Below are 57,671 nucleotides of genomic sequence, written 5' to 3'. Positions count from 1 at the left end.
TCCTCGGCCAGCAGCGCGCGGTCGAGGGTGATGCCGGGGGCGGACAGCACCAGGCCCCCCGTGCGGGGCTCGCCGCCGAGCCGTCGGACCAGGGGCTCCTCCATGCCGGGAGCCGCCAGCGAGACCAGCGTGACCGCGGCCGGGCCCCGGCCCAGCAGGCCCAGGAGGCCGGTCAGGTCGGCCGCGATCTCCGGTTCGAGGCCCGCCTCGCTCGCCACGCCCGCGGCCGTGCGGGCTTGTTCGGGGTCGCCTGCCAGGATGAGGAGACGGCCGGGAGACGGGGATCCGCCCATGGGCGCCAGCGTGGAGAGGGACGACCGCGCGAGTACGCGCGGATGACGCCCCCAATCTGTGCGCCCACCGGAAGCGAATGCAAGATTATTGTGCCGAACGGCGGCTGCGGGAGGGCCCGATCCCCGGGAGGCCGCGGTCGTGCGCCCGCGGTCCCGGAGCACAGCACGACACGGGGCCCCTCCCGGGTCGGACGTCGATCGATCGCCGGGGCACGCCGCCTTTGGCCGCCGACGCGCCCGGCCGCTAGGATGCATGCCCTCGGTTCCCGAACGACCAGGCCTGCCATGCACCCGAACGCCCGTGCCGCGACCCGCCCGCTCCTCCGGCTGGGGGCCGTACTCGCCCTGTGCGCTGTCTTCCCGGCCTCGTCTGCCGCCCAGAGTGCGCGGCTCGACCCGCAGATCCGCTCCGCGCTCAACCAGATCTCGCCGGAGCGCCTGTCGGAGTATCTCGAAGCCCTCACCGACCTCGAGACCCGCCACTCGCTGTCGCTCTCCGATCGGCCCGACTGGGGCGTCCGGGCCGCGCGCGAGTACATCCTGCAGACGATGCGCGGGTTCAGCGAACGTCTGCAGGTCGACCTCGACTGCTACACGGTCGCGCCCCAGGGCCGCATCCCCGAGGAGGTGGAGCTCTGCAACGTGGTGGCGGTCCTGCCGGGTCGCACGGCGCGCCGCATCTACGTGAGCGGCCACTACGACACCGTGGCACGCCGCGCGGAGGGCGACTTCGACTGGACCCGCTGGGACAATCCAGCTCCGGGCGCCAACGACGACGGCAGCGGCACCGTCCTCACGATGGAGGTGGCGCGCGTGCTCGCGCAGAGCGGGCTGCCCTTCGACGCCACGCTCGTGTTCGTGGCGTTCGTGGCCGAAGAGGAGGGACTCGTCGGCGCGAGCCTGCACGCGGCCCGGGCGGTGGAGGAGGGCTGGCGCATCGATGCCGTCTTCAACAACGACATCGTCGGCAACATCACGGGCGGCAATGGCATCCAGGACGCGCGCACCGTGCGCGTCTTCTCCGAGGATCCCATGGATTCCGACTCGCGGCAGCTCGCCCGCTACATCCGCCGGCAGGCGTCCATCTATGTGCCCGGGCACGAGGTGCGGCTCATCGCACGCGAGGATCGCTTCGGGCGGGGCGGGGATCACACCGCGTTCAACCGCGAGGGCTTCGCGGGCGTGCGCTTCTCGGAGAGCCGCGAGAACTACAGCCGACAGCATACGGCGGCGGATACCTTCGACGGCGTGGACTTCGAGTACCTGGCCCGCAACGCGCGTGTGAACGCGGCGGGAGTGGCCACGCTCGCGCTGGCGCCGGCCGCCCCGGACGTCATGGGCCGCGGCGGGCCGCAGCTCGGACGGGGCGAGAGCGGCTATGACGCCGCGATGGCCTGGGCCCGCTCGCCCGGGGCCGTGGGCTACCGGGTGGTGTGGCGCGACGCCTGGACACCCGACTGGCAGTACGAGGTCCACGTCGGGGACGTCGACGGCTTCACGCTTCCCGACCTGTCGATCGACGACTACATCTTCGGCGTCGCGGCCGTGGGGCCCGGCGGACACGAGAGCCTGGTGTCTGCCTATGTACGGCCGCCGCGCCCCCGGGCGGAGATCGTGACGCGTTGAGTGGACCGAACCGGCTCCGGACGCACGGTGCGCCACGCACGGCCACGTCCGCGCTGCCGAACCCCTGATGTCCACGCTCCGCACCGCGGAGCGGAACCCATGCAGGAGACCTCCCTGGAGGAGCATCGACGATGAATCGAGTCCGCAGTCCGTGGATCGCCGGCCTGCTCGCGCTGGCCGGTCTCACCCCGCCGCTGTCGGCGCAGGGCACGCGTTTCCTGCGTCAACCGTCGGTGGGCCCCGACGCCATCGCCTTCGTGCACGCCAACGACATCTGGGTGGTGGGCAGGGACGGCGGCCAGGCGCGCCGCCTCACGTCCGACGAGGGCGCCGAGACCGATCCGGCCTTCAGCCCGGACGGCCGCTGGATCGCCTTCAGCGGTGAATACGGGGGCAACGTGGACGTGTACGTGGTGCCCGCCGAGGGCGGGCAGCCCCAGCGTCTGACCTGGCACCCGGGGGCCGACGTGGTGCAGGGATGGACGCCCGGCGGTGACGTGCTCTTCCAGTCCGGTCGCGAGGGGCAGCCCACCCGGTTGTGGCGCTTCTATACCGTGGCGCGCACGGGTGGCTTCCCGGAGCCGCTCCCGGTGCACCAGGCCTATCTGGGCGAGATGAGCGACGACGGCTCCATGCTGGCCTACCAGGAGATCGGGTACTGGGACCCCGAGTGGCGCAACTACCGCGGAGGCCAGGCGCAGCCGGTGCGGGTCGTGGACCTGTCCACGCTGGAGCTGACCAACACGCCCTGGGAAGGGGAGCGCCACATGGACCCGACGTGGATGGACGGCGTCGTCTATTACATGTCGGAGCGCGACTGGGCCAGCAACGTGTGGTCCTTCGATCCGCGCACGGGGCAGGAACGCCAGCTCACGCACCATGCCGACTTCGACGTGAAGAGCCTGGACGCGGGGCACGGCGTCGTGGTCTACGAGCAGGCCGGATATCTCCACGAGCTGAACCCGACCACCGGAGCCACGCGGCAGTTGGAGATCCAGGCGGCCGGGGATCAGAACTGGGCCCGCACGCGCTGGGAGGAGGTGCAAGGCAACGAGCTGACCAACCCGCAACTGTCCACCGACGGCAAGCGTGCGCTCTTCGAGCACCGCGGTGATGTCTTCTCCGTCCCGGCCGAGCACGGAAGCTGGCGCAACCTGACGCGCACGTCCGGGGTGGCCGACCGATACCCGACCTGGTCGCCCGACGGCAGCCAGGTGGCGTGGTTCAACGACGACGGCGGCGAGTACGGGCTGGTCATCGCCGATGCCGAGGGACGCGAGCAGCGTCGCATCCGGATGGACGACCCCACGTTCTACTTCAGCCCCACCTGGTCGCCGGACGGCTCGCACATCGCGTTCACGGACACCGACTTCCGGGTGCGCATCCTGGACGTGGCCTCCGGCCGGGTCCAGGACGTCGACGGTGAGCTCTACGCCGATCCCCGCCGGAGCATCGACCCGGTGTGGTCCCCCGATTCGCGCTACGTGGTCTACACCAAGCGCCTGGAGAACCTGCTGCGGGCCGTGTTCGTCTACGACACGCGCACCCGCCAGGTGCACCAGGTGACCGACGGGATGTCCGACGCGTTGAGCCCGGTCTGGGATGCGTCGGGTCGTTACCTGTACTTCCTGGCCTCCACCGACTTCGCGCTCAACTCCGCGTGGTTGGACATGACGGCCTACGACCGGCCCGTCACCCGTTCGCTCTACGTGGCCCTGCTGGCCGCCGACGAGCCCTCTCCGTTCCTGCCCCGGTCGGACGAGGCCGGCACGGCGGCCGCCCGACCCGACACGGCGGCCACCCCGGTCGAGATCGACTTCGACGGCCTGATGGGCCGCATCGTGGACGCGCCGGGGCTACCCGCCCGGGATTATCAGAGCCTCCTGGCCGGGCCGTCCGGGAAGGTGTTCGTCGCCGAAGCGGTGCCGAACCAACAAGGGGTGACGCTGCACCGCTACAGCGTGCAGGACCGGGAGCCGACCGTGTTCGCCGAGCGGGTGGCGGGCGCGGTCACGTCGGGCAACGGCGCCACGCTGCTGTACCGGAGCGGTCAGGCCTGGAGCATCGTGGACGCGGGGGCGGCGCCGCCCAAGAACGGCGACGGGCGCCTGGACCTGGCGGACCTGCGCGTGCGGGTCGAGCCCCAGGCGGAGTGGGCGCAGATGCTCCGGGACGGGTGGCGCTTCATGCGCGACTTCCTCTACGTGGACAACCAGCACGGCGCGCCCTGGAACGACGTGTGGACGTGGTATTCGGCCTGGCTGCCCGACGTGGAGCATCGCTCCGACTTCAACCAGCTCCTGGACATGGTCTCGGGCGAGATCGCGGTCGGGCATTCCTACGTGCGCGGCGGCGACTATCCCGAGCTCACCGACCCACGCACCGGCCTGCTGGGCGTGGATCTCGAGGAGGAGAACGGCTTCTACCGCATCACCCGCATCTACAGCGGGGAGTCGTGGAACCCCGGCCTGCGTGGCCCCCTGGCGGTGCCAGGGATGGACGTGGACGAAGGCGACTGGCTGCTGGCGATCGACGGTCAGCCGCTGCGCGCCCCCACCAACCCGTTCCAGCTGCTCGAAGGCACCGCCGGGCGCACCATCACGGTGACGGTGGGCGACCGGCCGGACCCGGCGTCGGGGCGTGAGCTGGTGGTGGAGACCGTGGGCAACGAGGGTCAGCTGCGGCAGTGGGCCTGGGTGGAGCAGAACCGCCAGCGCGTGGACGAGATGAGCGGTGGGCGCCTGGCTTACGTCTGGCTGCCCAACACCGGGCAGGGCGGCTACACCTACTTCAACCGCATGTACTTCGCCCAGCAGGACCGCCAGGGTGCCGTCATCGACGAGCGCAACAACGGCGGGGGCTCCGCGGCGGACTACATCATCGAGGTGCTCGACCGCGAGCTCACCGGCTACTTCAATTCCCGCACGCCGTCGAAGCGCCCCTTCACCCAGCCCATGGCGGCCCTGTGGGGCCCCAAGGTCATGGTGATCAACGAGCGCGCCGGCTCCGGAGGGGACCTGATGCCGTACCTGTTCCGCTTCAAGCAGATCGGCCCGCTGGTCGGCACGAAGACGTGGGGCGGGTTGGTGCATACGGCGGACACGCCGCCGCTGGTGGATGGCGGCCGTTTCGTGGCCCCCCGCGGCGGCTTCTATGACGTGAACGGCGAGTGGCGCGTGGAAGGCGAGGGTGTGGCCCCGGACATCGAGGTGCACAACACGCCGAAGGAGGTGGCCGCCGGGGGTGATCCGCAGCTCGAAGCGGCCGTGCACGAGGCGTTGCGTCTCCTCGAGACCCAGGCGGTGACACTCGAGCCCGAACCGGCTCCGCCGGTTCGGTGGCGCCGGCCCGACCGCAGGGGCGGAGGCCGCTGAGCGGACTCTCTCCGGTCCACGGCGGTGGAGGGTCCTGAGGCTCCACCGTTCCCGCTCGAGCGGGAACGGGCGCCGAGCCCGATCCGCACCTGACGCGCCCCGCGGGCTCCGGTCCGCGGGGCGCGCGCGTTCGTTCATCCGGAGCGCGAACGAACGCTGCACGCCTCCCTCCCAGCCGGGGTCACGCCGCAGCGGGAAGCCGAACCCGACGCCCTACCACCGCAATTCCGTCGTGCAGTTCTTCGCGTCGCGCAACACGATGGCGGGCGGGGAAGATTTCCCGACCTGATTCCATACAAGCGCGGCGCTTCTCCCTGATCGATCCGGCGCGCACTTTGCGCGGCCAAAGCAGGGCACTTACCCGCAACTCGTTGTGTCGCAGCGTTTTGGCGGTGCGGTCCGCTTCGGCATGCGCTCTGCCCCCTCCTTCTGTCGAACGCTCAACCCTTCGGGAGGCAGCAACGATGATCGATAGAACCTGGACCCTCCGTTCCTCGCTCGGTGGTTTCGCGGCCGTGGCCGCCATCGCAGCCACCGCGGCGTTCACGCCCGGCCCGGTCGCGCAGGAAGCTTGCATGGCGACCTTCACTCCCGGCTCGGTGCGCGCGTCCGAGGACGCCGTGTCGGTGCTGGTGGAGATGAGTGAGCCGATCGGGGAGGTGGGTATGGTCGAGGCGCAGGAAGGCAGCGGGATCGAGCCCGGCGCCTACGATGCGCAGCGCAATTCGCTGGAGCTCGACACGTCCGGTGCAACCGCGGGTGAGTGGGAGATCACGTTCCGCGGTGGTGAGGACATGGTCTGCACAGGGACGCTGACCGTCGAGTCGAGCGGCCGCTAGTGCTTCCGGCCCGGACTCGAGCTTCGATCGCGCCTGCGACGGTTGCGCTCGGAAAGATCGTAGGACTTGAGCTTGTTCCGTACGGTCTTCACGTCCATTCCGAGACGGCGCGCGGCTTCGGTCTTGTTGAAGCCGGTCTGCTCCAACGTCGCCAGGATGAGCCGACGCTCCGCGTCGGCCGCCGTGATCCCGACCGGGAGCACGAGGCGCGTCGGGGGGGAAGCCGAGTCCGGGCCCCCCACCTCCTGCGGGAGGTGGTGGGGACGGATCCATCCACTCCGTGCCCGGATGGCGGCGTGCTCGACGGTGCGGCGCAACTCCGGGACATTTCCGGGCCAGGGCGCCTGGCGCAGCCGCTCCAGGGTGGCCTCATCGAGGCCACGCACGGACAACCGGTGCAGCCCGTTGGCCTGCCGGACCACGTGTTGGGCGATGGCGACGATGTCGGATTCACGCTCGCGGAGGGCCGGCACGGCCAGGACGAACACGCCCAGCCGATAGTAGAGCTCCTCGCTGAGGTCGCCGTCCTCCACCAGCGTCAACGGCTCTTCATCGCAGATGGCGAGCACGCGCGGGAGGTCGTCCGCGACCTCCCCGACCGCGTGCAGGCGGTCGAGCAACCCGACGAGCTGCTCCTGGGCCAGCGCCGGAATGCCGGTGAGGCCCTCCAGCAGCAGCGTCCCGGCGTGTGCCTCGGAGAGCAGGTGGGGGAGGTCCGAGAAGGCCGCCAGGTCGGTGCGCGGGCGTTTGCCGTCGTGCTCGACGGAGAGCGACGCCGGCGCCGCGGCGCGGCCGTCCTGGACCGCTCGCAGGCGCACCCACGGTTGATCGGCCCTGCCGCTCAGGGCGTGCAGGGCGCGCGCGAGGGTGCGGCGACCGCTTCCGGCCTCGCCCCAGAACACGGCGGGCGCACGCGTCGCGCTCAGGATGGACAGATCACGCAGCACCGCCAGCAGAGGCGATTGGCGCCCCACCGCGATGGCGGGACCGCCTGCCTCGAGGATACGGCGAAGCAACAGCGTACCGGGCTCCTCACCTGGAGTGGGAGCCGTCGAATCGGCTTCCGGATGCATGCAGCACGCCCAGGGGGGGATGGTGGAACAAGACGCAGGAACCGCGTCGTGCGCCTCTGAACGCACGATGCGTTCCCACGCGGCGCCCTGGAGTCGAAAGGAGGAGGTGGCAGTGCGTCGCGGACGGAATGGCCTGTCGCAATGGGCCGATTCCGGGTGGCGGGGGGAGCGCTCCCGCGTCACCGAACCCCTGATCGGTCCGCACCCCCGGTGGGCCAGGATGGGTCAGGTTCGTTTCGGAAACGCTACAGCGAAACACGACCTCCGGCCCGAGTTCGGGTCGGGGGCTCTCGCCAGAACACCAGAACAGGAGTGACGTGATGAACAGGGTGGGGACTCGATGGGCGCTGCTCATGGCAGCGCTCGCGTGGGGAGTCGGAGCGTGCGATGACGACGAGGGGCCACTCGAGCCGGAGACGGGCTCGATCCGCGTCAGCGTCGCGACGGTTGGACAGGACGTGGACGACGACGGCTACACCGTCTCCGTCGACGGCGGCAGCGCCCTCCAGGTGGATCCCAACGCGGGCGTCCTGGTGATCAACAACGTGGATGCGGGCTCACGCTCGGTCCTCCTGGGCGACGTCGCCGCGAACTGCACGGTCGGCCAGACCAATCCGCTGGCGGTCACGGTGGTGGCCGGGGATACCGCGGAAGCGGCCTTCACGGTCAACTGCACGGGCCTCGGTGGGGACGTCCTGGTGCGGACCATCACGACCGGGGACAGTATCGATGCGGACGGATACCTGGTCCGGCTCGGGACGGACAGTGCCTCGATCGGCGCCAACGATTCGGTGACCTTCAGCGGGGTCGACGAGGGCGATCAGTTCGTGACCCTCGAGGGTCTGGCGGCCAATTGCGTGGCAGCCGCGGATTCGCAGAGCGTGAGTGTGACTGCCGGCGCCCTGGCGACGGCGGAGTTCCAGATCGCCTGCGCGGCGCCCGTGACGGACAGCGGCACGGTGATCGTGACCACCACGACCACGGGCGACAGCCTGGACGTCGACGGCTACACCGTCACGATCGGGTCCGTGGTGGAGCCGATCGGGATCAACGACACGCTGTCGCTGACCGGCATTCCCGCCGGGACCAGCACGGTGACGCTGTCCGGCCTGGCCGCGAACTGCACGGCGGCCGCGGATACCGCGTCCATCACGCTGGTCGGCAACGACAGCGCGACGGCCGACTTCTCGGTCACGTGTCAGCTCCCGCAGCAGACGAGCGGGACGGTGATCGTCTCCACCACCACCACGGGTGATTCCGTGGACATCGATCCGGATGGCTACACCATCACGGTGGGTGGGGTGACGGACTCCATCGGAGTGAACGACACGGTGACCTTCTCTCCGGTGACGGCGGGTGCGAACCTCGTGCAGCTCGCGGGCCTGGCCAGCAACTGCACGGCCGCACCGGCGGACACCACCACCATCACTCTGGTGGGCAATGACACCGCTTCCGTAGCCTTCGCCGTGGCCTGCACACCGCCCGCGAGCGTCAGCCAGGAGCGGATCGTCTTCACCACCGACCGCGACGGCAACGACGAGGTCTACATCGTCCAGACGGACGGCACCGGTCTCGTGAATCTGAGCAACGACGCCGCGGCAGATGGACAGGCGGTGTGGTCGCCGGATTCGACCCGGGTGGCCTTCCGGTCCGAGCGCGACGGCAACGGCGAGATCTACGTCGTCAATGCCGATGGCACCGGGCTCGTGAACCTGACCAACGATCCCGGAGACGACTCGCAGCCCGCCTGGTCGTCGGACGGGACGCGCATCGCCTACCGTACCGATCGGGACGGCAACGGTGAGATCTACGTGATGAACGCGGACGGGACGGGCAACGTGAACCTCACCGGCGATGCGGGCGACGACTCCTGGCCCACGTTCTCCTTCGACGGGACGCAGATCGCGTTCGCGACGGATCGCGACGGGAACAGCGAGGTCTACACGATGGACGTGGATGGTCAGAACCAGACCAACCTGTCCAACGACGCCGGGAAGGACACGCAGCCGGCGTGGTCGCCCGACGGCACCCAGCTCGCCTGGGTGACGGACCGCGACGGCAACGACGAGATCTACGTCGGTGACGCGGACGGCTCGAACGCCGTCAATGTCACCAATGATTCCGGGGCCGACTCGCGGCCCAGCTGGTCGCCCGATGGCAGCGCGCTGACCTTCGGGACCGACCGGGACGGCAACGGGGAGATCTACTGGATGAATGCCGATGGCACGGGCGCGGTGAACCTGACGAACGATCCCGCGAACGACCGGGATCCGTCGTGGGGCATCATGCGCTAGTTGGAGTGCGGGGCCCGCGGAGGGGTGTACCACCCTCGCCCTTCGTGGCGTCCGACTCGATCCCCTACGTGTGGTCCCGCCTCCTTCGGCCTCCCTGCCCTTCGGGTGGGGAGGCCGAGCTACGTCGGGGCGCGGTGCGCGCTGCGCTCCCTGCCACTAAGCTCGGGTGTCCACCCCCGCGTCCAACGCGGGGGCGATCATCCCGGAGGACCGCCTCCCCAACCCACCGACCCATGAGTGACGACACGCTCTTCGCCCGCATCGTCCGCGGGGAGATCCCGGCTGACATCGTCCACCAGGACGACCTCGTGACCGCGTTCCGGGACATCCATCCGCAGGCGCCGGTCCACATCCTGATCGTCCCGAATCATGTGATCCCGACGGCCGACGATGTGTCCGAGGCGGACGAAGCCGTGGTCGGGCGGATGGTGCGGGTGGCGGCGGAGCTCGCGCGGCAGGAGGGGATCGCCGAAGATGGCTACCGCCTGCTCATCAACTGCCGCGCGCACGGGGGGCAGGAGGTGTTCCACCTGCATCTGCACCTGGTGGGGGGCAGACCCCTCGGCCCCATGCTGAGCCGGGCCGGGGGCTGAAGGGGCACGCCGGGACGACCCGCGACTCGCGGACCCCGCCGGAACCGGACCCCCGGGCGCCCCGCGGGAGGGCTGGAGCCGCACGGCCCCCTCCGCGAACGCCTAGACGCCGTTCGGCCCGGGGCTCAGTCGACCGTCGCCGCCGTTGGGACCGCGCAGGTCCTGTTCGTTGCGCCGCTTCAGACCCGCGGCGCGGGCCACGTCGGCGTCGAGGATGCGGCGGATGGCCTCCAGCTTGGCCTCGACGTCTCCGGGCGTGTCGTCCATGGAGCCGCGCCCGGTCAACAACCAGTGGCCGTTGATGCCCAGCGCGTCGGGGAGGCGCAGCAGCTGGTCCGCTTTGGGCTCGGATGGATTGGTCCGGCTCAGCCACTGGCTCACGGTGGCCTGCCGCACTCCGATGCGTTTGCCAAGTTCGGTCTGCGTGATGCCTCGAACGCTCATCGCCAGGCGCAAGCGATCGCGGAAACCCGCGAGGACGTCACCGACGGGGGAGGTGATCAATTCCGGCTCGTCCTTCATCAAACTCCTACATGGGGCGCGCCCGGTGCGAGCGTGCCCTGGTCGAACGGGCACCAACGTATTGGCCGCCCACGGACCCGGCAAGCGACGGGCCAGGGGTCCGGGCGGCGCCCTTCGCGGGCTCTGGCGTAGGCGTTGTCCCCACTGCGGATTAGGACCTCCGGGCGCCTGACCATCGGGTCCGGGGAAGCCGTGGGGCCCCACCCGACCGCCGCTCTCCGAGGGGCGCTGGACGACCCGTTCCGTTGCCTGCGGAAGGGCCCGATCGGCGTGGGCGCAGGCCAGGAGGGGCGTCCGTCGGGTCGGGGGGCGTGGGGGAGGGGGCTCGGGGGCTGGAGCCCCCGCCAGCCGCGCCCGGCGGGAGGAACCGCTCCCCTGGAGAGGGACCCGGCTGGGGTTGGCGCCCCATCCCCCGTGGCGCTATCTTTCCCGGCTCGACTACACGGAAAAGACCCGGGACGTACATGGCCAAGAAAGGCAAGATCGAAAAGAACGAGAAGCGGCAGGAGCTGGTCCAGCGCTACGCGGAGCGCCGGCGGGCCCTGATCGCCATCATGAAGGATCCCGACGCCACCTCGCTGGAGAAGCGCGAGGCCCAGGCCAAGATCCGCAAGATGCCGCGTGACGCCAGCCCCGTGCGCGTCCGCAACCGCTGCCAGTTCTCGGGTCGCCCGCGGGCGTACCTGCGCCGGTTCGGGCTCTCCCGGATCGCGTTCCGGGACAACGCCCTCGAAGGGATGATCCCCGGGGTCCGCAAGTCCAGCTGGTAGGGAATCGCGGACCCGGGTCACCCGGGGACGCCGTAGGGACGAAAGGCCGCCGGCTCGTGGGAGCCGGCGGCCTTCGTGTATCCGGACGTGACCCCCTTCCGTCCCGGGCGCCCCGACCCGTCAGGCAACCAGCTCCCGCGGCCGCGATGCGGGCGGGGTTCCCGAGGTAGCCCGCCCTGGGGCGCGCGAGGGGTGCCGGTCGGGGCGGCCCCTACCGGGCCGCCCCCCGGTCGTGGAGGCTCAGAAGCTCGCCACCACCGCGACGGTGAAGACGGAATCGGTCTTCCCGAGCGGCGTCAGGACCGTCCCGGTGCCCGAGGCCAGCGGGACCTCCACCAGGGAAGGCTCGTTGTCGAAGAGCAGCTGGAGGCTGGTCTTGATGGCGAGGTTGGCCGACATGGTGACGGTCAACGAATTGGTCCAATCCGCCCGCAGATCGGACGTCTCGTTCAGGTTCTCGTCCACGCCCAGCGTGCTCGCGAACACAGTGGTCTCCGTGAGACGGCGCAGGGCGTCGTACTCCGCCCGCAGGCCGAGGAACGAGTCCTGGGAGGTCGGATCCTCGACCACGTCGTCCTGGATGGTGTACGTGAGGCCGAGATCGGTCTTGAACCGGCGATCCTCCGTGTCCACCCAGGCGCGGCCCGCGCCGCTCACGAAGTTGTACCGGTTCTGGATCCCGGCGAACGTGTTGCGGTTCCAGCCCGCGCCTCCGAACAGGTAGGCGGCGCTTCCGACCTGATGATCATAGCGCGAACGCAGGTAGTAGTTCTCCGCGGTCAACTCGTTGTTGGTGTCCTCGACGACGTCGAAGTCGGTCGACGTGCCGGTCGCCGTCCGCGTGATGATCCCCGATTCCGTGCGTACACCCCCCGCCGCGAGCTGGAAGGTGGCCCGGGGCCAGTTGTAGAGCAGGGTGTTCTTGAGGCCCAGGGTGCTGGCCGAGGCGTTCCCCCCCGTCATCACGAACGTGAGCTCGGCCTGATCCGCCCAGCCCAGCGGCCGTTCGTCCTGGGCGGCCAGGGGGGCGGCCATCCCCGCGGCCAGCCACGCCAGCGCGATTCCGTATCGAAGACCCGACATGTCCGATCTGTCTCCTGTGGTTCGGTTCGATGCGCTCCCCGGGGGTACGGGAGCTCCCTCCGTCCCTCCGGCGCCTCGTGCGACGGAGCGGTGGATGGCTGGAAAAGTCACACGGGGCGGTCGGAGCGCGAAGGCGCGGCCGCGGGTCGACGGGTCGAGCCGCACCTGCAGCGCGTCGCCTACCCCTGCTTGACCACCTCGTCCAGGAACGTGGTGTTGGCCACCGCCACGGTGCGGCCGTCCTGGTCCAGGAGCGTCTGCGTGGGCGTGATGGCCTTGAGCACGCCCCGCTCGCCCCGGATCTCCATCTCCTGGCCGATCTGGAACGTCTTCCGGGCGTAGAATCCGGCGATGATGTTGAGCGTGATGCGTCGGCTGCCGAGGCCGAAGGACAGCGCGAAGGCCGCGGCCATGCCCACCAGGAGGGCCGTCACCACGATGCGGACGATGTCGGTCTCCACCTGGAGCTGACCGATGGCCATGATGCCGACGATCGCCAGGACCACGGCGCCCACCATGCCTCCGAGCGAGCTGGCGAACTCGATGCCGGAGTTGGCGGCTGCCTGGGTGACGGCACGTCCGGCGAACTGCGCGGCGGCGCTCCCCAGCACCAGGATCACGGCGGCCGCGAAGACGTTGGGCAGATAGCCCATGAAGGTGCCGATCGCGGAGGAGACCGACGTGAGCCCCAGACCATCCGCGGCCGCCCGCGCCAGCAGGATCAGCAGGAGATAGTAGACGACCTTGGGCAGGATCTGCGACAGCGGAGCCGTGATGCCGAGCTGTCGCAGGGAGCGATCCAGCCCGCTACGGGTCACCAGCCCGTCCAGCCCGACGCGCCGCAGCACGAGGCGTACGAAGGCGGCCACCACCCGGGAGATGACGACCGCCACCACCAGGAGGATCAGTGCCAGCACCAGCTTGGGGATCCCCGCCACCAGGCTCAGGCCGAGGTCGCGGAACGCCACCGTCAACTGCTCTCGCATCTCGTTCATGCGTCGTCCGTCCCACCTTCCTTGAGGGTGCTTCCCCTGGAGTCCAGGCTCTCGAAGGCCGCCCCCACGTACTCCATGAGCACGAGGAACGGCGTCCAGAGCCAGAAGCGCGTGACGTCCGCCGCCAACTCCCGGCGCCGGATGGTGTTGCCGATCCTCGCCAGCACGGCCGGCGGAACCGGGTCCCTCAGGGTGCGCAGCTCGACCACGGGTGGGCCGAGCTCGTCGTCCGTGAGGGGTTCGTCTTCTCGGGGGTGGGTGTCCTCCGGCACGGATCGCCCGCTCAGCTGGCCATCGCGTGCACGTCCTGCAACGCCTCGTAGCGGCGGCGGAATTCCTCGCGGCCGCGCTTGATGCGCATCTTCACCGCCGACAGCCCGATGCCCAGCGCCTCGGCGATCTCCTGGTACGACAATTCGTCCATGTCACACATGATCAAGGGCACGCGCAGCGTGTCGTTCATCTCCGACAGCACGGCGTGGATGGCCCTGCGGTGCTCCTGCCGCTGCAGCTCTCCGTCGGCCTCCGGTTGCACCGTCAGCGGTCCGGAGGCCGCTGCGGGTACGTCGTCGAGCGCCTCGAGGCGCTCACGCTTGCGCCGATCCATGAAGTTGAGGCAGTGGTTGACCTTGATGCGCTGCAGCCAGGTGCCGAACTGGGCGCGCCCTTCGAAGCCGCGCAGGCCGAAATAGGCTTTGACGAACACCTCCTGGGTAAGGTCGGGCGCGTCGTCGCGCGATCCGGTGAGGTAGCGGCAATTGGCGGAGATCCGCTCCTGGTGGCGGCGGACCAACTCGTCGAACGCGCGCAGGTCGCCGCGTCCGCTCGCGAGCGCCCGCTGCACCAGCTCGTCGTCGGAGATCGGGGAAGGTGGGAGCCGCTCGTCCTGCATCCGGCCTGTCCCGGGGGTGGTTTTCTGCGTGCGGAGAAGCTCCGGCGCCGGGGGACGACGCGCGGAGTCGCAGGAAAGAAGGCGCCGGCGCCCGCGCCGCGCAAGGCGTGTGCACGCTGCACCGTGTGGTCCGTGGGGGTCCAGCGCGGTGGGGACCGGGCCGGTGGCGGTGGCCGGCGCTCCCCTGATAGCTTGGCCGCGGAGCGCCGGAAGGCGCTCCGGGCGGTCGGCCGGGGGGTCGCCGCTCGCGGAGTCCGGCACCTCGGAAGGAGGCTCAAGGTGCTCAAGGAGTTCAAGGAGTTCGCCCTGAAGGGCAACATGTTCGACATGGCGGTCGGCATCATCATCGGCGCCGCGTTCACCACCGTCGTGGGCTCTCTCGTCGCCGACATCGTCAGCCCGGTCGTCGGGCTCGGCGTGGGCGGCTTCGACTTCACCCAGTTGTTCGCCGTACTGAAGGAGGGGACGACCCCCGGTCCCTACCTCACCATGGCGGCCGCCGAGGAGGCGGGCGCCGTGACCCTCAACTGGGGCAAGTTCATCAACGAGGTCATCACCTTCCTGATGGTGGCGGGAGCGACCTTCATGCTCGTGAAGGGCTACAATGCCGCCAAGCGCAAGGAGGAGGCTGCGCCGCCCCCGCCGGCAGCGCCTCCCGCGGACGTCGTCCTGCTCACCGAGATCCGCGATCTCCTGGCGCGGACCAAGACGCCGGTGATCTGAACGGACGCCGGGCCGCTGAACGCAGAAACGGGGTGGGGGACGTCGGGTCCCCACCCCGTTTTCGCACCCGCTGCATCGGTCAGTGCGTGCCGGCGTTCCCCCCGCGAGGCTGCTGCTCCGCCTGGGAGACCGCCATCCGCACGGGTACGAGCGTGTCCGGCGTGACCGACATCGACGTGATCCCCGCCTCCACCAGGAACGCCGGGATCTCGTCCGGGTGGTCGGACGGAGCCTGGCCGCAGATCCCGATCTCCAGACCCTTCTCCTGGAACGCACGCACCGCGGTCCGGATCATCGACTTGACCGCGGGGGAGCGTGCGTCCACGGGGTGGCGATAGCCCTCCAGGTCGTCACGGGAGACGGCATACACCGTCTGCACCAGGTCGTTGGAGCCGATGGATCCACCTGCCAGCTTCATCTCCTCGATGAAGCGCTCCGCCTCGATCACGTTGGAGGGTAGCTCGATCATCAGATACAGCGGGACGCCCGCACGGTAGGACAGACCTCGCTGGTCGAGCAGATCCACGACCGCGCGCCCTTCCTCGGGCGTGCGGCAGAAGGGCACCATGAGCTGCAGGTTGTCCAGCCCGATCTGCTGGCGCACGAAGCGCAGCGCATCGCACTCCATGTCGAAGGCCGGCGTGAACGCGGGGTCGAGATACCGCGAGGCGCCACGCCACGCGATCATCGGGTTCTCCTCCACCGGCTCGAAGAGGCGTCCTCCGAGCAGGTCGCGGTACTCGTTGGACTTCAGGTCGGACAAGCGCACGAGCACGGGCCTGGGATAGAACGCCGCGCAGATCAACGCCACGCCGTAGCGCACCTGATCCACGAAGAACTCACGCCGGTCGGCATACGCCGGCGTCCGGCGCTCGATGGCGCCCACCAGGGCGCGCAGCTCCTTGCGGCCCTCACGCTCCAGGCGCTCGCGGTAGGGCTCGAGCTCGGGCGCCAGCGGCCCGCCGCCGGCATAGTCGCGCAGCTCCTCGAAGTAGAGCAGCGCGAGCGGATGGATGCCCACCTGCGCGGTGAGGATGAACTCGAGCCGCGCCAGACCCACGCCGTCGCTCGGCAGCATGGCGTCGTGCAGGGCCTTGTCGGGGAACCCCACGTTCAGCTTGACCTGGGTCTGCATCTCCCCGATCTCGCCGATGTCCACCTCCTCCACCTGGAACGGATGGATGCCGGCGTACACATAGCCGGTCTCCCCCTCCGCGCAGGAGCCGGTCACCTCCATCAGCGGCTGCAGGATCTTCGTCGCGTCCTCGCAGCCCACGATGGCGGGGATCCCGAACTCGCGGGCCACGATGGCCGCGTGCGAGGTCCGGCCGCCCTTCTCGGTGACGATGAGGGAGGCCTCGCGCATGAGCGGCTCCCAATCCGGCGTCGTCATCTCCGTGACGAGCACGTCGCCGGGATCGAACACGTGCTGCTCCGCCGGCAGATCCTGGACCGCGTGGCCTTCCTTGATCTGCGTGCGCAGGGCCCGCTTGCGGACGATGACCTCCTCGTAGCTCTTGTACACGCGCACCTTGCCGGAGGCGATCCGCGTCCCCACTGCGCTCCCCGTGGCCAGCACCTGGCCCTTCTTCTTGAGCGAGCGCACCAGGTCTGGATCCATGGTGTAGGTGCGCAGCGTGGTGTGCCCGTCCTCCCCGTGGACGGTCTCCGGGCGGGCCTGCACGATGAACAGCTCCCCGGTGTAGCCGTCCTTGGCCCACTCGATGTCCATGGGGCGGCCGTAATGCTCCTCGATGAGCAGGGCCATCTTGCCGAGCTCGACCACCTCCTCGCGCCTGAGCGACCACTGCCGCCGGCGGCTGGCCTCCACGTCCACGCTCTCGGTGGCCGTGCCGCCCTGCATCGCGTAGACCATCTTGCGGTCCTTGGCGCCCAGGGTGCGATGGACGATGGGGAAGCGGCCCTTGCGCAGCGCATCCTTCCACAGCAGCACCGTGTCCGGCGAGACGCTGCCCTGGACCACCAGCTCGCCCAGTCCGTAGGTGGAGCTGACGTGGATGATGTTCGGATTGCCGGAATCGGGGTCGATGGTGAACATCACGCCGGAGGACGCGAGGTCCGAGCGCACCATCTTCATCACGACCACCGACAGCGCGCCTTCCAGCGGGTCCATGTCACGGGACAGCTGATAGCCGACGGCGCGCTCGGTGAACGCGCTCGCGGCGCATCCCTTCCAGGCCTCGAGCACGCGCTCGAGACCGCAGATGTTGAGGAAGGACTCGTACTGGCCGGCGAAGGAGGCCATGGTGGAGTCCTCGCGCGTGGCCGAGGAGCGCACCGCCACGTCCACGTCGGCGCCATACTCGTCGGTCAGGCGCGCATAGCCGGCGGCCAACGCCTCCCGCACACGCGGTGGCAGAGGCGTGGCCTTCACGAAGGCGCGCGCGAGCGCCGTGCGGCCGTGCATCTCCAGGTGGTCGTCGGTGGGGGCGTCCCGGAACAGCCGGGAGAGCGCCGCGCGCAGCGTGGGCTCGCGCTGGGCCTCCAGCCGGATCCGACCCACGTGCTCGGCCTCCAGCACGCCGTCCCAGGTGCCCCGCTCGACCGGCGCGTCCAGGAAGACCTGCCAGGCCTCCACCGTCGTGGCGAACCCGTTGGGGACCCGGAGCCCCTTGGCCACGAGGGCCCGGTACATCTCGCCCAGGGACGAGGCCTTCCCCCCGACGATCCCCGCATCTCCCATCCCCACCTCGGAGAACCAGAGCGTGAGGGGCTTGTCCGTGGACCGTGTTTCCCGGACGCCGGGGATGGAATCGGTCGGGGCTTCAGGGGTGGCGGTACGACCGGGCGTGGCGGAAGCCTGGGGGTCCTGGATCTGGCTCATCGTCGGCAGGGTCCGGTAGGGGCGGGTGCACATGCAGGTCGGGAGCGGCCGGACCCCCTGCCTCGGGGGTCGGCCGCCCGCGGCCCATCCAAACCTGCTGGTGCAAGCCCTGTTCCGCCAACCTTACGGCCGGCGCAGTCAACCGGCGGGCGACGTCCTCAGACAGGAGCGGACGGCGGCCACGGCGGCGTCGGCCGTGAGGCCGAACTGCGCGTAGAGCTCCTCGAACGGCGCCGAAGCCCCGAAGCGGTCCAGGCCCAGCGCCGTACCGGACTCGCCCACCCAGCGGCTCCAGCCCAACGTAGATCCCGCCTCGATGGACACCCGGGCCCGTACGTCGGGCGGCAGGACCTGGTCGCGGTAGGTCGCGCTCTGCTCCGCGAAGAGCGTCCAGCTGGGCAGGGAGACCACCCGGGTGGCGATCCCCTCCGACTGCAGCGTCGCCCGCGCCTGCACCGCCAGATCGACCTCGGACCCGCTGGCGATCAGCACCGCGTCGGGCGCGCCGCCTTCGGCCTCGATCAGCACATATCCGCCCCGGCGTAGCCCCTCCGCGCTCGCGGCGCCCGCTCCTCGATCGAGCAGGGGGACCGTCTGACGCGTGAGCGCCAGGAAGGACGGACCCTTCCGCTCCACGGCCACCCGCCAGGCCTCGGCGGTCTCCGGGCCGTCACACGGCCTGAGGTCCACGAGCCCGGGGATGGCCCGCAGCGCCACCAGCTGTTCGATGGGCTGATGGGTGGGGCCGTCCTCACCCAACCCGATCGAGTCGTGCGAGAAGACGTACACGACCGGCAGCTCCATCAGGGACGCCAACCGGATGGACGGCCGCATGTAGTCGGAGAAGATCAGGAAGGTCCCGCCGAAGGGACGGATCCCCCCGTGCAGGGCCATCCCGTTCATGATGCCCCCCATGCCGTGCTCGCGTACGCCGTAGAAGACGTTGCGACCGGACGGGGTGTCGGGCAGCAGGGGAGCGGCGTCCTTGATGGTGGTCTTGTTGGAGCCGGCCAGGTCGGCGGAGCCACCCACCAGCTCGGGCACGCGCGCCGCCAGGGTCTGGATGACCCGGCCGGAGTGGCCGCGCGTGGCATCCGCCTTGGACGAGGTGCCGACGCGATCGAGGTCGTCCTCCCAACCGTCGGGCAGCGTGCCCGCCATCACGCGTAGCAGCTCCGCCGCCAGCTCCGGATGCTCCGTCCGGTAGCGGGCGAAGCGCTCGCTCCAGTCGCGGTGCAGGGCCGCGCCCCGGCTCCGGGCCACACCCCACGCCTCCCGCGCCTCGGGAGAGACCCAGAAGGGCTCCATCTCCGGGTAGCCCAGGCTCTCCTTCGTGGCCCGGATCTCGTCGGCGCCGAGCGGTGCGCCGTGCGCCTTCTCGGAGCCCGCCAGGTTGGGGCTGCCGTAGCCGATCACGGTGCGCAGACCGATCAGCGAAGGCCGCTCGGTCTCGGCGGCCGCCGCCGCCAGCGCGGCATCGATGGCCGCCAGATCGTTGCCGTCCTCCACGCGCTGCACGTGCCATCCGTACGATGCGAAGCGGGCCAGCTCGTCCGAGCTCGAGGCCAGATCGGTCGATCCGTCGATGGTGATCCGGTTGTCGTCGAACACCCAGATCAGCTTCCCGAGCTTCTGGTGCCCGGCGAGCGCGGCGGCCTCGTGGGAGATGCCCTCCATCAGGTCGCCATCGGAGCAGAACACCCAGGTCCGATGGTCCACGATGGTGTGACCGGGCCGATTGAAGCGGTCCGCCAGCCACCGCTCCGCCAGCGCCATGCCCACGGAGTTGGCGACGCCCTGTCCGAGCGGTCCCGTCGTGGTCTCGACGCCGGGCGTGTGGCCGAACTCCGGGTGCCCGGGGGTGCGCGAGCCCCACTGCCGGAAGCGCACGATCTCCTCGATCGGCAGGTCGTAGCCCGTCAGGTGGAGCAGGGCGTAGACCAGCATCGAGGCGTGCCCGAGCGACAGCACGAAACGGTCACGGTCCAGCCACGTCGGATCGGCCGGATCGTGCCGCAGATGGCGCGTCCACGTCAGATAGCCCAGTGGCGCCAGGGCCATCGGCGTGCCGGGATGCCCGGAGTTGGCCTGCTGTACGGCGTCCATGGCGAGCACCCGGACGGCGTCGATCATGAGGCGTTCGAGCGCGGGGGCGGGGCGGGTCGGCGTGGACTGGCTCATCGGCTCCGGCGGTGGACGGACAGGGTGCGTGGGGCCGCTAAGGTAGGGCTCGACGGGGACCCGGGGGAGGGTGGCCTTCCCCCAAGCCGAGGGGGTGAGGGGCCTGCCGATCGCAGGCGGCTCCCGGGAGCGGGCGGCCGGTACCGGCGTCCCCCGCGGGGCACCCACCCGTACCGTCGGGGAGGCTCCCGTTCTAGCTTTTGCGCGCGGCGGAGCGGGCGGTGCCTCCCGTGCGCGTCATCCTGGATCCCACCCGTCCCTCGCGGCCATGCGCCTCGTCTCGTTCGATCCCCTCCGCACGCTCGGCTGGCCGGGCGTAGACGTCCTCAAGCCCGAAGCGTGGTTTCGCGCGCAGGAGCAGGTCCGGGCAGCGGATTGGGTGCTCTTCCCCGCGTACTGGCAGGTCAACACGCTCGCGTATGCGTGGCGCAAGCGCATCTTCCCGAACGCGGCCACCTACCACCTCGGTCACGACAAGGTGGAGATGACCCGCGCGTTCGAGGCGGTGGTGCCGCATCACACCCCCCAGACGCTCATCCTCCCCAACGAGGACTGGGCCCGCGAGCAGGTGCTGGACGAGCTCCGCTTTCCCTTCGTGGCCAAGGAGCGGCGGAGCAGCATGGGGCAGGGGGTATGGCTCATCCGCGACCGGGCCGCCTGGCGCGCCTGGCACGCGGGCCGCGAGGAGCTGTACGTGCAGGAATACCTGCCCATCGAGCGTGACGTGCGCGTCGTGTGGGTCGGCGACGAGGTCCTGCTCGCCTACTGGCGCGAGGCGCCCGAAGGCGGCTTCCACACCAACGTGGCCCGGGGTGGCCGGATCGTGCTGGGCGGTGTGCCCGACGAAGCGATCCGCCTCGTCACGGACGTCGCCACCGCGCTCGGTGTGGACCACGCCGGATTCGACGTGGCGCTCGTGGACGGGTTCCCCTATCTGCTGGAGTTCAACGTGCGCTTCGGCACGCGTGCGCTCGAGGAGCACGGCGTGGCGGTGGCGCCCGCCGCGCTCCGTTGGCTCGAGCGCACCTCCGTTCCTCCCATCGAGCCGGGAGGCACCGTCTGGCCCCGAGCGGGCTGAAGGCCCTCCCGCTCAGGCGTGTCCGGCGCTCAACCCGCGCGGTGTGAGCGCCCGCTCGACCCGTCCCAGCAGGTGGTCGGCGAGCAGGGCCAGCGCGGCGGCGGGCAGCGCGCCCGCGAGGATGAGCCGGGTGTCGTTCAGGTACAGCCCCGTGACGATCGGCTCCCCGAGACCCCCCGCGCCGATGAACGCCGCCAGCGTGGCGATGCCGATGCTGATGACGGTGGCGGTGCGGACGCCGGCGAGGATCGTGCGGGTCGCGAGCGGCAGGCGGATGCGGATCAGGATCTGGCGCTCCGTGAGGCCCAGACCCCGTGCGGCTTCGATCAGGTCGGGGTCCACGCCGCGGATGCCCGTGTACGTGTTGCGCAGGATCGGCAGGATCGAGTAGAGGAACAGCGCCACGATGGCCGAGCGGGTGGACAGCCCCAGGCCCGGCACCGCGATCATGAAGGCGAGCAGGGCGAGGCTGGGCACGGTCTGGATGGCCCCGGCCGCACCCAGGCCCACGCGCTCCGCCCACGGATGCCGGGTGATCCAGACCCCGAGCGGGACGGCCACCAGCACGGCCAGCAGCACCGCGATCCCCGTGAGCTGCAGGTGCTCGGCGCTGAGGCGCAGCGTCTCCTGCCAGCGGCGGGCGAAGAAGGCCGGAAAGCCACCCTCCCGTCGCGAAGCGGAGGCGGTGGTCCCGTCCGCGTCCGGCGTCAGCAGACCTTCCTCCTCGAGGAACGCCCGGGCCACGTCCGCGGGATCGGCGCCTTCCGATTCCACCGCATCGTTGAGCGCCAGGATGCGCGTGTTGGGGAGGCGGAAGGCGAGCTCGGCCAGCACCGGCTCGATCTCGGGATGCGCGGCCAGCGTCTCGGCCCGCACGAGCGGCGCGGCGTTGTACGGTGGGAAGAAGCCGCGGTCGTCCACCAACACACGCAGATCGTAGCGCAGCAGCTTGCCGTCGGTGCTGTAGGCATCGATCAGGTCCACGGCGCCGGTGCGGATGGCGTCGTACGCCAGCCCGTGTTCCAGCGCCCGGACGCGCTCCAGGTCGAGGTCGTAGAAGGCCGACAGGCCGGGCCACCCGTCCTGGCGGTTCATGAACTCGATGCTGAAGCCGGCCGAGATCTCCGCCCCGGCGTCTGCGAGATCCGAGATGCGCTCGACGCCCAGGGCCTCGGCGCGGTCCGGGTCCATGGCCAGCGCATAGGTGTTGTTCAGGCCGAACGGGGGCAGCCATTCCAGGTCCCAGCGGGACCGGAACGCGCGCTGGACGTGCAGGAACGCCTGCAGTCGATTGTCGATGCGACCCTCCTCCTCGAGGAGGATGGACCAGCCGGTCCCCGTGTACTCCGGGTAGAGGTCCACCTGACCCGTGGTGAGCGCCTCGAAGCACACCAGGGTGCCACCCAGACTCCGGCGATGCTCGACGGTGAGGTCGGTGTGCGCCCGGAGCATCTGCGCCATGATCTCCCCGAGCACGGCCGACTCGGTGAAGTTCTTGCTCGCCACCACCACGACGTCGGACTGTCCCACGAGCGCGGCGGGCGCCGCTGCCATCCAGCTCGCGCCGATGAGCAGCCAACGTGGCCACAGGCGGCCGCGTCTCGCGACCGGGTCTGCAGCGCCCGGTGGCTCGCCGCCGCTACGCCAGCGCACCGTGATCCTCCAGGTGACGCTCGAGGAACCGGGCCACCTCGTCGTTCGCGGGCGAGGTCCGGTACTCCTCCAGCGTGCCCACCTGCAGCACGCCGCCGCGCGCCATGAGCGCGACGCGGTCGCCGAGCAGGAAGGCTTCGGCCAGGTCGTGCGTGACCAGGATCATGGTCTTGCGGACCTCCTGCTCCAGCTCCAGGAACTCCTCCTGGATCTGCCTGCGCGTGACCGGATCCAGCGCGCCGAACGGCTCGTCCAGCAGAAGGATCTCGGGGTCGAGCGCGAGCGCTCGGGCCACGCCGACGCGCTGGGCCTGGCCGCCCGACAGCTCCGCCGGATACCGGTCGCCGAAGCGATCGGGAGGGAGGCGCACGAGCGACAGCAGCGCGTCGACCCGCTCACGTGTGCGCTCACGGCTCCACCCTTCCACACGTCCCAGCAACCCCACGTTGGCGCGCACGGTCAGGTGGGGGAACAGCGCTCCGCTCTGCACCACGTAGCCCATGCGGCGGCGCAGGCGGATCGGGTCCATCTGGGCGGTGTCCTGGCCGTCGACGAGGATGCGGCCGGCGGTGGGCTCCAGGAGCCGATTGACCAGCTTGAGCGTCGTGGTCTTGCCGCAGCCGCTGGCGCCGATCAAGCAGAGTGTCTCGCCGGCGGGGATCTCCAGCGTCACGTCACGGACGGCCACCACGTCCCGGTTGTCCTGACGGAAGGACCGCGTCACCGACTCCAGACGGATCACCGTCGTCTCAGGCCGGCTCGGTGAGCGGCCCGGGCAGCAGCTCGTTCAGCGAGAACCAGCCGCGCCGGTCCAGCCACTGCCGGCGCAAGCTGAAGCCGGCGGCCCGGGCCAGCGCCAGCAGCGCGGCCGGGGTGAACTTCCTCGAGATGCCGACCTGGATGGGCTGGCCGGCCTCCAGGCGCACCTCCTCCTCCAGCGCGGTGATCCAGCTGCTCTGGGGCTCCCGCGGCGCCACCCGCAGGTTCACCCGCCGCGTGCGGATGCCGCGATGCTCGGGCTCCGCCACGTAGGTGGAGGCAAGCTCGAAGCCGCGCGGATCGAAGTCGGCACCCAGGTGCTCGTTGATGCGCCTGACCATGTGGGCGAAGAAGCGGCGGCACGCTTCGTTGCGGTTGTAGGCGGCGTCCAGGACCTCGGCATCCTTGTCCAGGTCCACACCCACCACGAGGCGATCCTCCGGGCCCATGCGCTCGCGCAGTCGGTGCAGGAACGCCACCGTCTCGGGGATCGACTCGAGGTTGCCCAGGGACGAGCCCAGGAAGAACAGCAGCTTGCGCGGCCGGGCCGGGATGCCGGCCAGCACGTCCTCGAACAGACCCTGACGCGGGTCGACCCGCACGCGCTCGCCGAAGCGCGCGCGGATGTCCTGCTCGGTGCTGTCGAGCGCACCCTGCGAGACGTCGATGGGGATGTACGTCACCGGTTCCTGCGCGGCCCAGGCGCAGACCTCCAGCACGTGGGAGATCTTGCGGGCCGAGCCGCAGCCGAGCTCGACCAGCAGGCTCTCCTCGTCCCAGATGTCACGGGCGTGGCTCGCGAGGATCTCCTCCTCACATCCGGACAGGTAGTACTCGTCCGTGCGGGTGTAGCGATCGTACAGGCGGGAGGCGACCGAGTCCCAGATCCAGGCGTGGTCGAAGCGCACCACGCCGTCGTCGGACGCGAAGGCGTCGCGCGCAGCCTCGGCGAAGCCGTCTTCCACCTCCGCGTCCGGCGCACCGGTGACGCGATAGCACCACACGCGGAAGCGCGCGTCCGGATCCTTGCCCGGCAGGTACGGCTCCGGGTCCGTGCACTCGACCAGCGACCAGATCCCCTCCGCCTCCAGGCGCTCCATGCGGGAGCGCACGCCCATGGCGTCCTCCTCATGGAAGTCCGTCCGCAGCGTGAAGACGACGAGGCCGCCCGGGCGGACCAGGCGCAGGATCTCGTCCAACGCCTCCGCCGGGGCCTGCCCGTAGGAGAAGACCCCCACCAGCACGGCGGCATCGAAGGAATCCGTCCGGTAGCGATCCACCGGCACGGAGAGGTCGGCGACCCCGACGCTGCGGTAGAGGCCCTTGGCCCGGGCCACGTCGAGCATCGCGGGGGAGAGATCCACGGCGTGCAGCTCCCGGAATCCCAGCGCGTGCAGGGCCTCGCCCGCCGCCCCGGTGCCCGCTCCGGCGTCGAGGACGCGGGCCACGTCCGGGCGGTTCAGGTGTCGCTGCAGGACTTCGGCGGTGCGATGGTGTCCGAAGAACCCGATCGCGTCGTGGTCCTCGTCGTAGGTGGCGGACCACTCCGCGTAGAGATCCTGGAGGTCGGCCGTGGTGGTGGCTTGATAGGCGAGCGACCAGATGCGCTCGACGCGCTCGGCCACATGGGGAGGGAGATCGGAGACGTCGGGAGGGGTCGTGGCGTTCTGGGTGGTCATGACTCCGGGTCGGACGTGGGGAACGAGGCGCGGGAGCGGCGCCGTCCAAACGCGCAGGGATCGAGGGCGGCCAGGCGGCACGGGACGTGTCCGCGCCCGGTCCTGGTGGGGCGATTCACCCGCAGAGCGACCTGATCACGCGAGGATGCGGGGGACGGCTGAACAAGACGTATGTGTAGCGCGCGGAGGCCGCCCTGTCCAATGCGCTGTGGAGGGAGAGCCGACGATCGACGCCGGCTCTCCCTCCCGCAGGATATACGCTCCCTACGACACCGGGCGATTCGCGCCGAAGCGGAAGTCGGCGGGAGGCGCGGCGCCCAGCAGGTGACGCACGAAGTAGTCCCACCGCCGCTTCATCATGTAGGGCTCGTTGGCGAAGCCGTGGCGGCGATTGGTCATCATGATCAGGTCGAACTCCTTCCCGGCGGCGATCAGGGCATCGGCCACCAACAGGGTGTTCGAGGGAGGCACGTTGTCGTCCATGGTGCCGTGCGCCAGGAGGAGCTTCCCCTTCAGATTGCCCGCGAGCAGCTGGTTGGCCTGGTTGTCGTAGGAGGTCGTGCCGTCCGGCCGCGTCTCCAGCAGGCCCTGCCACTTCTCGCCCCAGTCGTCCTCATAGTTGCGGTTGTCGTGGTTCCCCGCTTGCGACACCGCCACCTTGTAGAAGTCCGGGTAGCGCAGGATCCCGGCGGTGGAGGCGAATCCCCCGCCGCTGTGACCCCAGATCCCCACCCGGTCCAGATCCATCCAGGGGCGGTCGGCGGCGAGCTGACGGATGCCGCCGACCTGGTCGGGCAGGCCATTGTCGCCCATGTCGCCGTAGTAGGCCGCGTGGAAGGACTTGGAGCGCATGGGCGTGCCCATGGCGTCGAGCTCGACCACGACGAAGCCCAGCTCGGCCAGCGCCTGATGATCCCGCCGCGACGGGTTGAAGGCCCGACTCCCCACGCTGCCGGTCTGGGGTCCCGGATAGAGATAGTTCACCACCGGGTAGGCGCGATCGGGGTCGAGGTCGGAGGGCGTGTACAGCAATCCGTAGAGGTCGGTCACGCCGTCGCGCGCCTTGACCGTGAACGGCTCGGGGGGCTGCCAGCCGGAGGCCACGAGCGCCGAGATGTCCGGCTCCTCCAGGCGCAGCACCTCGCGTCCGCGGGCATCGCGCAGCACGCTCCGGCCCGGGGAGACCGGCGTGGAGCCCGTGTCCACGAACCAACGGCCCGAGGGGGACATGGAGATGTCGTGGTGGAGGCTGTCGGGTGTGAGCAGCGTCACGCGGCCGTTGTCCAGGTCGAGCCGGTAGAAGTACTCGAAGTACGGATCCCCGGGTTCGCGTCCCGAGCCCGTGAACCACAGCTCCCGTTCCTCCCGGTCCAGGTGCCGCACCTGGAGCACGTTCCATGGACCCTGCGTGACCTGCCGCTTCAGGGCACCGGTGCCGAGGTCGTACAGGTAGAGATGGCCCCAGTCGTCACGCTGGGAGAACCACAGCGCCTCGTTGGCGTCCGCCAGGATGTGCCAGTTCACCATGTCGTTGCCGGACTCGAAGAAGGTCTCCACCCGTTCGTCCAGGACGTCGCGCACGGCTCCGGTCTCGGGATCGGCGATCCGCAGCACCGCCTCCTTGTGGTCCCGGCTGGACGACACGAAGGCGAGCTGACGGCTGTCCAGACTCCATTCCACGTCGGAGAAGGTGCCGTTGCAGTAGATGTGGTCGCAGATGGTGGAGCGGTGGATGTCGGCCGGCATCTGCAGGCGCACCACGCGCGCGTCGTCCACGTGGATCACCACCCGCTCGATGCGGAACACCACGGAGTCCCCCGGAAGCGGGTACTTCCAGGTGTCGACCTCGGGGTGTCCCACGTTGGTGGACACCAGCGTCATCTCCCCCACGCCCCGGCCGTCGTGCTGGAACGTGGCGATCTTCCGTGAATCGGGAGACCACAGCAGCACGGGCCGGTCCGAGCGCACCCATCCGGCGTTGTTGGTGGCGTAGCCGAAGTCCTCCACGCCGTCACGCGTCAGGGCCCGCTCCGTCCCGGAGGCGATGTCGTGCACCCACAGGTTGTGGTCGCGGATGAAGGCGGCCCTGTTGCCGTCCGGGGAGACGACGGCGCTGGTCGGCACCGCGCTGTCCGCGGCGCGGCAGGCGCCGCCGGTGGCGCACTCCCAGACCGTCCCCTGCACCCGCACCCGCAGGCCTCCCGGGACGTACTCGAACCCCGCGAAGGGCAGATTCCAGGGATCGATGTCCGACCCGGTCGCGGTGCCGAGCGCGGCGGCCAGCGCCTCGTGATCGAACGCGGCCTCCTTGCGACGGCGCTCGGCGTCCACGCGCACGAACTCCAACCCGCGTTCGGTCCGGGTGCGGTACCAGAAGACGTTGCCATCCACCCAGGTGGGTCGTACGAGCGCGCCCCGCATGAGCGGCGCCGTGGACGTGCCCAGGAGGGTTTCGGCGTGCTGGTAGTCCGCCGCGGTCAGCGAATCCGGCGTGTAGGGCCGGGGCGCGCCCTGGCCCTGGAGCGGCCGGGCCGGGGCGGAGGCGAGGGCACAGACGAGGGCCACGGCGAGGAGACGGAGCGACATCGGGGTGTCCGGATCGAGGTGCGCGCACCCGCGAGGCGCCCTGCCGGCGCCCACGGCGACGGCTCCAAGATACCCCGCGCGCGCCGCTGCGCACCCTGGCCGGCGACCGGAGCGACGCCGGGCCGCACGCGCGCCGCCGCACGTACGGCCCGGAACGACCCTCGGCGGCCGGGGTGGCCGCCTCTCCGGATCAGCCCACCACGAAGTTGAGCAGGCGCTCCGGCACGTAGATGACCCGCCGCACCGTCATGCCGTCCAGGTGACGGGCCACGCCGGCATCGGCGCGCGCCACCCGCTCGGCCGTGGCCTGGTCGGCACCGGCCGGGACCGCCACGGTCGCGCGGGTCTTCCCGTTCACCTGCACGGCCACCGTCACTTCGGTCTCGCGCGCCTTGTCGGCATCGAACGCGGGCCACGGGGCCCCGGCGAAGAGGCTGCCCTCATGGCCCAGGCGCGCCCACAGCTCCTCGGCGATGTGCGGTGCGAACGGGGCGACCAGCACCACCAACGGCTCGACCTCGGCGCGGCAGGACGCCCGGCCCCCCGCTCGCACCACGTTGAGGTACTCCATCAGGGCGGCGATGGAGGTGTTGTACTGGAGCTGGGCCACCTGCTCGCTCACCTGGGCGATGGTCTGGTGCAGCTTGCGCTCGACGTCCGGATCCGGGGCCGGCGCCACGCCGTTGGCTTCCGACTCCACCACCGACAACACGCTCTCCCACAGCCGGTGCAGGAAGCCGTAGGGGCCCTGGATGCCCTCGTCGCGGTAGTCGCCACCCTCCTCGAAGGGCCCCAGGAACATCAAGTACAGACGGAACGTGTCCGCTCCGAACTCCTCGATGATGGGGTCGGGCACGATCACGTTGCCCTTGCTCTTCGACATCTTGGCGCCCTCACGGATGATCAGACCGTGGGCGCGGAAGCGCGTGAAGGGCTCCTCGAAATCGAGGTGCCCCAGATCGTGCAGTGCCATGGTGACGAAGCGCGCGTACATGAGGTGCAGGACGGCGTGCTCGTTGCCTCCGATATAGCAGTCGACGGGCAGCCAGTGGCGGGTGACCTCCGCGTCGAAGGGTCGATCGTCCCAGTCCGTGGACGGATAGCGCAGGAAGTACCAGGCCGAGTCCAGGAACGTGTCCGAGACGTCCGTCTCCCGGCGGGCGTCGGCGCCACACGATGGGCACGACGTGCGGTACCAGCTCTCGACGCGCGCCAGTGGGCTGATGCCCGAGTCGTCCGGCTTGAAGTCCTCCACGCGCGGCAACAGCACCGGCAGGTCGGATTCCGGCACGGCCACCGGGCCGCACGTGTCGCAGTACACGATCGGGATGGGAGGACCCCAATACCGCTGTCGCGAGATGCACCAGTCGTGCAGGCGGTAGTTGATCCGGCGCTCGCCCAGGCCTTCCGCGTCCAGCCAGTCGATGATGGCCCGCTTCCCGTCGGCCACGGCCAGACCGTCGAAGCGACCCGAATTGACCAGCCGTCCGTTCTGGTTGTCCACGAACGCTTCGGTGAGCGGTGTGGTCCCGTCTTCCTCCGGGGCCGCCACCACCCGTACGATGGGCAGCGCGAACGCCGTCGCGAAGTCGAAGTCGCGCTCGTCGTGACCCGGGACCGCCATGATGGCGCCGGTGCCGTAGCCCATCAGCACGTAGTCCGCCACCCAGATGGGGACCTGCGTCCCCGTGGCCGGGTTCACGCAGAACCCGCCCGTGAAGACCCCCGTCTTGGACTTGTCCGCCTTCTGCCGGCTCACCAGGTCGGTGCGCCGGGCCTGATCCCGATACGCGGCCACCTCCGCCCGCCGAGGCGCCGAGGTCACCGCGTCCACGAGCGGATGCTCCGGCGCCAGCACCATGTAGGTAGCGCCGAAGATCGTGTCGGGCCGGGTCGTGAACACCTCGATGCGGGCGTCCAGGCCCACCACCGGGAAGTGGATCGACGCGCCTTCGCTCCGGCCGATCCAGTTCTGCTGGGCCTTCCGCGTGGTGTCGGACCAGTCCAGCGTCTCCAGGTTGTCCAGCAGGCGCCCGGCATAGTCGGTGATCTTGAAGAACCACTGCGCGATGCGCCGCTGCTCCACCGGGGTGTCGCAGCGCTCACAGGCGCCGGCGATCACCTGCTCGTTGGCGAGCACGGTCATGCAGGACGGGCACCAGTTGACCGGCGCCTCCTTGCGCTCCGCCAGGCCGGCCTTGAACAGCTGGACGAAGATCCACTGCGTCCAGGCGTAGTAGGCCGGGTCGGTGGTGTCGACCGTGTGGGCCCAGTCGAACATGCCCCCGATGCGGCGCAGCTGGCGCGTGAAGTTGGCGACGTTCTTCGGGATCAGGTCCATCGGATGCACGCCCACCTTCAGGGCGAAGTTCTCCGAGTGGATGCCGAAGGCGTCGAACCCGATCGGCTCGAAGACGTCCTGGCCCGTCAGACGGCGATAGCGCCCGTGTACGTCGGCGCCGGTGAAGGCGTAGATGTTGCCCACGTGCAGCCCCTCCGCGGAGGGGTAGGGGAACATCATGAGGTTGTAGTAGGGGCGGTCGGCGCCGGCGCGCAGCTCCGCGGCGGTCCGCCGGTTGGTGCCGCGCTCCTCCCAGATCCCCTGCCACTTCTGTTCGACGGCCGCGGGGGAATAGGCCGTGCGGGTCTCGCTCGCCATGACGTATCCGGGACTCGTGGATGCCAGCGCTGTGCTGGAGAATCCCTAACGTACAGCGGCTGTCCAGTCGCGGAAGCCCGGACCCTCAGCGCCCGCCGCCGCCCCCGCTCCCGCGGGGCAGGACGTCGAAGGGGTCGGATCGTTCCCGCACCTCGGCCGCGATCCGGGCCACGGTGGCCCGCAGATCCCCGCCCTCGCCGGCCCACAGCGCGTCGAAGTCGGCGAGCCGGTGGTAGTACCGCATCCGGCCCAGCAGGGTGGCGTTGTCCAGCGGCTGATCCAGGAAGGCCTGGTAGCGCCCGGCCTCGAAGGTCGGCTGGACCTCGTCGCGGAAGCGGGTCCGCGCTGCGGCGAAGACACGCTCCCGGTCCTCCAGGATCTCCGCCTCGGACAGGTCGGTGCGGCCGTAGAGCGCCTCCAGCTCCGCCACCAGCGGATCGAGGAACCGGGAGAAGCGGATCTCGTCCCGCCAGCGTGCCCGGGCCCGGCGGCACCAGACCGTGTCCTCCCCGCCGCCCGATCGGGTGCAGAAGAACATGATGGCGCCGGCGTTGCCGACGAACTGCGCGAAGCTCTCGTTGAACTGCACCTGCCCCGGCACGAAGAGGTGCGTGTGCGACAGCTCGTGCAGGATCGTCTCCACCAGGCCCACCTCGTCGGCCCGGGCGGTGGTGGACAGGAGCGGGTCGTCGAACCACCCGAGCGTGCTGAAGGCAGACGTGGGGCGGAGCAGCGCGTCGTAGCCTTCGGCGTCCAGCTTGTCCCGCTCCCGCGCGCCGGCCTCGAAGTCGAAGTAGGCGCGGTACGGCACGTGTCCGACGATCGGGAACCACCACGTCTTGGGTGCGAGCCGGGTGCGGTAGGCCGCCGATACCACCATGGCCAACGTGTCGCGCTCGAGGTGCGTATAGGACGTGAACGCTCCGCCGATCTCGAGGCCCAGCGACTCGCGCGCGAAGGTGCGGGCCTCGCGGGTGAGCGTGAGCTTGCCCCGGAGCCGCGCGTCGGTGCCTTGGTCCAGGATGACCTCGGGCAGGGGTCGACGGCCGGCCAGGATACGCGCCTCCGCCCATCCGGCCCGGATCACGTACAGCGGCGAGCAGCCCACCAGCCACACGGCCAGTAGCGGCAGCAGCGTGCGCCTCACCGGGCCACCTCGTTCCGGAGCTCGCGGTAGCGCCGTTCCTGCGCCTCGGGCGCGGGATCACGGAAACGGATCAGTCCGGCCGGGAACCGCTGCGTCGACAGGCCCAGCACCTTTCCGAGCTGCACGGCCGACGTGTCGAGGATCTCGGACACCATCCGCACGGAGGTGGGGCTGGATCCGTCACGGAGCGAACGCAGGCCGCCCAACTCCTGCAACGCCCCCTTGAGCGGGGGGGACGCCGCCATGGTGCGGGGCTCCTTGTCGGACAGCTCGCGACTGCGCTGCCCCAGGTGCACCAGGAGCGCCTGGCAGCTCTCCGACGGCGTATCGTCCGTTTCGATGGACGTGATCAGGCCCAACAGCTCGTCCGACTCCATCCCGGGAGGGCCACCCTGCCAGACGCGCACCACGCGCTCGATGTCGTGGAGGACGCTCCAGGCCAGCTCGCGCGCGCGCTCGTGCATGCGTCGCCGCTCGAAGAGCCAGTCCACCACGGCAACGGTCACCACGATGCCGAAGAACTCGGTGCCCAGGTTGACCAGGATGGAGCGCGCGGTCTCGAGGTCGGGGCGGTCGCGGAGCCACCAGGCGAGTCCCACGGCCGAGCCCGACAGCAGCAGGGTGGCCAGGGCGAGAAAGGTGCGGACCACGAACGTCCTCCCGGGGTTGGCGGCGGCCCGAGGGCCCTCGCGGAGGCGGGGGCGGCCGGACGCCGCCCCCGCTGCTCCCTGGTACGGTCCGCGGTCAGCGCAGGTTGCGGATGAGCGGGATCCCGCCCTCCGTGGGCACGTACACCACGTTGCCCTCTCCCAGGCTGGAGAGCTGCTGGATGTAGTAGAAGGTCAGGTACGCGGGCGTCAGCCCCTCGGAGATGATCCGCTGGGCCTCGGCGATGCCCTTGGCCTCCTCGGCCTGCTGCCGCGCCTTCTCCTGGATGATCTCCGTCTGGAAGCGCTCGGCGGCCACCTGCTGCTCGCGCTGGAGCTTCTCCTCGATGGCGCCCCGCACCAGGTCGGGGGCCTGGATGTCGCGCACGAAGACGTCCAGCACCTCGATGCGGTCTCCGGCCTTGGCCTGGATCGCCGAGCGCATCTCGGCGGCGATCTCGCGCCGGTTGGGCGAGAAGATCTCATTGATGGACTTGGTGGCCACGGCGTCGCGGACCCCGTTCCTGACCGCGTTCAGGACGATGCTGCTCTTGATCTGCTGCTCGGTCCCCAGCCGCTGGTAGAGGTCCGGGGCCCGGCTGCCGTCCAGGCGGAACAGGAGCGACACCTCGAGCATCACCGTGAGCTGCTCCGAGGTCTGGGCCTCGATGCGCTCCACGGACCCGTCGCTGGGGAACGCCTGTTCGCGGATGGACATCTTCGTGACCGTCGCGAACGGATTGATCACGTGGACGCCCTGATCCAGCGGCTGCGGCTTCACATTGCCGAGGAAGTGCTCCACGCCGACCTCGCCCACGTCGACCATGGTGACGGTGTTGGCGAAGGCGAGGAAGAGGCCGAACAGCATGAACAGGTAGCTGGCCACCTTGGCGCTGCCGGGGGACTTGCTGCGGGATCCGGCCATGCGGACCACGCCGCCCATCAGGATCACCAGGACTGCCACGATCATCAGGCCCATCGTACGCTCCTTTGCGGTCGATCGGCGCGCCCGGGCGAGAACCCGCACACCCGCGGCTCGGGGGACGTTCCGGTCTGCCAGGCTACGGGTGCGACCGGTGGCTTCTTCACGGGGAGGGTTCCTCCAGGTAGGCGCGGCCCTCGGGATCCGGCGCTTCGCGGACCTCGGCCAGGTCGGCCGTCGCGACCAGGTCGGGAGGCAAGCGCTGGGCCGCGGCCACGAGAGCGGCGGCCAGGTCGGCGGCGTCCACCTCCAGCGTGTGGTAGCGCTGGCGAGGATGCCCATGGCGGATGACGATGCGGTAGCGCATGAGGCAAGCTAGCGGATCGGGGGAGGGGGCGACCCCCGCGAGCCTCCCACGCCCTGCGTGTCCGGAGGGTCCGGCCGCCCCCGCGCCGCGGCTCGTCCGGAGGGGGCGGCCCCCCGCGGAGACCCGGGAAGGGGCCGACGGCGCGTGGTCCCGATCGGGCGGGTCAGCCTTGCCAGGAGGGGCGTGGGGGACGACCGTTGGCAACGCGCATCCCCCCTCGAACGACAGGGCACCCGCCATGGCCGTACCCGAGATCACCGCCAGCGAGCTCAAGCAGCGTCTCGACCAGGGCCAGCCTCTGGTGCTGGTCGACGTTCGGGAGCCGCTGGAATGGAGCATCGCGGATCTCGGCGAGTACGCACCCGTCCGCATGCCCACCGGGGAGTTCGCGGACCGGATGGACGAGCTCGATCCCGACGACAACATCGTCGTCTATTGCCGGTCGGGGTCGCGGAGCGCCTGGGCCGTCGGCATGCTCCAGGCCCAGGGCTTCGACAAGGTGTTCAACCTGCAGGGCGGGATCCTGGCCTGGAAGGACCAGGTCGACCCCTCCTTGCGCTCGTACTAGCCCCCGAGCACCGCGGACCGCAGGGGCGGGCGAGCCCACCCGGCAGCGGACGCGCCCGGACCGGCCCTCAGGGCCGCCGCGTCGCCGGCCGCGTCCGGCCGGCCGGTCGCCGTCGATCCTCACGCGGCCGAGCGTACGAACTGCAGCTCGTACAGTCGTGCGTAGAGTCCTTCCTGGGCCAGCAGCTCCGCGTGGCTGCCCTGTTCCACCAGGGCCCCGTGGTGGAGGACGAGGATCCGGTCCGCGTGCTGCACCGTGGAGAGGCGGTGGGCGATCACCAACGAGGTCCGCCCGTCCATCAACCGATCGGTGGCCGCCTCGATCCGGGCCTCCACCTCCGAGTCCACGGAGCTGGTGGCTTCATCCAGCACCAGCACGGCCGGATCGAACGCGAGCGCGCGGGCGAACGAGATCAGCTGCCGCTCCCCGACCGACAGCGAGGCCCCGCGCTCTCCGAGCGCCTGCTCGTATCCGGCCGGGAGGCGCTCGATGAAGGGGGCGGCTCCGATCTGCTCGGCCGCGAACCGCACGCGCGCATCGTCGATGCCCTCGGCGCCCAGTCGGATGTTGGCCCGCACGTCCTCGCTGAACAGGAACACGTCCTGGAGCACCAGACCGATGCGGGCGCGCAACTCGCGAGAGCGTAGACGGTCGATGGGGATGCCGTCCACGAGGATCCGACCGCGCTGCGGCTCGTAGAAGCGCATCAGCAGGTTGATGATGGTGGTCTTGCCCGCCCCGGTGTGACCGACGATGGCCACCTTCTCGCCCGGCGCGGCCACGAAGCTCACGTCGCGCAGCACCCAGTCCGGCTCACCCTCCTCGTCCGACCCGTAGGCGAACCAGACGCCTTCGAACTCCACCCGGCCTTCCAGCCGTTCGGGGAGCGACACCGGGTCGGAGGGCTCGGCGATGGCCGGCTGTGCGTCGAGCAGTGTGAAGATGCGCTCCGACGACGCCATGGCGCCCTGGAGCAGGTTGTACTTCTCCGACAGATCCTGGATGGGGCGGAAGAACCGCCGGGCGTATTGGATGAACGCCACCATCACCCCGACCTGCAGGGCGCCGCCGAGCACCTCGTTGCCGCCCCACCAGAGGATGAGCGCGAGGGCCGTGGCCGTGAACAATTCGATCAGGGGGAAGAACAGCGCGTAGTAGGTGATCGAACGCAGGTGCGCTTCCAGGTAGTCGCGATCGAGGGCCTCGAAGGTGGCCCGGTCGCGGGCCTCGGTGTTGAACAGCTGCGCCACCCGCACGCCCGTGAGGCGCTCGTGCAGGAAGGCGTTGATCCGGGCCAGGCGGACGCGGATGTCGCGGTAGGCCACGCGCACCTTGGCACGGAAGACGAACGCCGTCACGGCCACGAACGGCAGTACGGTGAAGGTGACCAGCGCCAGACGCCAATCCATGCGCAGCATGGCGACCACGATGAAGACCAACGTGAAGATGTCGCCGAACACCGTGACGATCCCCGAGCTGAACAGCTCGTTCAGCGTCTCGACGTCACTGGTGATGCGCGTCATCAGACGGCCCACCGGGTTCTTGTCGTAGTACCGCAGGTCGAGCCGCTGCAGGTGGGAGAAGATCTCCGTGCGCAGGTCCTGCATGACCTTCTGGCCGAGCCAGGTGGTGAGGATCTGCTGCGCGTACTGCGTCAGGAACACCCCGACCAGGGAGCCCAGGTAGAGCAGCGCGAGCCGGCCCAGGAAGCGGGTGTCGCCAGCGGGGATGGCGTCGTCGATGGCGCGCTGGGTGAGCCACGGCCCCACCACCTCCAGGGCCGACGCCGCCACCAGCACCACGATGGCGAGCGCGACGAGCGGGAGGTGCGGGCGCAGATAGCCGAGGAGCCGGCGCATCAGGCGGGCGTCGTACGCCTTGCCGAGCGCTTCCTCCTCCTGGACGGGTGCGGGAAGGGCCATAAGGAGGTGGCTCGCTACCCGAGCCCGGGGGAGCGGTTCCGGTGGCGGTCACGGCCCGGCACGCTGGCGGTGCCGGGCGCTCTCCGACCCGTGATCCCGCCGGCCGCGACGCCCGTGCGCCCCGACCGCCCCTCGCTCAGGGGCAGCCCGCGTAGGGCGGAGGTCCGAAGCTCAGCGCCCGGTTCTTGAGGAAGAGCCGATAGGTGGCCAGGACGCTTTCGGCCTGCTGATACGTCGGGTCCGTCTGCGTGCTCGTCCCGCCCTGGCTCCGCCAGAAGATCTCCGCGTCGGAGCGTTCGAGGACGGCACCGGGATCGCCCTGCACGCTCTTCCAGGTCGCCTCGGTGACCGGGGCGTCGAACAGGGCGGGGTCGATCACCATCTGTCGCGTCCTGAAGAGCCTCCCGCGCACGCAGACGATCGGTGCCACGTGCCAGTACCAGTTGACGAAGCAACTGGGGTTGTTGCGGGTCTCGACGTGCAGCCCCCCGTAGATCCATACCTTGCGGGGACGCACGCCGTGCTGGAGGAAGAGCCGGCACATCTCGTGGGCCCGACCCCAACACCCGTCGTCCGGATAGAGGAAGGGGATGCAGGGAACGGGCACGGCCAGCGGGTCGCAGGAGCGGGCGGCCGCGAGGTCGAACAGCTCCTGGGCCCGCCGGGGCGAGACGCAGCGGAACCAGCAGAGCAGCCAACGCAGGAGGCGGCGCAGCGCCTCCAGGAAGGCATCCAGCCAGCGGTCCGGCTCGAAGCGCAGCGGCTCCTCCGCCGCGCCCCACAGCTCCGAGCCGCCCCCGCCGGCCCCGCCGGTGTCGACGCGCACATCGATGATCTCGTGGTCGTCCGTGGCGGTGACCAGCAGTCGCGACCCGCGCATCTCGGCGTCGCGCAGCGCGTCGACCAGCTCACCGAAGTCGGGGTTGGCGCGGCGGAGGCGGAAGCGGGCGTGCGAGGGGTGGAGCTGCACGTCCATCTGGTCGCCGCGATCGGTGAGGCCCGACACGGTGACCGGCAGCGGCAGCAGCAGCCGGATGACGACCGGCTCGCCGTCCTCCGTCTCCAGGAACACGGGGGCGCCGCGGCGGCGCAGGTCCTCCAGGATCTCCAACCACCCGGCGGCGGAAGGGCCCGGAACGATCCGGGCGTCTCCGCCTTCCGCGAGGACCACCCGCACGCCGTCCGGATTCCTGCGCAGCATGTCCGCACCGGATCCCTCGAAGGGGGGCTCCAGGCGGATGGGGCGTCCGACGAGGGCATTCTCGAGCGCCATGGTGCCTCCTGCGGCTCAGCGCACCGCTGCACGGGAAAGGGCCGCGCGTGAAGGGGACCGATCCATCCTAACCCCCGCGGCGGGGCGCGGCACGGGTCACTCTGCGGGGGCCGCCCGCCCCATGTCGTAGACGCGCGGGAAGGCGGGCGCTCCGGACGGAGGCCGGCGCCCTACCGCTCCCGCGCCGCGAGCGCGCCCAGGAGGTCGTCGAGGTCGCGGCCCGCCCCCAGGAGCGCGACCAGGGTGTGGTAGAGCAGGTCGGCCGCTTCCTCGTCGATCCGCGTGCCCTCCCGGCGGGCGAGCGCCACCACCAGCTCCGTGGCCTCTTCCCCCAGCTTCTTGAGCCGGCGGTTCTCGTCCTGCAACAGCTCCGCGGTGTAGCTGGTGGCCGGATCGGCGTCCTTCCGGGCTTCGAGGCGACGCCACAGCCGGTCCACGAGCCCCCCGCTGCTCCGGTCGCCGAAGCAGGTCCGCGCGCCGGTGTGGCACACGGGCCCGGTCGGATCGACCTGGGCCAGCACGGTGTCGGCGTCACAATCGGCCGACAGCGCCCGCACCTGCAACACGTTGCCCGACGTCTCCCCCTTCTTCCACAGTTGCCGGCGCGCGCGCGACCAGAAGTGCAGCTCGCCCGACTCCAGGGTGCGCTCGAGGGCCTCGCGGTTGGCCCAGGCCAGCATCAGGACCCTTCCGCTCCGGTGGTCCTGCGCGATGACGGGCACCAGGCCATCCGGTCCGCCGAAGCGCAGCGGCTCGAGATCGTCGGGGGTGCGGATGGGCAGGGGGAGGGTCATCGGACGTGCACTCCTCGCTCGTGGAGCCCTTCTTTGAGGCTCTGTACCGTGGTGAGTCCATCGTGCAGCACGCCCGCGAGCAGAACGGCCGCCGCGCCGCCGCGCACGAGCCCGTCGTACAGGTGCCCGGCGTGGGCCGCTCCTCCCGAGGCGATCACGGGCACGTGCACGCGCCCCGAGACGGCGGCCAGCAGGTCGAGATCGTACCCGGTGCGCGCGCCGTCCTGGTCGATGGAGGTGAGGAGCACCTCGCCCGCGCCGCGCTCGGCGCACTCGACCGCCCAGGCCACACCCTCCCGCTCCACCGGGCGGCTGCCCCCGTGCGTGTGCACGGTCCAGCGGGGCGGCGTCTCCCCGGGGACCCGGGCGGCGTCGACGCTCGCCACGACGCACTGCGATCCGAACGCATCGGCGGCGCGACCCAGCAGGGCGGGATCCCGCACGATGGCGCTGTTCAGACCCACCTTGTCCGCCCCGGCACGCAGCAGCGTGGCGATGTCCTCCACGGAGCGCACCCCTCCACCCACCGTCAGCGGCACGAACAGGGCTTCCGCCGTGCGCGTCACGGTGTCGAGGAAGGTGCCGCGGTTCTCCAGCGTCGCGCTCACATCCAGGAAGACGATCTCATCCGCGCCGTCGGCTTCATACCGCGCGGCCAGCTCCACCGGATCCCCGACGTCCCGCAGCCCCTGGAAGCGCCGACCCTTCACCACCCGGCCGTCCTTCACGTCCAGACAAACGATCAATCGCGGTCGCAGCACCGGCTCAGTCCTCCGTGCGGCGGATCTCGACCGCGCCCTTGGTGGAGAACAGCTGGTCCCCCTCGGCGATCGCCTGCCTCAGCGACAGCCCCGTGGCCTTGATGGCCGCTTCCACGATGTGGTGGCGGTCGAAGCCGCGGACCACCTGTACGTGCAGCGTCGCGTCCATGGCGAAGGCGAGGCTGCGCAGGAAGTGCTGATAGAGCCGGGACGGGAGCGTGCCGCCGTACCAGGCCCGGCCGCCCAGGTCCAGCGCGGCGTCCACCCAGGCGTCGTCCATGGGGACGGCGGCCCACCCGTAGCGCGTGGCCCGGGCGGGTGTGAGGTCCTTCAGGGCCAGCCCGAGGGTGATGGCCACGTCTTCCACGGTGTGGTGATGCAGGTCGCCCCGGGCGTGCAGCTCCAGCTCCAGCCCCGCATAGCGCGCGAACGTGTCGAGCATGTGCCGGAGGAACTCGTTCTCCACGTCGATCCGGGCCGGGCCGTTGCCCAGGGCCACGCCCACGCGGATGGTGGTCTCGCGCGTCTGCCGCTCCACTCGCTTCACAGCGTGAACTCCTCCAGCAGCGCGTCCACGTCGATCGCGCCGGTGTAGATGGACATCCCCAGGACGACCGCGTCCGCACCGGCCTCGTGCGCACGGCGCACATCGCCGATGTGGCCGATGCCGCCGGCGACCTGCAGGGCGTGCGGGGTGGCGGCCCGTGCGCGCTCCACCAGGGTGCCGTCCAGACCCTGCATGGCTCCCTCCCGGGAGACGTCGGTCATGAGCACCCCGGCCAGGGGCAGGTCCCGCCAGGAAGCCAGCACGTCGTCGAGGGTCCGACCGCTCCCCTGGGTCCAGCCGTGCGCGACGACGATCCCGTCGCGGACGTCGGCCGCGGCCACGATCCGCTCCGGGTGGCGCTCCGCGAGCCCGCGCAGCCACTCCGGGTCGTGCAGGGCGCGGGTGCCGACGATCACGCGCGCGGCGCCGGCGGCGAGCAGCGCGTGCGCGCGCTCGTCCGTGCGGACGCCGCCGCCCACCTGCGTATCCTCACACAGCGGCAGGATGGGGTCGATCAGCGCGTCGTTGGTGCCCGAGCCCAACGCGGCGTCCAGATCGATCACGTGCAGGTGGCGGAAGCCCTGGCCCACCCAGTTCCGGGCCGCCTCCAGCGGCGACGGAAGCGAGATGCGCTCGGCGCCGGGATCGCCCCCCACCAGCTGCACACAGCGTCCCTCCCGGATGTCGACGGCGGCGGCGACGATCATCGCACGGTCTCCAGGAAGCGCTCGATGAGGGCGAGTCCCGGCCGGGAGCTCTTCTCCGGGTGGAACTGCACGCCCCACGTGTGGGCGGCGCGGACAGCGGCTGCGAAGCGGTCGCCCTCGTACTCCGACCATGCGATCACATGGCTCGGATCGGCGGGTTCGCACACGAAGGAGTTGGCGTAGTAGGCGATCAGCGGCGCGTCGACGGCGAACAGCGGGTCGGGTCCGGTCTCCACGTCGTTCCAGCCCATCTGGGGCACGACCGGTGAACGCAAACGGCGCACGCGGCCCGGCACGAGACCGAGTCCGATCCCTTCCCCCTCCTCGCTTTGCTCGAAGAGCAGCTGCATGCCGAGACAGATGCCCAGACAGGGGTGCCCGCCCGCGAGCGCCGCACGGACCGGGGTGGGGTCCGCAGGCAGGCTCCGCACGGCGGCCTGGAACGATCCCACGCCCGGCAGCACGAGCGCATCACCGTCGAGCGCGGCGCTCCAGTCGGAGGTGACGCGGACGTCGGCACCGAAGCGCGCCAGCGCCTTCGCGAGCGAGTGCAGATTGCCGGCCCCGTAGTCGAAGAGCGCGACCTTCATCGCAGATCCCCCAGCGCCTCCAGCAGGCGCTCCATGAGCGGCCACGGTCCCACCGTGGCCCGCATCCAGTGCGTTCCGTCGGCGAAGCGGAAGCTCCGCACCCCCACCCGCCGCTCGGTGAGCCGCGCGTGGACGGCCTCCCGCGCACCTTCGGGAACGCGGATGAGCACGAAGTTGGCGTCGGACGGCAGCGACTCCCACCCCTGCGCGTCCAGCGCGGTCACGAGTCGGGCACGAAGCGCGCGCGTTTGTGTCACGACGTCCTGGAGCCAGCCGGACTCGTCCAGCAGCGCAGCGGCGGCCGCCTGCTCGGAGGCCACGCCGACCTTGAAGGGCCCCCGGGCCTTGTTGAGCTCCACGACCAGGCGCTCGGCGCCGACCGCGTACCCCACCCGCAGCCCAGCGAGGCCGTAGGCCTTCGACAGCGTGCGCAGCACCAGCGTGCGCGAGCGCTCCGCTGCGGCGGGAAGGACGCTGCGCCCGCAGAACTCCGCATACGCTTCGTCCACCAGCAACACCGGACCGTCCGGCTCCGCCTCCACGGCGTCGACGAGCGCCTGCAGCCACGCCTCCGGCAGAGCCGTGGCGGTGGGATTGTTGGGGGAGCACACGTAGACGAGGGCCGGGCGCCGCGTCAGCAGCGCCCGGGGGTCGGGGAGGGCTCCGCCGTTGGCATGATCCACCACGGACGGCCGGAGCTCCAGCGAGTTGGTGACGGCGGCGTGCTCCACCATCGAGAAGGTGGGTGCCAGGTAGGCGAGCGCCTCGCCCGGCTCGGCGAAGGCCCGGAAGGCCGCATCGATGAGATCGTCCGAGCCGCAGCCGGTGGTCACGCACGTGACATCCACGCCGAAGCGCCGCGCGACGGCGTGGCGGACCGGATCCCCGTAGGCCGTCGGGTAGCGCGCGACCCCGGCGGCGGCGCCGGCCAGCGTGGCCAGCGCGGCCGGGTGCGGACCCCACAGGTTCGTGTTGTCGGACAGGTCCACGTCGACCGGGGTGGGGTCGGGGGCATACGGGTGCAGGCCCGCGAGCGCGCTGCGGGGGAAGCTCATGCGAGCCCTCCCGCCGCGCGGGCGGCGTAGGCGTGTCCCGGCAGTCCTTCGAGATCGGCCAGGGCACCGGTGTCCGCCGCCATCCGCTCCGCGGCCGCGGCCGAGACGTGCTGGACCGTGAACGATCGCAGGAAATGCTCGCTCGACAGGCCGGAGAAGGCGTGGGCCCGCCCCCCGGTGGGAAGCACGTGGTTGGCTCCGGTCAGGTAGTCGCCGAACGCGACCGAGCTGTGTGCGCCCACGAACACGGTGCCGGCCGTGCGCAACGCGGCGAGCGTGGGACCGGGCTCGTCCACGAGCAGGAGCAGGTGCTCGGCCGCGTACTCGTTCGCGAACTCCGTGGCGGCCCGCAAGCCGTCCGCGCGCAGCAACGCGCCGTGCGCCGCCAGCGACGCCTCGACCACCTCCTTGCGCTCCGCGCGGGCCACCTCGGCGCGCAGCGCGGTGCGCACACCCTCGAGCAGCGCAGCGTCCGGTGTGACGAGCACCACGGCGGCGTCGGGGTCGTGCTCCGCCTGCGCCACCAGCTCGCGCGCCACGACGGTCGGCTCGGCGTTCCCGTCCGCGAGCACCAGCAGCTCCGAAGGACCGGCGGGGGAATCGATGCGCACCTCGCCGGCCACCTGCTTCTTGGCTTCGTTCACCCAGCGGTTTCCGGGACCCACCACGACGTCCACCGTGGGGATCGTCTCCGTCCCGTACGCGAGCGCGGCGATGGCACCCGCGCCGCCGACCGCGAACAGGCGATCCGCACCCCCGATCCAGGCCGCGGCCAGCACGGCGTCGCTCACGCGCCCGTCCTTCCCCGGGGGCGAGCAGACGATCACCTCCGACACGCCCACGGCCCGCGCGGGGACGACGCCCATGAGCACGCTGCTCGGATAGGCTGCGCGGCCGCCGGGTGCGTACACGCCCACGCGGCGCACAGGCACCGAGCGGCGTTCCAGGGCGACGCCGGGCTCGGGCTCGGCCCGGACGTCGGGGGGGATCAGTGCCCGATGGAAGCGCTCGAGGTTGCCGGTGGCGCGCTCCAGGGCGCGACGCGCGCCTGTGTCCAGCCGGTCAGCGGCGGCCCGCCAGGCCTCCCGCGGCACGTCCAGCCTCTCCAACTCGGCGCCGTCGAGCGTCCGCGCGTACTCCAGCAGGGCGGGATCGCCCTCGCTGCGCACGCGCGCCACGATCGCCGCCACCCGCTCGGCCAGATCCGCCTGATCGGCCGGTCGCCGTGTCCGCAGGTGCTCGCGGGCCGCGCGGTCGAGTCCGTCCAGGGTCCCGTCGATCCTCAGCCTCATGGCATCAACCTCTCGATGCGCGTGAGCAGGATTCCCTCGGCACCGAGGGCCTTCAGGCGGGCGATGGTCTCGAAGACATCGTCCGCGTCGACGACGGCGTGGGCAGCGACCCACGAGCCCCGATCCAGCACGTCCACCACGGTGGGCCCGGAGATGCCCGGCAGCAGTGCGCGCACTTCCTCAAGCCGGTCCCGGGGCACGTTGGCCATCAGGTAGCGCTTCTTCTCCGCCCGCAGCACGGACTCGAGCGCGGCCACCAGCGCGTCGATCGGGTCTCGCGTGCGTGCCTCCTCCAACGCCGGCGGATTCGCGACCAGGCGCGCCGTCGAGTCCAGGATCGTGCCGATCTCCTTCAGCCCGTTGACGCGCAGCGTCGAGCCAGTGGAGCTCAGGTCCACGATGACGTCGGCCACGCCGAGGTGTGGGGCGATCTCCGCGGCGCCGCTCACCGGCGCGATGCGGATCGCCACCCCCAGCGACTCGAAGTAGCGGGTCGCCAGCCGAGGGAAGGAGGTGGCGACGCGCGTGCCGGGCGCGAGCTCCGCCGGGGAAGAGAGGGGCGCGTCGTCCTTGGCCGCCACGACCAGGCGACAGCGCCCGAACCCCAGGTCGAGCAGCTCGGTCGTCTCACGCCCGGATTCCTCGATGAGGTCGGCGCCGGTGATGCCCAGCTCGGCGGCCCCGTCGGCCACGAACTCGGGGATGTCCTGCGCGCGTACGAAGATGGCCTGATAGCCGCGCCCCAGGCCGGCCACCAGCGCGCGCTCGGCGCGGAAGCTGGGCGGCAGCCCCGCCTGTTCGAACAGCGCCAGGGCACGCTCGGCGAGCCTCCCCTTGTTGGGGAGTGCGATCCTCGTCATCGGATTCCGGTCTCCTTCGTGTGCGGCCCGGCGGGGGGAACGAAAAAAGGCCCGTCCCCCCGGGGACGGGCCTTCGGTCGGTTCGTGGGGCTCGCGCGGGCTAGCGATGCACCTCCACGACCGCCGGACCCGTCCGGGTCGGCACGTGGCCGTGGGGATGATGGTGGCGCGCGGAGCTCATGCAGAAAGGGGTAGCGGCGGCAGCGGGTCCGGTCAAGAAGGCGGCAGCTCTCCCGGCACAGGGACAACGGGAACGCTCGTCGCGTGCGAGGCGCCGTCACACGGGCGGCGCTGCGATGCATGAAAGACGCGCCACCTGTTCCGGTTGCAGGCGTCCGTCCTGCTCTCCCGAAGGCGACGCTGTGACGCGACGCTCCTGTCGGGTCGACGCGACAACGCCGCGGGTCCGACGGACGCCCGATCTGCGTATCTGGCGGAGCCGCCGGAGGTTGGCAACGAGCGTCCGGCCGGTCTGATCCTGGCAAAGCGTGCGAGGTGCGGCCCCGTCGCGTTACCTTCATCATCCCAACCCCCCGTAGGATCATGTCCAGCAGGCCCGTTCTAGGGATCTCCGCCTTCTATCACGACTCCGCTGCCTGTCTCGTACAGGAGGGTCGGGTCGTGGCGGCGGCGCAGGAAGAGCGTTTCACCCGCCAGAAGGGAGACGCGTCGTTCCCGGCCGCAGCCGTCGAATACTGCCTCGGCCACGCGGGCCTCACGCCCGCCGATCTGGGTGCCGTTGCCTTCTACGACAAGCCGCTCCTCAAGTTCGAGCGCATCCTCGAGACCTACCTCGGCGTGGCGCCCCGCGGGTTCCGTTCGTTCCTGAAGGCCGCGCCGCTCTGGGCGACGGACCGACTGCGGATCGACGGCCAGATCCGCGAGGCCCTGGACTTCGAAGGCGACGTGCTCTACGCCGAGCACCACGAGTCGCACGCCGCATCGGCATTCTTTCCTTCGCCGTTCGAGGAGGCTGCCGTCCTGACCATGGACGGGGTGGGGGAGTGGGCCACCACCTCGTTCGGTGTGGGGCGGGGCTCCGACCTGGAGCTGCTGAAGGAGCTGCACTGGCCGGATTCGCTGGGCCTCCTGTACTCCGCCTTCACGTACTTCACGGGCTTCAAGGTCAACTCCGGCGAGTACAAGGTCATGGGCCTCGCACCGTACGGACGGCCCCGCTACGTGGACGTCATCCTGTCCGAGCTGATGGACCTGAAGGAGGACGGCTCTTTCCGCCTGAACCAGCGCTACTTCAACTACCTCACCGGGCTCACCATGACGAACGATCGCATGGCCGAGCTCTTCGACGGGCCGGCGCGCCGGCCTGAAGCGCCGTTGACCCAGCGCGAGATGGATCTGGCGCGGTCCGTCCAGGAGGTGACGGAGGAGGTGATGCTGCGCATGGCGCGCACGGTGCACCGCGAGACCGGCCTGCCGAACCTCTGCCTGGCCGGCGGCGTGGCGCTCAACTGCGTCGGAAACGGACGGCTGCTGCGTGAGGGGCCGTTCGAGAACCTTTGGATCCAGCCCGCGGCCGGAGATGCCGGCGGCGCGCTGGGCGTGGCGCTCCTGGCCTGGCACCGCCACTTCGGGCAGCCCCGCACCGTCTGTCCGGGGCGTGATGCCATGCAGGGCTCGTATCTGGGGCCCGAGTTCTCCGAAGCCGAGATCCAGGCCTACCTGGACGGCGTCGGTGCGCCGTATCAGCGCCTCGACGACGCATGTCTCTTCGAACGCGTCGCCGGGCTGCTCGCCGACGAACAGGTCGTCGGCTGGTTCCGGGGTCGGATGGAGTTCGGTCCGCGGGCGCTGGGTGGGCGCAGCATCCTCGGCGACCCCCGCTCACCGCGCATGCAGGCGCAGCTCAACCTCAAGATCAAGTTCCGGGAGAGCTTCCGTCCCTTTGCCCCGAGTGTTCTCGTCGATCGCGTGTCCGACTACTTCGAGATCGAACGCGCGTCGCCGTACATGCTGTTGGTCGCCCCCGTCCGGGAGCATCGGCGGCTCCCACTGCCCGAGGGATCAGACGGCTTGTGGGGCATCGACCTCCTGAACGTCCCGCGTTCGGACATACCGGCCGTCACGCATGTGGACTACTCGGCTCGCATCCAGACTGTGGACGGAGCATCCAACCCGGACTACCACGGCCTGCTCACCGCATTCGCGGCCCGCACGGGCTGCGCGGTCCTGGTCAACACGTCCTTCAATGTCCGCGGCGAGCCGATCGTCTGCACTCCCGCCGACGCCTACCGCTGTTTCATGCGTACCCACATGGACCACCTGGTGGTCGGTCCGTTTCTGCTGTCCAAGGAGGGTCAACCCGCCTGGACGGAGGAGGTCGATTGGAGAACCGACATCCCCCTCGACTGAGCGCCGCCGAGGGCCGGCGCTTCGGCGGCACCGTCGGAGGGGCCTTTGCGGTCCTGTCCGGTGTTGCCTGGTGGCGAGGGCACACGCTCTCTCCGCTCGTGCTCGGCGGGCTCGCGCTCCTGCTGCTCGGAGCTGCGCTGCTCGCGCCCACGCGCCTGGGACCCGTAGAGCGCGGCTGGATGCGTATGGCGCACGCCATCTCCAGGTTCACGACCCCGATCCTGATGGGGGTGGTCTTCTACGGGGTCGTGGCACCGATCGGGGCGCTGGCCCGGGTCGTCGGGAAGAATCCCATTGCGCACCGGGCGCATGGGGGAAGCTACTGGGTCGCACGCGAGGAGACGCGTGGGGCCTCGATGCAACGAAAGTTCTGATCGTCCTACGAGGAATCGCTAGATATGGCTCGCTCCACGCTGATCGGGGATCTCTGGGACTTCTTGCGCGTCCGCAAGAAGTGGTGGCTCCTGCCCATACTGCTCGTGCTGGTGCTCCTCGGCGCCGTCCTGGTGTTCGCACAAGGATCTGCGCTGGCGCCGTTCATCTACACCATCTTCTAGGAACGGGCGATGGCTGGGCAACTGCGGAAGCTGGCAGCCAACCTCGCGTTGCTGGGGGTCGCCAGCCTGTTCGCCCTCACCCTGAGCGAGGGCGCGGTGCGCATCATCCGGCACCGCCCGACCGTTCCCGGCGCCAACGTCATCCGGGTGGAGCCGGACACGCTGCTCGGATGGATCAAGAAGGCCAACTTCGAGGGCGTCCGCTACGCGCCGCGCGAATACACCATCCATGAGTCGTTCAACTCGCGGCGCATCCGCGGTCCGGAGTACCCGCTGGCGAAGCCGGACGGCGAGTACCGCATCCTCGTCCTGGGCGACTCCTTCGCGCAGGGGTACACGGTCGAGTTCGAGGACCTGTTCTCCGAAGTGATGAAGAAGGCGCTCAACGCCTCGGGCGGGCGCCCGGTCCAGGTCATCAACGCCGGTACCGCCGGATGGAGCACGGACCAGGAGCTGTTGTGGTTCCGGCGGGACGGCGTGGCGTACGACCCCGACCTCGTGATCCTGCTGTTCTACGGGAACGACATCAACAGCAACGGATCCGATCGCTACTGGCGCGGACGCAAGCCCTGGTTCGAGCTGGTCGGAGACAGCACCGATGCGCACCTCGAGCTGCGGGGCGTGCCGGTCCCGGCTGGCCCGCCGCCGACGGAGGAGGTGCCCGGGCTCGACGCGGGGGAGTCGGCGGGGCATCCGGGAGGTCTCAAGGGCTTCTTGACCCGGCACTCCATGCTCTATCGGGATGTGACGCGGATCGTGAAGAGCAGCCCGCAGGCCTTCAAGCTCGCGCGGGCGCTCCGGCTCACCCGCGAGACCCAACCCCAGCGGCTGGCGATTCCGCTGGAGTGGGACGTTTGGCGCACGGAGTCCCGGGCGGATGTGCGGCGTGACTGGCGGATCACCGAGGCCCTTCTCGAGGAACTGCAGAACGCTGTACGCGCGAGCGGTGCGAAGCTACTGGTCGCGCACGTACCCGCGCGCGAAGCGGTGCACGACTGGGCGTGGGTGGTCACGCGGCAGACGTTCCGGATGGAGAGGAGCGACTTCGCCGTCAACCTGGACGAGTACGGGTTGCGACGCATCTGCGTCGATCAGAGGCTCGAGTGCCACTTCCTGCGCGAGGACTTCGAGCCGCTGCTCCTGCCCGGCGGTGCTGCACGCAGGCAGGACCTGTATTTCCACTGGGATCGACACTGGACCGCCCTGGGGAACCGGTTCGCCGGCGAGGCCATCGCCCGCGCCGTCCGCGAGCGCTTCCTCGATGCGGAGAACCTGCACGCCGGCTCCTGAAGTCCGTTCACGCCCGCGCCAGCCGTTCCACCGCCGCCTCCAACTCCGGCCGGAGTGCGGCCAGGCGGGCCTCCGCGTTCGGGCTCCAGCTACTCACGCGGACGCCGAGCACGCGCGCATCCGGCGCGGATCCGAACGCCTTGAGCTCGAGCACGCCGTCCAGCTCCTCCCACGTGCGCGCGATCTCGTGATCGGTTCGCACCAACTCGTGTCCGCGCAGCGCGAGGCCGGAGCGCAGGCGGGGCGGATCCGACGACCCGATCGAGACCTCGGCGGTCAGCCAGGTGTGCAGCCCGGCGGCGTAGCGCTCTTGGACCAGCTCCGTGTAGTCGAAGGTCGCGGGGCGGAAGAGCGAGAGGCTGACCTTGTCCCGACCGTACCAGCGCTCGACGTAGTGCTTGAAGACCGCGAGCGCCATGGCCCAACCGGAGTCGATGCCTTGCGTGATCTCCGAGTCCGGATCGGCGGATCCGAAGCCGGAGTGCACGAGGGTGAGGACGGTCACGCCGTCCCGGTATGTGAGCACCGTCTCCTGCCGGAAAGCGATGCCGTCCATCTCGCCTTCGAGCACGAGGCGGCGCTCGGGCTCGACCTCGAGCACGCGGTAGCGGTGCTCCCCGTGCCCGTGGAAGACGTGGACGATCTCCCCTCCGGGCTCCAGGGATCCGTGCCCTTCATCCGCGAACCATCGGGCCACGTGGGCGGGCTCGGCCCAGGCGGCCCACACGCGGGCGGGTTCGGCCTCGACGCGGATCTCGCGTTCGTCTCTCCAAGGCAGTGGGTCGGTCATGATGGAGTGGGGTGAAGGGTGAGGGTGAGGCGGAACGGCTCTGCGTCCTTCGCGTCGGGCTCCGTGACCTCGAAGGGACGGGCGCAACGGGCCACGACGTCCGTGAGGGCGCGCACCAGCGCGTCGGCGAAGGCACCGCGCTCGGCCGCGTCCGCGAACCGGATGCGCGTCGACAGCGTCAGCGTGGGCACACGCGTCTCCGGGCCGGACTCCAGCACCGCGGTGACGTCGCGCTGGACCTGGTGCACCGCCCCCAGGAGGTGGGCGAGGCTCTCCCGGTCCCCGCCGGAGAGGCGGGCGGCGAGCGGTCCGAGGAGATCCGGCGACAGCGCATAGCTGTCGGCCCGAGCCCGATAGCGCTTCTCGACCACGGCGCCCCGGCGCTCCCCGGTCTCCTCGTCCAGCAGGCCGGCGTCCACCAGCTGACGGAGATGGTAGCCGAGCCGCTGGCGCGTCTCGCCGAGCCGATCCGCCAGATCCACCGCCGAGACGCCGGCGCGCGCCAGCTCCAGGATGCGACGTCGGGGCTCCTTCAGGAGCACCAGCGCGCGCTCCACGTCGTCGATGATCTGGACAGACTCGAGGTCGGGCGGGATCCGGTTCATGACGGACAAATTATGTTGTCCGTTAGCCCCGGTCAACCGGCACGGACGCGGAACGGGCCGCAACCTTCCGGTTGCGGCCCGTCGCCTCCCGAAGCGCGGCCCGTCGCCTCCGGACGCGCAGCGCCTCGGCGAGCCTACTCGATCTGACCCAACGCCCAGGCCGCGGCCTCCCGTACGGCGGGGGAGTCGTCCGTGGCGAGCAGCTCCGTCAGCGCCGGGATGGCGCTCGCGCTCTCGATCTGTCCCAGCGCCCAGGCCACGTTGATGCGGACCGTGGGCTCGCCGTCCCGCAGGGCCTCCACGAGCCGAGGCACGGCCGAGGCGCGCTCCAGCCGACCGAGCGCCCAGGCGGCGTTCCGTCGCACCACCCGATCCGGATCGGAGAGCCGCTCCGCCAGGTCGGCCTCCGCCGCCGTGTCCTCGATCCCACCCAGCGCCCAGGCGGCGCCCGCGCGTCGACGCGCGTCGGGGTGGTCCAGCAGGCCCCGCACGCCGGGCCCCGCCTCGCTCCAGCCGCCCGCGCCCAGAGCGCGCAACGCCGCCAGCGCGGGCTCCGCCGCGGCGCTCCGGGCCCGCTCGACGAGCGCCGGCACCGCCGACGGCTCCCGCTCCCCCCCGAGGACCAGCGCGGCCACGACCCGGACGCAGGCGTCGGGCTCCGCGAGCGCGTCGAGCAGCCGTCCGCGCTCGCCGGCGGCCAGCGCGCGGCCCATCCACGCGCCGGCCGCGCGCTCCGCGTCGGGATCCGGCGCGCCCGGGGCGTCCACCACGCTCAGGGTCCGACCGGGTCCCCACCGCCCGCCCACCGTGCGCTGCGCGAGGGCGCAGCTCAGGGGGCGGAGTCCGCGGACGGCGTCCAGAAGCGCCTCCACGTCGCCGGCGACCTGTGCCCGGGCCGGTCCGGTCCGGGACCCCACCTCCCGGTTCGTCCCCTCGTCCGGACCGGACGCGGCCACGAGCACCGCCAGCGTCAGCGCGGGCACGCCCAGGACACCGACCCACGCGCGGAGGGACATCACTCCACTCCGCCGGGGCGAGGCCGGGGCTGGGGGCGGGGCCTCGGCTGCGGACGCGGATCGGGGTTGTTCCACCCGCCGCCTCCCAGGGCGCGCGCCGCGGCCGCCCGGATCTGTTCATCGGGATCCTGGAGCAGGGGCGCGATCGCTTCCAGGGCGGCCTGTCCTCCGATCTCGCCCAGCGCATGCAACGCTCCGCTGCGCACGGAGGGATCCTCATGCTGGAGCAACTCGATCAGGCGTGGGACGGCGCTCCGGTCCTCGATCTGACCCAGGGCCCAGATGGCCTGACCGCGCACACGCGTGTCGTCGTCCGTGAGGGCGTCCAGGAGCGCCGTCGGCGCGCTGCGCGGCTCGATCTGTCCGATGGCCCACGCGGCCTGCGCCCGCACGGACGCGGACGCGTCATTCCGCAGCGCGGCCGCCAGCGCATCCGTGGCGGCGTCATCCTCGATCTGGCCGAGCGCCCACGCCGCCTGGCTGCGGACCTGGTCGGCATCGTCGCGCAGTGCAGTCATCAGCCCGTCGACGGCCGCCCGGTCCTCGATCTGGCCCAGCGCCCACACCGCCTGGCCCCGGACCTGGGCGTCGGGGTCCGAGAGCAGCGCCAGGAGCGGCTCCACCGCCGCGCCGGATTCGATCTGACCCAGGGCCCAGACGGCCTGGGCGCGCAGCTCGGCGTCGTCGTCCCCGAGCGCGCGGGTGAGCGCGGGCACCGCCTCGGAGCTCTCGATCTGACCGAGGGCCCAGACCGCAGTGCGCCGCACGTCCAGGTCGGCATCGTTCTCCAGCGCGTACATCAGCGCCGGGACCGCGGCGGGATCCTCGATCTGCCCGAGCGCCCAGGCCGACGTCCTGCGCACCTCCACGCTGCCATCGGTGCGGAGCGCCTGGGACAGCGCCGCCACCGACCGGGGGTCGAGGCGGGCGTCCTGTTCGTCCACCTCCACGTCCGCCTGTGGAGCGGGTGTGAGCGCCGCTCCGACGGCGTCGGCGACCGCGTCGGCGAGGTCGGCTGCGGGCACCTCGGCCGCCCCCTCGTCGTGCGCGGGCGCGGAGACCGGCACCGCCGCCGCGAGGGGCACTACCGCCACCCCGACGGCGGCCAGGATCAGCACGGCGCGGAGCGGTCCGGTGCGCGTGCGATCGGCGCTCCGGTCGAGGATGGCCAGCACGCGGCCTTCGAACCCGTCCGTGTGGGCCAGACAGGCGGCGGGTGCGAGGCGGGCACGGCCCGCGACCTGGGCCGCCACGTCCACCAGGTGGCCGGCGTAGTCGGAGGCGCGCGCGCCTCCACCCAGCACACGGTCGTCGGCCGCGCGCTCCGCCTCGGCGTGCAGACGGCGATCGGCCCACCAGGCCAGCGGGTGGAACCAGTACAGGGCGAGCGCCACGCGGCTCAGCGCCAACCAGCGCGCGTCGGCGCGGGCCACGTGGGCCGCCTCGTGCTCGAGCACGAGGCGGAGACGGTCGTCGGTCCACACATCCGAACGTGCGGGCAGGAGGATCCGGGATCTCCGCACGCCCCACGTCAGCGGCGTCGAGACGGTGGCGCTGATCACCAGCTCGACGGGCCGCTCCACCCCCGCACGCGCGAGGGCCCGATCGAGCGCACGGCGTTCGCGGCCCTCCGTCAGGCGAAGTCCGGTGCGCGTACGGTGCGCCAGCACCGCCAGCCCCAGGCCCAGGTGCCCGAGGATCAGGAGCGCGCCCACGGCCCACAGGCCGGCCAGCGCGGTCCCGACGCCCGGTGCCGTAGCCGACGCGGGCCGGACCGGAGACGACCGTACCGCCGCGAAGGTCTCGCCGGCCTCCGCGTGCGGGGGAGCGGACTCCACCCGCGCGACCGGCGAGGGCGTCTGCGGCGCGGACCCGACTGCCTGCGCGTCCACCGTGCTGCGCGCCGGCAGCACCGCCCAGTCGAGCGCCGAGGCGCTGAGGAGCGGCAGGGCCAGCAAGGCCAGCGTGGCGGCGGCCCACAGGCTGTGGCGCACGGCCGCGGACGCGCGCCGCAGCAGCCAGGCCGTGGCGCCGACCGTGGTCAACAACACCGTCGCCTTGAGCGCGATCTCCGCGGCCAGTCCCGCAGACGCCGTTCCGTCGAACATCATCCAGTCCATCATCCCGTCACCTCCCCTCTCCACGTGTGCGTCGGATCTCCTGGCGCAGCCGCTCCAGCACGTCCTCGGGGCTGCGCGTGTCGGACATGCGCAGCAACGCTGCCGCCGCCCGCTCCGCAGAGCCGTCGAAGAACGTGGTCACCAGGTCCTTCAGCGCCGCCTTGCGCGCGCGGTCCTGCCGGACCGCCGGCTCGTACAGGTAGCGCTTGCCTTCCGCCGTGCGCTCGACGTGCCCCTTCTCGCTGAGCACCCGCAACGTGGAGCGCACGGCCGAATAGCTCAGAGCCTCCGGGATGCGCTCCTGGATCTCCGATACCGTGGCCGGAGACCCCGCAAAGAGGGCGCTCATCACCTGCCGCTCCCTGCGGCTCAATCGGGACAGGACACCGTCGCTCATGCCGTTCCTCCAAATGCTCAAAATTCACCATGTGCTCAAATCCTACCACTCGGCATCCCTGAGGGTCAAGGGGGCGGGCGCCGTGCCCGGTCCGGTGAGGGGCCCGTGGGTGGGACGTGCGGGGCGGGGGTGGGGTTTGGACGTCGCGCACCCGGCGACCCCTGGCGGGTATCCGTAGGCCGCATGGACGACGCGATCCGCATCCGGGGCGCCCGGCAGCACAATCTCCAGAACCTCGATCTGGACCTGCCCCGCCGCACGCTCACCGTCATCACGGGACCCAGCGGCTCGGGCAAGTCCTCGCTCGCGCTCGACACCCTCTTCGCCGAAGGCCAGCGGCGCTACGTGGAGTCGCTTTCCACCTACGCGAAACAGTTCCTGGACCGGGTGGAGAAGCCGGCGGTCGATCGCATCGAGGGCGTCGCGCCGTCGGTCGCCATCGAGCAGAAGAACCCGACCAAGAGCAGCCGCTCCACCGTGGGCACCGCGACGGAGGTCTACGACTACCTGCGGCTGCTCTGGGCGCGGGTGGGCACCACCCACTGCCCGTCCTGCGACCGCGTGGTGCGACCCGACACGCCCGCGAGCGTCGCCGACGCGCTCGAGGCGCTGCCCCCCGGCACGCGGATCGTGCTGGGATTCCCGCTGGAGACCAGTGCCAAGGTGCGGCACCCGACCGTGGTGGAGAACCTGCGCGCGCTCGGGTTCCTGCGCGTGCAGGTGGGACCGACCTCGTTCGACCTGACCGCGGCGGACGCGACCGACCCGGATGCCCTGGGGGTGGACCTGGCGGACGTGCGCGACGGCCTGGTGGTGGTGGATCGGCTCAAGGCGGGGGCGGTCGAGCGCGACCGCCTGGTGGACTCCATCCAGACCGCCTTCACCGAAGGAGAGGGCGAGGCTGTCGCGTGGCTCGCCGACGGGCAGGTCCTGCGCTTCACCGAGCGCTTCCGGTGCCCCGACCATCCGACCGTGACGTTCCTGGAGCCCACGCCCCGGCTCTTCTCGTTCAACAACCCGTACGGGTCGTGCCCCCGCTGTACGGGCTTCGGCGCCACGCTGGAGTACGATCCGGCCCTGATCGTCCCCAATCCCACGCGCTCGATCGCGGAGGGTGCGGTCGACCCGTGGGAGAAGCCGCGCTACGACAAGGAGCGGGACCGGCTGCGGCGGTTCGCACGGGCGCAACGCGTCGCGCTGGACATGCCCTGGGAACGGCTCACCCAGCGGTTCCGCAAGGCGGTGCTGAACGGCACGGACGGGTTCGAGGGGGTCATCCCCTTCCTCCAGTCACGCGAATCCAAGCGCTACAAGCAGTACATCCGCGTCTTCCTCCGGCAGTACCAGACGCCGAAGACCTGTCCGGCGTGCAAGGGGACGCGGCTGCGTCCGGAGGCGCTGCGGATCCGCGTGGCCGGATGGACCATCGCCGACGCGGCCGACCGCGTCGTCGAGGAGCTGGCCACGTGGGTGCGCGAGCTGGACCTGCCGCCGATGGCGGCGGCGGTGGCCGCCACCATCCAGCGCGAGCTGGAGGCGCGGCTGTCCTTCCTTCTGGATGTGGGGCTGGGCTACCTGACCCTGTCCCGGCAGATGCGGACCCTGTCCGGCGGTGAAGCCCAGCGCATCCACCTGGCCAACTCGCTCGGCGCCAGCCTGGTGGACACCCTGTACGTGCTGGACGAGCCGACCATCGGCCTGCACCCGCGCGACACGCGGGCCTTGCTGGACCTGCTCGCCCGCCTGCGCGACGCCGGCAACACCGTGGTCATGGTCGAGCACGACAGCGACGCCATCCGGCGCGCCGACCATGTCGTCGAGCTGGGGCCGGGTTCGGGGGAGCGCGGAGGACGCATCGTGTTCGAAGGCGCGCCGGAGGCGCTGCTGGACGCGGACACCGCCACCGGCCGCTTCCTCTCCGGGGCGAGCGCGGTCGAGGTGCCCGAGCGGCGGCGCTCCGTGCGCACCTCCCGCATCGAGCTGAAGGGGGCGCGCCTCCACAACGTGGACGGCATCGACGTCGTCTTTCCCGTGGGAGCCCGCACGGTGGTCACCGGCGTCTCGGGCTCGGGCAAGTCCACGCTCGTGCACGACATCTTCTACCGGGCGCTCGAACGCGAGCTGGGCGGGGGCGACACGTCCGCCAAGCAGCACCTGGGCGAGGAAGTGGGTGAGTACGCGAGCCTGCGGGGGCTGCAGCACGTGGAGAGCGTGGTGCTCGTCGACCAGTCGCCCATCGGACGGACGCCGCGCTCCAACCCGGTCACCTACATCGGTGCCTGGGCGGAGATCCGGCGCATCCTGGCCGAGCAGCCGCTGGCGCGGCAGCGCGGCTACGAGGCCAAGGCCTTCTCGTTCAATGTGGAGGGCGGTCGCTGCGAGGCCTGCAAGGGAGCGGGGCAGGTGGAGATCGAGATGATCTTCATGGCGGATGTCTTCGTCCCGTGCGACGTGTGCGGCGGAACGCGATTCAAGCGCGAGATCCGCGACGTGCGCTACCGGGGATTGGACGTCGCCCGCATCCTCGATCTGACGGTGGACGAGGCGATCCGCTTCTTCCTGAAGGAGGACCGCCTGGGACAGACGCTGTGGCAGCTCCAGCAGGTGGGGCTGGGGTATCTGCGGCTGGGTCAGCCGGCGCCCACGCTGTCCGGCGGAGAGGCGCAACGGCTCAAGATCGCGCGGGAGCTCACGAGTGGTGGAGCGGGGAAGGGGGAGCGCCGCCTCTACCTCCTGGACGAGCCCACCACGGGGTTGTCGGGGGAGGACGTGCGCAAGCTGCTACGGGTCCTCGACCGTCTCGTGGATGCCGGTCACACCGTGGTGGTGATCGAGCACAACCTGGACGTGATCAAGACGGCCGATTGGGTCGTCGATCTCGGCCCGGGTGCCGGCGTGCAGGGCGGTCGGCTGGTGGCCATGGGCCGTCCCGAGGACATCGTGACGGCCCCGGACAGCGTGACCGGCCGGTACCTGGCCGAGGTGCTGCCGGCGGAGGCGCGGAGCGCCTGAACCATGCGGCGCTCTGGACAGCGTCGCCCGGACATGGAAACATGGCGGTCATGCCCGACATCTCCGTGTTGCTTCCCGTCCGCGACGGCGCCCCGTTCCTGGAAGAGGCGCTGCGCTCCATCCTGGACCAGACGTGGTCCGACCTCGAGGTCGTCGCCGTGGACGACGGCTCGAGCGACGGGACCGCCGCGCTCCTGACCCGGACCGCGCAGCTGGACGCGCGCCTGCGCGTCGTGCGCACCGACCCCCACGGCATCGTCGCGGCGCTGGAGCGGGCCCGCGCCGAAGCCCGGGCGCCGCTCCTGGCCCGCATGGACGCGGACGACATCGCTCCGCCGGACCGCCTGGAGCGGCAGCGGGCCCACCTGCTCGCCCACCCCTCCGTCACCCTGTGCGGGACGGCCGTGCGCTACTTCCCTCGGGATCTCCTGAAGGACGGGCGCGTCAAGTACGAAGCCTGGTTGAACTCGCTCGCGACCCCCGAGGAGATCGAGCGCGACCTGTTCGTCGAGTGCCCGCTCGCCCATCCCACGTTCCTGATGCGCGCCGCTGCCGTCGCCGAGGCGGGCGGCTACCGGGAGGGCCCGTGGCCGGAGGACTACGACCTCGTGCTGCGGCTGTGGGAGCGGGGCGCGCGCTTCGCCCGGGTCGAGGGGGAGCCGCTGCTGTGGCGGGACCATCCGTCCCGGCTCTCGCGGGTGGACCAGCGCTACTGGATCGATGCCTTCCGGCGCTTGAAGGTCGAGGTGCTGGCGCGCACCCTTCTTCGCGAGGGCCGGCCGGTGGTGGTGTGGGGCGCCGGACCGACGGGGAAGGCCTTCGCGCGTGAGCTGGCCGACGTGGGCCGGCCGGTCACGGCGTTCGTGGAGCTGGACCCGCGCAAGGTGGGGCAGACCATCCACGACGCCCCGGTGGTGGGGCCGAGGGACCTGTCGGGGCACCCCGACGCCTTCGTGCTCGCCGCCGTGTCCGGCGCCGAGGCGCGGTCGGAGATCCGCGGGGCCCTGGGCCGCCTCGGCCGGGTCGAGCTGCGGGATTTCGTCTCGGTCGCCTGACGGTCCGCGGGGGTGCCGCCGCACCCCGGCCCGGGGCCTCCGCCGCGGTTGCTCGAAAGCCCCGATCTGCGTTATTTTTCAAGGGCTTTCGGCGGTTCTCCACGACATGGACGCGCCGCTCGGGGCCCTTCCGGAACTCCCCCTCCCGAGCGCCGCCCTCGAGCCGGCGCCGGGACCTGATCCGGCCCGCGCTCCCGGCCGGGTCCGGGCTCTCCTGATCGGATGGCGATGAGCGAGAACGACGAGAACGAGATGCTCCCCACCGGCGGCGACGACGCCGGTGGCCCGCGGGTCCTCGAACGCCTCCTCGAAGACGAGATGCGGGATTCGTTCATCGACTACTCGATGAGCGTCATCGTGCAGCGCGCCCTCCCCGACGTGCGGGACGGCCTGAAGCCGGTCCACCGCCGCATCCTGTACGCGATGTCCGACCTGGGGCTCGGCCCCGGCCGGCCCTACAAGAAGAGCGCGACGGTCGTCGGTGAGGTCC

Annotated in this window: 49 protein-coding genes (2 of these 49 running past the window's edge); 16 read left to right on the top strand and 33 right to left on the bottom strand. The window is 71.0% G+C overall.

Annotated elements, in window-relative coordinates:
* A protein-coding gene (locus R3E98_16115; GenBank protein ID MEZ4424938.1) for a sigma-54 dependent transcriptional regulator crosses the window boundary here: on the bottom strand, positions 1-293 show its 5' end (the start). It extends 1,087 nt beyond the left edge of the window; only the first 293 of its 1,380 coding nucleotides appear in the window; its start codon is at positions 291-293; its stop codon lies off the left edge, out of view.
* A 285-nt stretch (positions 294-578) separates the two neighbouring features.
* Between R3E98_16115 and R3E98_16110 the strand changes: the two genes are divergently transcribed.
* From R3E98_16110 to R3E98_16100, 3 genes are all read left to right on the top strand, one after another.
* On the top strand, positions 579-1,919 hold the full coding sequence (locus R3E98_16110) for a M20/M25/M40 family metallo-hydrolase (GenBank protein MEZ4424937.1): 1,341 nt from the start codon (positions 579-581) through the stop codon (positions 1,917-1,919).
* A gap of 131 nt (positions 1,920-2,050) precedes the next feature.
* Positions 2,051-5,293 carry a PDZ domain-containing protein gene (locus tag R3E98_16105; protein MEZ4424936.1) on the top strand — a complete coding sequence of 1,081 codons (3,243 nt, stop codon included), beginning with the start codon at positions 2,051-2,053 and terminating at the stop codon, positions 5,291-5,293.
* 464 nt (positions 5,294-5,757) lie between these two features.
* Positions 5,758-6,132, top strand: a complete 375-nt coding sequence (locus tag R3E98_16100) for a hypothetical protein (protein MEZ4424935.1) — start codon at positions 5,758-5,760, stop codon at positions 6,130-6,132.
* Here R3E98_16100 and R3E98_16095 read toward each other — a convergent pair.
* Positions 6,129-7,148 (bottom strand): helix-turn-helix domain-containing protein, encoded by a 1,020-nt coding sequence (locus tag R3E98_16095; GenBank protein ID MEZ4424934.1) that lies wholly within the window; start codon positions 7,146-7,148, stop codon positions 6,129-6,131. The genes R3E98_16100 and R3E98_16095 overlap by 4 nt on opposite strands.
* Before the next feature lie 377 nt (positions 7,149-7,525).
* Here R3E98_16095 and R3E98_16090 point away from each other — a divergent pair, with 377 nt between their 5' ends.
* Both R3E98_16090 and R3E98_16085 read left to right on the top strand, forming a co-directional pair.
* A complete protein-coding gene (locus R3E98_16090) occupies positions 7,526-9,499 on the top strand; it encodes a DUF5050 domain-containing protein (GenBank protein MEZ4424933.1) in 1,974 nt (657 codons plus the stop codon).
* A gap of 233 nt (positions 9,500-9,732) precedes the next feature.
* Positions 9,733-10,092 (top strand): HIT domain-containing protein, encoded by a 360-nt coding sequence (locus R3E98_16085; GenBank protein MEZ4424932.1) that lies wholly within the window; start codon positions 9,733-9,735, stop codon positions 10,090-10,092.
* A 102-nt stretch (positions 10,093-10,194) separates the two neighbouring features.
* Here R3E98_16085 and R3E98_16080 read toward each other — a convergent pair whose 3' ends face one another.
* Positions 10,195-10,614: a helix-turn-helix transcriptional regulator gene (locus R3E98_16080; GenBank protein ID MEZ4424931.1), complete on the bottom strand. Its 420-nt coding sequence runs from the start codon at positions 10,612-10,614 to the stop codon at positions 10,195-10,197.
* Positions 10,615-11,078: 464 nt separating this feature from the next.
* Here R3E98_16080 and rpsN point away from each other — a divergent pair, with 464 nt between their 5' ends.
* Complete coding sequence (gene rpsN / locus R3E98_16075) at positions 11,079-11,384, top strand: 30S ribosomal protein S14 (protein MEZ4424930.1); 306 nt, start codon at positions 11,079-11,081, stop codon at positions 11,382-11,384.
* A 240-nt stretch (positions 11,385-11,624) separates the two neighbouring features.
* On the opposite strand, the gene R3E98_16070 is transcribed toward rpsN, so the two are convergent.
* The 4 genes from R3E98_16070 to R3E98_16055 form a co-directional block, all read right to left on the bottom strand.
* Entirely contained in the window at positions 11,625-12,467 is an 843-nt protein-coding gene (locus R3E98_16070) for a DUF481 domain-containing protein (GenBank protein MEZ4424929.1), read from the bottom strand.
* 179 nt (positions 12,468-12,646) lie between these two features.
* Positions 12,647-13,462 carry a hypothetical protein gene (locus R3E98_16065; protein ID MEZ4424928.1) on the bottom strand — a complete coding sequence of 272 codons (816 nt, stop codon included), beginning with the start codon at positions 13,460-13,462 and terminating at the stop codon, positions 12,647-12,649.
* A complete protein-coding gene (locus tag R3E98_16060; protein ID MEZ4424927.1) occupies positions 13,459-13,671 on the bottom strand; it encodes a hypothetical protein in 213 nt (70 codons plus the stop codon). Before R3E98_16060 ends, R3E98_16065 begins: the two co-directional genes overlap by 4 nt.
* Before the next feature lie 74 nt (positions 13,672-13,745).
* On the bottom strand, positions 13,746-14,354 hold the full coding sequence (locus R3E98_16055) for an RNA polymerase sigma factor (protein ID MEZ4424926.1): 609 nt from the start codon (positions 14,352-14,354) through the stop codon (positions 13,746-13,748).
* Between the two features lie 279 nt (positions 14,355-14,633).
* Between R3E98_16055 and mscL the strand changes: the two genes are divergently transcribed.
* A complete protein-coding gene (mscL, locus tag R3E98_16050) occupies positions 14,634-15,077 on the top strand; it encodes a large conductance mechanosensitive channel protein MscL (GenBank protein ID MEZ4424925.1) in 444 nt (147 codons plus the stop codon).
* Between the two features lie 79 nt (positions 15,078-15,156).
* On the opposite strand, the gene ppsA is transcribed toward mscL, so the two are convergent.
* Positions 15,157-17,922: a phosphoenolpyruvate synthase gene (gene ppsA / locus R3E98_16045; protein MEZ4424924.1), complete on the bottom strand. Its 2,766-nt coding sequence runs from the start codon at positions 17,920-17,922 to the stop codon at positions 15,157-15,159.
* Positions 17,923-18,060: 138 nt separating this feature from the next.
* On the bottom strand, positions 18,061-20,103 hold the full coding sequence (tkt, locus tag R3E98_16040; protein ID MEZ4424923.1) for a transketolase: 2,043 nt from the start codon (positions 20,101-20,103) through the stop codon (positions 18,061-18,063).
* Between the two features lie 268 nt (positions 20,104-20,371).
* Here tkt and R3E98_16035 point away from each other — a divergent pair, with 268 nt between their 5' ends.
* The gene (locus tag R3E98_16035) at positions 20,372-21,181 is read left to right on the top strand and encodes a hypothetical protein (protein ID MEZ4424922.1); all 810 of its coding nucleotides are present in this window, start codon (positions 20,372-20,374) and stop codon (positions 21,179-21,181) included.
* A 12-nt stretch (positions 21,182-21,193) separates the two neighbouring features.
* Here the strand turns inward: R3E98_16035 and R3E98_16030 are convergent, their stop codons facing one another.
* The 9 genes from R3E98_16030 to R3E98_15990 form a co-directional block, all read right to left on the bottom strand.
* A complete protein-coding gene (locus tag R3E98_16030) occupies positions 21,194-22,834 on the bottom strand; it encodes a glycine betaine ABC transporter substrate-binding protein (protein ID MEZ4424921.1) in 1,641 nt (546 codons plus the stop codon).
* Positions 22,821-23,576, bottom strand: coding sequence for an ATP-binding cassette domain-containing protein (locus tag R3E98_16025; protein ID MEZ4424920.1), 756 nt, complete (start codon positions 23,574-23,576; stop codon positions 22,821-22,823). Before R3E98_16025 ends, R3E98_16030 begins: the two co-directional genes overlap by 14 nt.
* A 7-nt stretch (positions 23,577-23,583) precedes the next feature.
* Positions 23,584-25,272, bottom strand: coding sequence for an L-histidine N(alpha)-methyltransferase (locus R3E98_16020; protein ID MEZ4424919.1), 1,689 nt, complete (start codon positions 25,270-25,272; stop codon positions 23,584-23,586).
* A gap of 264 nt (positions 25,273-25,536) precedes the next feature.
* A complete protein-coding gene (locus R3E98_16015; protein MEZ4424918.1) occupies positions 25,537-27,858 on the bottom strand; it encodes a DPP IV N-terminal domain-containing protein in 2,322 nt (773 codons plus the stop codon).
* A gap of 190 nt (positions 27,859-28,048) precedes the next feature.
* On the bottom strand, positions 28,049-30,517 hold the full coding sequence (gene leuS, locus R3E98_16010; GenBank protein ID MEZ4424917.1) for a leucine--tRNA ligase: 2,469 nt from the start codon (positions 30,515-30,517) through the stop codon (positions 28,049-28,051).
* Between the two features lie 85 nt (positions 30,518-30,602).
* A complete protein-coding gene (locus R3E98_16005; protein ID MEZ4424916.1) occupies positions 30,603-31,664 on the bottom strand; it encodes an aminopeptidase in 1,062 nt (353 codons plus the stop codon).
* On the bottom strand, positions 31,661-32,314 hold the full coding sequence (locus tag R3E98_16000) for a hypothetical protein (GenBank protein ID MEZ4424915.1): 654 nt from the start codon (positions 32,312-32,314) through the stop codon (positions 31,661-31,663). Before R3E98_16000 ends, R3E98_16005 begins: the two co-directional genes overlap by 4 nt.
* Positions 32,315-32,408: 94 nt before the next feature.
* Complete coding sequence (locus tag R3E98_15995; GenBank protein ID MEZ4424914.1) at positions 32,409-33,290, bottom strand: prohibitin family protein; 882 nt, start codon at positions 33,288-33,290, stop codon at positions 32,409-32,411.
* Between the two features lie 106 nt (positions 33,291-33,396).
* On the bottom strand, positions 33,397-33,600 hold the full coding sequence (locus tag R3E98_15990) for a hypothetical protein (GenBank protein ID MEZ4424913.1): 204 nt from the start codon (positions 33,598-33,600) through the stop codon (positions 33,397-33,399).
* 238 nt (positions 33,601-33,838) lie between these two features.
* Here R3E98_15990 and R3E98_15985 point away from each other — a divergent pair, with 238 nt between their 5' ends.
* A complete protein-coding gene (locus R3E98_15985; protein MEZ4424912.1) occupies positions 33,839-34,168 on the top strand; it encodes a rhodanese-like domain-containing protein in 330 nt (109 codons plus the stop codon).
* 119 nt (positions 34,169-34,287) lie between these two features.
* On the opposite strand, the gene R3E98_15980 is transcribed toward R3E98_15985, so the two are convergent.
* From R3E98_15980 to hisG, 10 genes are all read right to left on the bottom strand, one after another.
* Positions 34,288-36,090, bottom strand: coding sequence for an ABC transporter ATP-binding protein (locus tag R3E98_15980; GenBank protein ID MEZ4424911.1), 1,803 nt, complete (start codon positions 36,088-36,090; stop codon positions 34,288-34,290).
* Between the two features lie 136 nt (positions 36,091-36,226).
* On the bottom strand, positions 36,227-37,363 hold the full coding sequence (locus R3E98_15975; GenBank protein MEZ4424910.1) for a protein-glutamine glutaminase family protein: 1,137 nt from the start codon (positions 37,361-37,363) through the stop codon (positions 36,227-36,229).
* Positions 37,364-37,533: 170 nt separating this feature from the next.
* Positions 37,534-38,157 (bottom strand): bifunctional phosphoribosyl-AMP cyclohydrolase/phosphoribosyl-ATP diphosphatase HisIE, encoded by a 624-nt coding sequence (gene hisIE, locus R3E98_15970; GenBank protein ID MEZ4424909.1) that lies wholly within the window; start codon positions 38,155-38,157, stop codon positions 37,534-37,536.
* Positions 38,154-38,918 (bottom strand): imidazole glycerol phosphate synthase subunit HisF, encoded by a 765-nt coding sequence (gene hisF / locus R3E98_15965; GenBank protein MEZ4424908.1) that lies wholly within the window; start codon positions 38,916-38,918, stop codon positions 38,154-38,156. Before hisF ends, hisIE begins: the two co-directional genes overlap by 4 nt.
* A gap of 4 nt (positions 38,919-38,922) precedes the next feature.
* On the bottom strand, positions 38,923-39,465 hold the full coding sequence (locus R3E98_15960; GenBank protein ID MEZ4424907.1) for an imidazoleglycerol-phosphate dehydratase: 543 nt from the start codon (positions 39,463-39,465) through the stop codon (positions 38,923-38,925).
* Positions 39,462-40,172: a 1-(5-phosphoribosyl)-5-[(5-phosphoribosylamino)methylideneamino] imidazole-4-carboxamide isomerase gene (locus tag R3E98_15955; protein ID MEZ4424906.1), complete on the bottom strand. Its 711-nt coding sequence runs from the start codon at positions 40,170-40,172 to the stop codon at positions 39,462-39,464. Before R3E98_15955 ends, R3E98_15960 begins: the two co-directional genes overlap by 4 nt.
* Complete coding sequence (gene hisH / locus R3E98_15950; protein MEZ4424905.1) at positions 40,169-40,762, bottom strand: imidazole glycerol phosphate synthase subunit HisH; 594 nt, start codon at positions 40,760-40,762, stop codon at positions 40,169-40,171. Before hisH ends, R3E98_15955 begins: the two co-directional genes overlap by 4 nt.
* Positions 40,759-41,817 carry an aminotransferase class I/II-fold pyridoxal phosphate-dependent enzyme gene (locus R3E98_15945; protein ID MEZ4424904.1) on the bottom strand — a complete coding sequence of 353 codons (1,059 nt, stop codon included), beginning with the start codon at positions 41,815-41,817 and terminating at the stop codon, positions 40,759-40,761. Before R3E98_15945 ends, hisH begins: the two co-directional genes overlap by 4 nt.
* On the bottom strand, positions 41,814-43,109 hold the full coding sequence (gene hisD, locus R3E98_15940; GenBank protein ID MEZ4424903.1) for a histidinol dehydrogenase: 1,296 nt from the start codon (positions 43,107-43,109) through the stop codon (positions 41,814-41,816). Before hisD ends, R3E98_15945 begins: the two co-directional genes overlap by 4 nt.
* Positions 43,106-43,969: an ATP phosphoribosyltransferase gene (hisG, locus tag R3E98_15935; protein ID MEZ4424902.1), complete on the bottom strand. Its 864-nt coding sequence runs from the start codon at positions 43,967-43,969 to the stop codon at positions 43,106-43,108. The genes hisD and hisG overlap by 4 nt, the downstream gene beginning before the upstream one ends.
* 543 nt (positions 43,970-44,512) lie before the next feature.
* On the opposite strand from hisG, the gene R3E98_15930 reads away from it, so the two are divergent.
* Genes R3E98_15930 through R3E98_15915 form a run of 4 tightly spaced genes read left to right on the top strand, consistent with a single transcriptional unit; the run spans position 44,513 to position 48,186 of the window.
* Positions 44,513-46,339, top strand: coding sequence for a carbamoyltransferase (locus R3E98_15930; GenBank protein ID MEZ4424901.1), 1,827 nt, complete (start codon positions 44,513-44,515; stop codon positions 46,337-46,339).
* Entirely contained in the window at positions 46,312-46,713 is a 402-nt protein-coding gene (locus R3E98_15925; GenBank protein MEZ4424900.1) for an SxtJ family membrane protein, read from the top strand. Before R3E98_15930 ends, R3E98_15925 begins: the two co-directional genes overlap by 28 nt.
* Positions 46,714-46,737: 24 nt before the next feature.
* Complete coding sequence (locus R3E98_15920; GenBank protein ID MEZ4424899.1) at positions 46,738-46,896, top strand: DUF5989 family protein; 159 nt, start codon at positions 46,738-46,740, stop codon at positions 46,894-46,896.
* Between the two features lie 9 nt (positions 46,897-46,905).
* A complete protein-coding gene (locus tag R3E98_15915; GenBank protein MEZ4424898.1) occupies positions 46,906-48,186 on the top strand; it encodes an SGNH/GDSL hydrolase family protein in 1,281 nt (426 codons plus the stop codon).
* A 7-nt stretch (positions 48,187-48,193) separates the two neighbouring features.
* On the opposite strand, the gene R3E98_15910 is transcribed toward R3E98_15915, so the two are convergent.
* The 5 genes from R3E98_15910 to R3E98_15890 all read right to left on the bottom strand — a co-directional run bounded on the left by R3E98_15910 (position 48,194) and on the right by R3E98_15890 (position 53,114).
* On the bottom strand, positions 48,194-48,976 hold the full coding sequence (locus tag R3E98_15910; GenBank protein MEZ4424897.1) for an SRPBCC domain-containing protein: 783 nt from the start codon (positions 48,974-48,976) through the stop codon (positions 48,194-48,196).
* On the bottom strand, positions 48,973-49,581 hold the full coding sequence (locus R3E98_15905) for a winged helix-turn-helix domain-containing protein (protein MEZ4424896.1): 609 nt from the start codon (positions 49,579-49,581) through the stop codon (positions 48,973-48,975). Before R3E98_15905 ends, R3E98_15910 begins: the two co-directional genes overlap by 4 nt.
* A gap of 134 nt (positions 49,582-49,715) precedes the next feature.
* Positions 49,716-50,597, bottom strand: coding sequence for a HEAT repeat domain-containing protein (locus R3E98_15900; protein ID MEZ4424895.1), 882 nt, complete (start codon positions 50,595-50,597; stop codon positions 49,716-49,718).
* Entirely contained in the window at positions 50,597-52,720 is a 2,124-nt protein-coding gene (locus R3E98_15895; protein MEZ4424894.1) for a M56 family metallopeptidase, read from the bottom strand. The genes R3E98_15900 and R3E98_15895 overlap by 1 nt, the downstream gene beginning before the upstream one ends.
* 4 nt (positions 52,721-52,724) lie before the next feature.
* The gene (locus R3E98_15890; GenBank protein MEZ4424893.1) at positions 52,725-53,114 is read right to left on the bottom strand and encodes a BlaI/MecI/CopY family transcriptional regulator; all 390 of its coding nucleotides are present in this window, start codon (positions 53,112-53,114) and stop codon (positions 52,725-52,727) included.
* A 183-nt stretch (positions 53,115-53,297) separates the two neighbouring features.
* On the opposite strand from R3E98_15890, the gene uvrA reads away from it, so the two are divergent.
* From uvrA to gyrA, 3 genes are all read left to right on the top strand, one after another.
* A complete protein-coding gene (gene uvrA, locus R3E98_15885; GenBank protein ID MEZ4424892.1) occupies positions 53,298-56,126 on the top strand; it encodes an excinuclease ABC subunit UvrA in 2,829 nt (942 codons plus the stop codon).
* Positions 56,127-56,167: 41 nt separating this feature from the next.
* Positions 56,168-57,181 (top strand): glycosyltransferase, encoded by a 1,014-nt coding sequence (locus R3E98_15880; protein ID MEZ4424891.1) that lies wholly within the window; start codon positions 56,168-56,170, stop codon positions 57,179-57,181.
* 228 nt (positions 57,182-57,409) lie between these two features.
* On the top strand, positions 57,410-57,671 hold the start of the coding sequence (gene gyrA / locus R3E98_15875) for a DNA gyrase subunit A (protein ID MEZ4424890.1). The gene runs 2,333 nt beyond the window's last position; 262 of the gene's 2,595 nt are visible here — the first part of the coding sequence; the start codon lies at positions 57,410-57,412; its stop codon lies beyond the right edge, outside the window.

The organism is Gemmatimonadota bacterium, from assembly GCA_041390125.1.
Lineage (GTDB): Bacteria > Gemmatimonadota > Gemmatimonadetes > Longimicrobiales > Gaopeijiaceae > JAGQIF01.
Note: the sequence above shows the minus strand (reverse complement) of the source record. Positions and strands in the feature narration are given on the sequence as shown.

Coding starts and splice junctions, on each gene's coding strand:
- R3E98_15895 (MEZ4424894.1), bottom strand. CDS start 52,720: ATGATGGACTGGATGATGTTCGACGGAACGGCGTCTGCGGGACTGGCC.
- R3E98_15880 (MEZ4424891.1), top strand. CDS start 56,168: ATGGCGGTCATGCCCGACATCTCCGTGTTGCTTCCCGTCCGCGACGGC.
- R3E98_15890 (MEZ4424893.1), bottom strand. CDS start 53,114: ATGAGCGACGGTGTCCTGTCCCGATTGAGCCGCAGGGAGCGGCAGGTG.
- R3E98_16065 (MEZ4424928.1), bottom strand. CDS start 13,462: ATGAACGAGATGCGAGAGCAGTTGACGGTGGCGTTCCGCGACCTCGGC.
- R3E98_15955 (MEZ4424906.1), bottom strand. CDS start 40,172: ATGATCGTCGCCGCCGCCGTCGACATCCGGGAGGGACGCTGTGTGCAG.
- R3E98_15990 (MEZ4424913.1), bottom strand. CDS start 33,600: ATGCGCTACCGCATCGTCATCCGCCATGGGCATCCTCGCCAGCGCTAC.
- R3E98_16080 (MEZ4424931.1), bottom strand. CDS start 10,614: ATGAAGGACGAGCCGGAATTGATCACCTCCCCCGTCGGTGACGTCCTC.
- R3E98_15920 (MEZ4424899.1), top strand. CDS start 46,738: ATGGCTCGCTCCACGCTGATCGGGGATCTCTGGGACTTCTTGCGCGTC.
- R3E98_16090 (MEZ4424933.1), top strand. CDS start 7,526: ATGAACAGGGTGGGGACTCGATGGGCGCTGCTCATGGCAGCGCTCGCG.
- R3E98_16070 (MEZ4424929.1), bottom strand. CDS start 12,467: ATGTCGGGTCTTCGATACGGAATCGCGCTGGCGTGGCTGGCCGCGGGG.
- hisD (MEZ4424903.1), bottom strand. CDS start 43,109: ATGAGGCTGAGGATCGACGGGACCCTGGACGGACTCGACCGCGCGGCC.
- R3E98_15995 (MEZ4424914.1), bottom strand. CDS start 33,290: ATGGGCCTGATGATCGTGGCAGTCCTGGTGATCCTGATGGGCGGCGTG.
- R3E98_15900 (MEZ4424895.1), bottom strand. CDS start 50,597: ATGTCCCTCCGCGCGTGGGTCGGTGTCCTGGGCGTGCCCGCGCTGACG.
- R3E98_15980 (MEZ4424911.1), bottom strand. CDS start 36,090: ATGGCCCTTCCCGCACCCGTCCAGGAGGAGGAAGCGCTCGGCAAGGCG.
- R3E98_16055 (MEZ4424926.1), bottom strand. CDS start 14,354: ATGCAGGACGAGCGGCTCCCACCTTCCCCGATCTCCGACGACGAGCTG.
- uvrA (MEZ4424892.1), top strand. CDS start 53,298: ATGGACGACGCGATCCGCATCCGGGGCGCCCGGCAGCACAATCTCCAG.
- rpsN (MEZ4424930.1), top strand. CDS start 11,079: ATGGCCAAGAAAGGCAAGATCGAAAAGAACGAGAAGCGGCAGGAGCTG.
- R3E98_16035 (MEZ4424922.1), top strand. CDS start 20,372: ATGCGCCTCGTCTCGTTCGATCCCCTCCGCACGCTCGGCTGGCCGGGC.
- R3E98_15905 (MEZ4424896.1), bottom strand. CDS start 49,581: ATGAACCGGATCCCGCCCGACCTCGAGTCTGTCCAGATCATCGACGAC.
- R3E98_16020 (MEZ4424919.1), bottom strand. CDS start 25,272: ATGACCACCCAGAACGCCACGACCCCTCCCGACGTCTCCGATCTCCCT.
- hisH (MEZ4424905.1), bottom strand. CDS start 40,762: ATGAAGGTCGCGCTCTTCGACTACGGGGCCGGCAATCTGCACTCGCTC.
- R3E98_15985 (MEZ4424912.1), top strand. CDS start 33,839: ATGGCCGTACCCGAGATCACCGCCAGCGAGCTCAAGCAGCGTCTCGAC.
- R3E98_16105 (MEZ4424936.1), top strand. CDS start 2,051: ATGAATCGAGTCCGCAGTCCGTGGATCGCCGGCCTGCTCGCGCTGGCC.
- R3E98_15915 (MEZ4424898.1), top strand. CDS start 46,906: ATGGCTGGGCAACTGCGGAAGCTGGCAGCCAACCTCGCGTTGCTGGGG.
- hisIE (MEZ4424909.1), bottom strand. CDS start 38,157: ATGACCCTCCCCCTGCCCATCCGCACCCCCGACGATCTCGAGCCGCTG.
- R3E98_16100 (MEZ4424935.1), top strand. CDS start 5,758: ATGATCGATAGAACCTGGACCCTCCGTTCCTCGCTCGGTGGTTTCGCG.
- R3E98_15945 (MEZ4424904.1), bottom strand. CDS start 41,817: ATGAGCTTCCCCCGCAGCGCGCTCGCGGGCCTGCACCCGTATGCCCCC.
- R3E98_16110 (MEZ4424937.1), top strand. CDS start 579: ATGCACCCGAACGCCCGTGCCGCGACCCGCCCGCTCCTCCGGCTGGGG.
- R3E98_15930 (MEZ4424901.1), top strand. CDS start 44,513: ATGTCCAGCAGGCCCGTTCTAGGGATCTCCGCCTTCTATCACGACTCC.
- R3E98_15975 (MEZ4424910.1), bottom strand. CDS start 37,363: ATGGCGCTCGAGAATGCCCTCGTCGGACGCCCCATCCGCCTGGAGCCC.
- tkt (MEZ4424923.1), bottom strand. CDS start 20,103: ATGAGCCAGTCCACGCCGACCCGCCCCGCCCCCGCGCTCGAACGCCTC.
- R3E98_16015 (MEZ4424918.1), bottom strand. CDS start 27,858: ATGTCGCTCCGTCTCCTCGCCGTGGCCCTCGTCTGTGCCCTCGCCTCC.
- leuS (MEZ4424917.1), bottom strand. CDS start 30,517: ATGGCGAGCGAGACCCGCACGGCCTATTCCCCCGCGGCCGTCGAACAG.
- R3E98_15910 (MEZ4424897.1), bottom strand. CDS start 48,976: ATGACCGACCCACTGCCTTGGAGAGACGAACGCGAGATCCGCGTCGAG.
- R3E98_16085 (MEZ4424932.1), top strand. CDS start 9,733: ATGAGTGACGACACGCTCTTCGCCCGCATCGTCCGCGGGGAGATCCCG.
- ppsA (MEZ4424924.1), bottom strand. CDS start 17,922: ATGAGCCAGATCCAGGACCCCCAGGCTTCCGCCACGCCCGGTCGTACC.
- hisG (MEZ4424902.1), bottom strand. CDS start 43,969: ATGACGAGGATCGCACTCCCCAACAAGGGGAGGCTCGCCGAGCGTGCC.